Source organism: Alkalihalobacterium alkalinitrilicum, assembly GCF_002019605.1.
Classification (GTDB): domain Bacteria; phylum Bacillota; class Bacilli; order Bacillales; family Bacillaceae_F; genus Alkalihalobacterium; species Alkalihalobacterium alkalinitrilicum.
Map to the genome: position 1 here is coordinate 2,140,528 of NZ_KV917368.1, position 41,620 is coordinate 2,182,147.

Annotated in this window: 42 protein-coding genes and 1 riboswitch (1 of these 43 cut by a window edge); of the genes, 5 read left to right on the forward strand and 37 right to left on the reverse strand. The window is 37.1% G+C overall.

Annotated elements, in window-relative coordinates; genetic code table 11:
* The 18 genes from BK574_RS09930 to BK574_RS10015 all read right to left on the reverse strand — a co-directional run.
* Positions 1 to 347, reverse strand: the 5' end (the start) of a protein-coding gene (locus tag BK574_RS09930; protein WP_078428498.1) for a CheR family methyltransferase. 427 nt of this gene lie to the left of the window's left edge; only the first 347 of its 774 coding nucleotides appear in the window; its start codon is at positions 345 to 347; its stop codon lies beyond the left edge, outside the window.
* Positions 348 to 566: 219 nt separating this feature from the next.
* Entirely contained in the window at positions 567 to 1,010 is a 444-nt protein-coding gene (gene ndk, locus BK574_RS09935; RefSeq protein WP_075384770.1) for a nucleoside-diphosphate kinase, read from the reverse strand.
* Between the two features lie 322 nt (positions 1,011 to 1,332).
* On the reverse strand, positions 1,333 to 2,304 hold the full coding sequence (gene hepT, locus BK574_RS09940; RefSeq protein WP_075384771.1) for a heptaprenyl diphosphate synthase component II: 972 nt from the start codon (positions 2,302 to 2,304) through the stop codon (positions 1,333 to 1,335).
* A 15-nt stretch (positions 2,305 to 2,319) separates the two neighbouring features.
* Positions 2,320 to 3,177 (reverse strand): menaquinone biosynthesis protein, encoded by an 858-nt coding sequence (locus tag BK574_RS09945; protein ID WP_078428499.1) that lies wholly within the window; start codon positions 3,175 to 3,177, stop codon positions 2,320 to 2,322.
* Positions 3,174 to 3,779, reverse strand: a complete 606-nt coding sequence (locus tag BK574_RS09950; RefSeq protein ID WP_075384773.1) for a UbiX family flavin prenyltransferase — start codon at positions 3,777 to 3,779, stop codon at positions 3,174 to 3,176. Before BK574_RS09950 ends, BK574_RS09945 begins: the two co-directional genes overlap by 4 nt.
* On the reverse strand, positions 3,776 to 4,615 hold the full coding sequence (locus BK574_RS09955; RefSeq protein ID WP_075385092.1) for a UbiA-like polyprenyltransferase: 840 nt from the start codon (positions 4,613 to 4,615) through the stop codon (positions 3,776 to 3,778). The genes BK574_RS09950 and BK574_RS09955 overlap by 4 nt, the downstream gene beginning before the upstream one ends.
* A 59-nt stretch (positions 4,616 to 4,674) precedes the next feature.
* The gene (locus BK574_RS09960; protein ID WP_078428500.1) at positions 4,675 to 5,379 is read right to left on the reverse strand and encodes a demethylmenaquinone methyltransferase; all 705 of its coding nucleotides are present in this window, start codon (positions 5,377 to 5,379) and stop codon (positions 4,675 to 4,677) included.
* A gap of 3 nt (positions 5,380 to 5,382) precedes the next feature.
* The gene (locus tag BK574_RS09965) at positions 5,383 to 6,186 is read right to left on the reverse strand and encodes a heptaprenyl diphosphate synthase component 1 (RefSeq protein ID WP_075385093.1); all 804 of its coding nucleotides are present in this window, start codon (positions 6,184 to 6,186) and stop codon (positions 5,383 to 5,385) included.
* A 190-nt stretch (positions 6,187 to 6,376) separates the two neighbouring features.
* Positions 6,377 to 6,595 (reverse strand): trp RNA-binding attenuation protein MtrB, encoded by a 219-nt coding sequence (gene mtrB, locus BK574_RS09970; protein ID WP_078428502.1) that lies wholly within the window; start codon positions 6,593 to 6,595, stop codon positions 6,377 to 6,379.
* 92 nt (positions 6,596 to 6,687) lie between these two features.
* Positions 6,688 to 7,257: a GTP cyclohydrolase I FolE gene (folE, locus tag BK574_RS09975; protein ID WP_274379144.1), complete on the reverse strand. Its 570-nt coding sequence runs from the start codon at positions 7,255 to 7,257 to the stop codon at positions 6,688 to 6,690.
* A 239-nt stretch (positions 7,258 to 7,496) separates the two neighbouring features.
* Positions 7,497 to 8,975, reverse strand: a complete 1,479-nt coding sequence (gene spoIVA / locus BK574_RS09980; protein WP_075384777.1) for a stage IV sporulation protein A — start codon at positions 8,973 to 8,975, stop codon at positions 7,497 to 7,499.
* Positions 8,976 to 9,344: 369 nt separating this feature from the next.
* Positions 9,345 to 10,088, reverse strand: a complete 744-nt coding sequence (locus tag BK574_RS09985; RefSeq protein WP_075385094.1) for a hypothetical protein — start codon at positions 10,086 to 10,088, stop codon at positions 9,345 to 9,347.
* An 18-nt stretch (positions 10,089 to 10,106) separates the two neighbouring features.
* Positions 10,107 to 10,310: a DUF2768 domain-containing protein gene (locus tag BK574_RS09990; RefSeq protein ID WP_078428503.1), complete on the reverse strand. Its 204-nt coding sequence runs from the start codon at positions 10,308 to 10,310 to the stop codon at positions 10,107 to 10,109.
* 213 nt (positions 10,311 to 10,523) lie between these two features.
* Positions 10,524 to 10,778, reverse strand: a complete 255-nt coding sequence (locus BK574_RS09995) for a stage VI sporulation protein F (protein ID WP_075384779.1) — start codon at positions 10,776 to 10,778, stop codon at positions 10,524 to 10,526.
* Between the two features lie 264 nt (positions 10,779 to 11,042).
* On the reverse strand, positions 11,043 to 12,074 hold the full coding sequence (locus tag BK574_RS10000) for an NAD(P)H-dependent glycerol-3-phosphate dehydrogenase (protein ID WP_078428504.1): 1,032 nt from the start codon (positions 12,072 to 12,074) through the stop codon (positions 11,043 to 11,045).
* 101 nt (positions 12,075 to 12,175) lie between these two features.
* Positions 12,176 to 12,784: a glycerol-3-phosphate 1-O-acyltransferase PlsY gene (gene plsY / locus BK574_RS10005; protein ID WP_075384781.1), complete on the reverse strand. Its 609-nt coding sequence runs from the start codon at positions 12,782 to 12,784 to the stop codon at positions 12,176 to 12,178.
* A gap of 173 nt (positions 12,785 to 12,957) precedes the next feature.
* Positions 12,958 to 14,271, reverse strand: a complete 1,314-nt coding sequence (gene der, locus BK574_RS10010; RefSeq protein ID WP_075384782.1) for a ribosome biogenesis GTPase Der — start codon at positions 14,269 to 14,271, stop codon at positions 12,958 to 12,960.
* Between the two features lie 181 nt (positions 14,272 to 14,452).
* Positions 14,453 to 15,064: a YphA family membrane protein gene (locus BK574_RS10015; protein WP_078428505.1), complete on the reverse strand. Its 612-nt coding sequence runs from the start codon at positions 15,062 to 15,064 to the stop codon at positions 14,453 to 14,455.
* A gap of 122 nt (positions 15,065 to 15,186) precedes the next feature.
* Between BK574_RS10015 and BK574_RS10020 the strand changes: the two genes are divergently transcribed.
* A complete protein-coding gene (locus BK574_RS10020) occupies positions 15,187 to 15,318 on the forward strand; it encodes a YpzI family protein (RefSeq protein ID WP_075384784.1) in 132 nt (43 codons plus the stop codon).
* A 107-nt stretch (positions 15,319 to 15,425) separates the two neighbouring features.
* On the opposite strand, the gene fni is transcribed toward BK574_RS10020, so the two are convergent.
* From fni to BK574_RS10110, 19 genes are all read right to left on the reverse strand, one after another.
* Positions 15,426 to 16,484 carry a type 2 isopentenyl-diphosphate Delta-isomerase gene (fni, locus tag BK574_RS10025; RefSeq protein WP_078430827.1) on the reverse strand — a complete coding sequence of 353 codons (1,059 nt, stop codon included), beginning with the start codon at positions 16,482 to 16,484 and terminating at the stop codon, positions 15,426 to 15,428.
* A gap of 3 nt (positions 16,485 to 16,487) precedes the next feature.
* Positions 16,488 to 17,633 carry a 30S ribosomal protein S1 gene (gene rpsA / locus BK574_RS10030; RefSeq protein WP_075384785.1) on the reverse strand — a complete coding sequence of 382 codons (1,146 nt, stop codon included), beginning with the start codon at positions 17,631 to 17,633 and terminating at the stop codon, positions 16,488 to 16,490.
* A gap of 96 nt (positions 17,634 to 17,729) precedes the next feature.
* A complete protein-coding gene (locus BK574_RS10035) occupies positions 17,730 to 18,317 on the reverse strand; it encodes a lysophospholipid acyltransferase family protein (protein ID WP_078428506.1) in 588 nt (195 codons plus the stop codon).
* Between the two features lie 5 nt (positions 18,318 to 18,322).
* On the reverse strand, positions 18,323 to 18,994 hold the full coding sequence (gene cmk / locus BK574_RS10040) for a (d)CMP kinase (protein WP_075384787.1): 672 nt from the start codon (positions 18,992 to 18,994) through the stop codon (positions 18,323 to 18,325).
* Between the two features lie 265 nt (positions 18,995 to 19,259).
* A complete protein-coding gene (locus tag BK574_RS10045) occupies positions 19,260 to 19,928 on the reverse strand; it encodes a flagellar brake protein (RefSeq protein ID WP_078428507.1) in 669 nt (222 codons plus the stop codon).
* Positions 19,929 to 20,021: 93 nt separating this feature from the next.
* Entirely contained in the window at positions 20,022 to 21,377 is a 1,356-nt protein-coding gene (ypeB, locus tag BK574_RS10050) for a germination protein YpeB (protein WP_078428508.1), read from the reverse strand.
* 16 nt (positions 21,378 to 21,393) lie between these two features.
* Positions 21,394 to 22,554, reverse strand: a complete 1,161-nt coding sequence (locus tag BK574_RS10055) for a cell wall hydrolase (protein ID WP_078428509.1) — start codon at positions 22,552 to 22,554, stop codon at positions 21,394 to 21,396.
* Between the two features lie 289 nt (positions 22,555 to 22,843).
* Entirely contained in the window at positions 22,844 to 26,290 is a 3,447-nt protein-coding gene (metH, locus tag BK574_RS10060) for a methionine synthase (RefSeq protein ID WP_078430828.1), read from the reverse strand.
* 50 nt (positions 26,291 to 26,340) lie between these two features.
* Positions 26,341 to 28,194, reverse strand: a complete 1,854-nt coding sequence (locus tag BK574_RS10065) for a bifunctional homocysteine S-methyltransferase/methylenetetrahydrofolate reductase (RefSeq protein ID WP_078428510.1) — start codon at positions 28,192 to 28,194, stop codon at positions 26,341 to 26,343.
* A 26-nt stretch (positions 28,195 to 28,220) separates the two neighbouring features.
* Positions 28,221 to 29,384: a cystathionine beta-lyase gene (metC, locus tag BK574_RS10070; RefSeq protein WP_078428511.1), complete on the reverse strand. Its 1,164-nt coding sequence runs from the start codon at positions 29,382 to 29,384 to the stop codon at positions 28,221 to 28,223.
* 14 nt (positions 29,385 to 29,398) lie between these two features.
* Positions 29,399 to 30,505 (reverse strand): methionine biosynthesis PLP-dependent protein, encoded by a 1,107-nt coding sequence (locus tag BK574_RS10075; RefSeq protein ID WP_078428512.1) that lies wholly within the window; start codon positions 30,503 to 30,505, stop codon positions 29,399 to 29,401.
* A gap of 139 nt (positions 30,506 to 30,644) precedes the next feature.
* Positions 30,645 to 30,756: riboswitch (SAM riboswitch) on the reverse strand.
* A 129-nt stretch (positions 30,757 to 30,885) separates the two neighbouring features.
* Entirely contained in the window at positions 30,886 to 31,050 is a 165-nt protein-coding gene (locus BK574_RS27860; protein WP_169917343.1) for a hypothetical protein, read from the reverse strand.
* 23 nt (positions 31,051 to 31,073) lie between these two features.
* On the reverse strand, positions 31,074 to 31,709 hold the full coding sequence (prsW, locus tag BK574_RS10080) for a glutamic-type intramembrane protease PrsW (RefSeq protein WP_075384794.1): 636 nt from the start codon (positions 31,707 to 31,709) through the stop codon (positions 31,074 to 31,076).
* A gap of 37 nt (positions 31,710 to 31,746) precedes the next feature.
* Positions 31,747 to 32,709 carry an asparaginase gene (locus tag BK574_RS10085; RefSeq protein WP_078428513.1) on the reverse strand — a complete coding sequence of 321 codons (963 nt, stop codon included), beginning with the start codon at positions 32,707 to 32,709 and terminating at the stop codon, positions 31,747 to 31,749.
* A gap of 151 nt (positions 32,710 to 32,860) precedes the next feature.
* Positions 32,861 to 33,853, reverse strand: a complete 993-nt coding sequence (locus tag BK574_RS10090) for a YpdA family putative bacillithiol disulfide reductase (RefSeq protein ID WP_078428514.1) — start codon at positions 33,851 to 33,853, stop codon at positions 32,861 to 32,863.
* A 92-nt stretch (positions 33,854 to 33,945) separates the two neighbouring features.
* Positions 33,946 to 35,172 (reverse strand): Zn-dependent hydrolase, encoded by a 1,227-nt coding sequence (locus BK574_RS10095; RefSeq protein WP_078428515.1) that lies wholly within the window; start codon positions 35,170 to 35,172, stop codon positions 33,946 to 33,948.
* A 396-nt stretch (positions 35,173 to 35,568) separates the two neighbouring features.
* On the reverse strand, positions 35,569 to 36,846 hold the full coding sequence (locus tag BK574_RS10100) for a Glu/Leu/Phe/Val family dehydrogenase (RefSeq protein WP_075384798.1): 1,278 nt from the start codon (positions 36,844 to 36,846) through the stop codon (positions 35,569 to 35,571).
* Positions 36,847 to 37,108: 262 nt separating this feature from the next.
* Positions 37,109 to 38,026 (reverse strand): D-alanine--D-alanine ligase family protein, encoded by a 918-nt coding sequence (locus tag BK574_RS10105; protein WP_075384799.1) that lies wholly within the window; start codon positions 38,024 to 38,026, stop codon positions 37,109 to 37,111.
* Between the two features lie 262 nt (positions 38,027 to 38,288).
* Positions 38,289 to 39,170 (reverse strand): reverse transcriptase domain-containing protein, encoded by an 882-nt coding sequence (locus BK574_RS10110; RefSeq protein WP_238457901.1) that lies wholly within the window; start codon positions 39,168 to 39,170, stop codon positions 38,289 to 38,291.
* Positions 39,171 to 39,228: 58 nt separating this feature from the next.
* Between BK574_RS10110 and BK574_RS10115 the strand changes: the two genes are divergently transcribed.
* From BK574_RS10115 to BK574_RS27460, 4 genes are all read left to right on the forward strand, one after another.
* The gene (locus tag BK574_RS10115) at positions 39,229 to 39,660 is read left to right on the forward strand and encodes a site-specific integrase (protein WP_078428516.1); all 432 of its coding nucleotides are present in this window, start codon (positions 39,229 to 39,231) and stop codon (positions 39,658 to 39,660) included.
* 14 nt (positions 39,661 to 39,674) lie between these two features.
* Positions 39,675 to 40,526: a tyrosine-type recombinase/integrase gene (locus BK574_RS10120; RefSeq protein WP_078428517.1), complete on the forward strand. Its 852-nt coding sequence runs from the start codon at positions 39,675 to 39,677 to the stop codon at positions 40,524 to 40,526.
* 2 nt (positions 40,527 to 40,528) lie between these two features.
* A complete protein-coding gene (locus tag BK574_RS10125; protein WP_158211614.1) occupies positions 40,529 to 41,137 on the forward strand; it encodes a tyrosine-type recombinase/integrase in 609 nt (202 codons plus the stop codon).
* On the forward strand, positions 41,130 to 41,620 hold a 491-nt coding region (locus BK574_RS27460; RefSeq protein WP_158211615.1), incomplete at its 3' end, for a tyrosine-type recombinase/integrase. The genes BK574_RS10125 and BK574_RS27460, both read left to right, overlap by 8 nt.

Genomic DNA, 41,620 nt, shown 5'->3' on the forward strand with positions numbered 1-41,620 from the left:
ATAATGGAAAGTGTATAAGGCTCTTCTCCTGTGGAACAAGCTGCACTCCATACTTTTGGGCGCGGATTTTGCTTTAATAGTCGAGGTAGAATTTTCTGTTCTAGCACTTCCCACCGTTTTGGGTTTCGGTAGAATTCGGATACGTTGATGGTCATCCGATCTAAAAAGGTATCAAATAATTCTTCATTTTTTAGCATGTCCTCAAAAAAGCTAGTAAAATCACTAAATCCCTTTTTTTCACGAAGAGATGTTAATCTTCGCTTCATTTGTGCCTCTTTGTATAAATTTAAGTCAATTCCAGTTTTTCTTTTTATATTATCTACAAACTGTTCATAATCACTTTTCATATCCTGCTGTCCCCTCTTAAAAAACAAACTCATATCTTCCTTTTTATCACAAAAATCGAGATAAAACTACAAAAAGTTATGGCAATACATTTAATAATGGGACAACTAGAGGTACGTAACCTTTACCCTAAAAAAAGTAGCATGAATTAACTTAAATTTAAATAGATTATTAATTATTGAAAAAAGAAGGCATCTAGATTAGACGCCTTCCCCTCAGAATTAAACCCATTTACTAATTGTTTTGTCGTAATTGTTCAATTCTTCTTCTTTGAAGAAAATACCAATCTCACGTACCGCACTCTCAGGTGAGTCAGAACCGTGAATAACATTCATTGCTACTTGTGTTGCAAAATCACCACGGATCGTTCCTGGTGCAGCATCTGCCGGGTTTGTAGCACCCATCATTGTACGAGCTGTAGAGATTACTTTTTCACCTTCCCAAACCATTGCAAAAACAGGTCCAGAAGTAATGAAGTCTACTAATTCACCAAAAAAAGGACGCTCTTTGTGCTCAGCGTAATGTGTTTCAGCAAGGTCCTTTGAAACCGTCATCAATTTTGCGCCTACTAAATTAAAACCTTTTTTTTCAAAACGAGAAACAATTTCTCCCACAAGGTTACGTTGAACTCCGTCTGGTTTAACCATTAAAAATGTTCTTTCCATTATAAAACCCTACCTCTCATTTTTCATGTTATGTAAAAGCCTTTTCGATTATATCAAATATTGGCGAATTATACAATAAAGTGAAACTTCATTCAGTAGGGGTTTTCTTCAGCACCCACTGAATGTTAGTTGAGACCCTCACGAGGTGGGTCATACAGACGTTGTCACAGGACGTGACGTTATGAGTTTGTGTTCATTTAAGCATTTACTTAGTCTTTATTATTGCCTCAAGCTTTGAAATGGGAGGCTTAGCACCAGTTAAACGGGATAATTAAAAAAACGGGCCAGAAACCTTTATCAGATAAAGCGCTGGCGCCATTTATTAAAACTTTCGTCTTCCTATATATTTCGCTATTTCATACAAATAATTTTTCGCATCGATGTTAGGGAGGTCCTCTAAACACTTAAGTGCTTTTTCCAAATATATATCACTAATTTGGAGAGAGTATTCAATTCCTCCTGATACTTTGATAGCCTCTAAAACTTTCTTCATATCAAGTTTATCAATATATGGATCATCAAGAGTTTCCATAATTAAATTCTTAATTTCTTTATTATTTTCCATTGCATATAAAGCTGGCAACGTTACATTTCCCTGTAGCAAATCATCTCCTGCTGGTTTCCCTAACTGTTTTTCTGTTCCTATGAAATCAAGAACATCATCGGTGATTTGAAAGCTCATACCAACATAGTATCCAAAATAATAGAGCTTTTTTTGGATCGTTTCAGGGGCATTAGATGCAATTGCTCCTAGTTCACAACTAACAGCTATTAGTAATGCAGTCTTTCGTTTGATACGCCGTAAATAATTTTTAAAATTTTGATTCCAATTATATTGATCTCGTATTTGTTCTACTTCACCAATACACATTTCCATCATGGCGCGGGCAAGTGTTTGGTGGATTTTAGGAATTTCGTAAAAAGTTGAAACTTCTTGTGCTTTTGCAAATATATAGTCGCCAGTATACATCGCCACACGATTATCCCACTGAGCTTTAACGGTTTTCTTCCCTCTACGAGTTTTAGCGTCGTCAATGACATCATCATGTACTAATGACGCCATATGAATAAGTTCGAGTGGAACCGCAATGTTTTTTAATGAATGAATATCGTAATCACCAAATTTTCCTGCTAATAATACAAAAACAGGGCGAATTCTTTTTCCGCCAGCTTTTAGAAGTTGAGTGGAAGCTTCGCTCAAAATAATGTGTTCAGCACGGACCGTTTCCTCTAATTCTTTTTCGATGATGTTAATATCTTTCTGTAATTTATAATAAATGTCTGCTAATTTCATTTCTTCCACCCTAAACTACATGGAATGACAATGGTCATAAGCACTCCATAATGAAATTGATTGTACTTTTCTCTTCAAATAACCTAATTCATAAGCTAATTGATAATAAAAATTTAACCCTTTTAACATTTGCTCATCTAAGTCATAAGATAAACCTTGGAAGTATTGTTCCCAGAAAGCTTGAGTTCCACCAATGTCGCTTTTGATACTAGTAATCATTGGTTGGAAACGATCTTCAAAACTTTTCGTTTTACTATTAATAAATTGTTGATATAACATACTTAACTTTTCAGATTCAGACTCCAGAACCTCATTTCTTACAGCGAACACGGCGTAAGTCATTGGTAAGCCTGTATGTTCATACCAAAGCTGCCCGATATCATACATATAGATCTGATTTGACTTATTCCACACTGTCCTAATTGCATCATCACCGATAAGTAGACATGCATCATGATTTATTAGCATCTCTTCAAAATTGGGTTTCATTACTTCATATTGCACATCAAACTCATAAAACTTTCCCAAAATAATTTTTAACAAATGGACCGTTGTCGCTGAGCTAGAAGTTAATGCTATTGACTTTTCGTTCAGCTCTTCAATTGGCTTTTTTGAAAATAAAAAGAGTGAACCGACTTGAGAGTAAGCAGATACCGAAAGATTAGGTAACAGTGTATAGCGATCAAAATTTTCTCCATATGCAAACGAAGAAATTCCACCTACATCTACTGCTCCATTCGCCATTCCACGATTCAACTCAGCAGGAATTTGCGGAACGAAACGACAATCTAGTTCATTTAATTTTTTTCGATCTAGATAATAAAAGGTAGGTAAAATATTCGTATAGGCAATTTCCCCAATAATAATCGTCACTTTTGTTCCCCCCAACGGGTAAAGAGTTCATGCTCCACACCTAAATTATCTAGTGCCTTACCGACGACAAAATTAATTAAATCATCCATCGACTTGGGCAAATGATAAAAACCTGGCATAGCGGGCAATATTTTGCCACCGACTTTCGATATTTTCAACATATTTTCCAGATGAATTTGATTTAATGGTGTTTCCCTTGGAACAATAATTAAAGGTCGTCCTTCTTTCAGCATAACGTCTGCCGTTCTTTCCAACAAATTACGGGAAGAACCGTGAGCAATCCCTGACATCGTACCCATTGAACACGGAATAACAATCATTCCGTCATTTTGGTAAGAACCACTTGCTATTGGTGCTGTATAGTCTTGAAGTGTATGATAAGAAAATTGTTCATCATTTTCTTGAAACAAATGCTCAATGACTTCATTCCTATTTGATGTATCTAGTTCTAATTCTTCTCGAAAGACTTGCCACCCTGCATCTGTCACAACTAAATGAACTTTATAGTTTTGTCTAATTAATTCATTGACGAGACGTATACCATAGATCGCCCCACTTGCCCCAGTTATACCCACAGTAAAAATTCCACGATATTCTCTCATAGTAGTAGGTCTCCTATAGTAAATACTAACATCACCATACTAATTATTCCATTCATTGGGAAAAATGCTACACCCACTCTTGAAAGATCGTTCTCTGAAATAATAGAATGCTCATATACCATTATTACACCTGCAATAACAACACCTAAGAGATATATCCAACTTAAAGGACTGACAAAAAACATCGCTAACATGGAGATAAAGCTTAATAAATGTAACCCTTTTGCGATTTGGAGCGCTTTTTTTATACCAAAGTAACTAGGAATGGAATATAAACCAACTTTCTTGTCATAGTCTGCATCTTGCGTAGCGTAGATGACATCAAAGCCTGCGATCCAAAATACGACGGCTAAAAATAAAAATGCAGCTACCCAAGGTAACGTTCCCGTTGTTCCTACCCAACCACCAAGCGGTGCAATACCGATCGTAATCCCTAATACAATATGACAAGCCCAAGTAAAACGTTTCGTATAGGAATAGATAAATAAGAAAAATACGGCAATAGGTAATAAATATACCGCAAGTAAATTTAATTGATAAGATGAATAAATTAAAAGTGCAAAAGAAAAAATAGTAAACGCAATTACTTCTATTTTTGAAACAAGATTTGCAGGTATAGCCCGATCGGCAGTTCTAGGATTATGCTTATCAATTTTTTGATCAATAAGGCGATTTAATGCCATAGCTGCACTTCTCGCCCCAACCATAGCTAATGTAATCCATATCCACTGATGAATGGTCGGCCATGAGCCATTCACCATAATACTTCCCACAACCGCTCCTAAAAACGCGAATGGTAAAGCAAATACAGTATGTTCAAATTTAATCATTTCCATGATGATTTTTATTTTTCTAATCACTTTATGTTCCTCAATTCTACTTCTCTCTTTGAAGATTACGATTTTGTTCCTAAATGCATGGCACAGACACCGCCAGAATAGGATCTAACTTGTACATCTTTAAAACCTGCTTCACGGAACATGTTTGCCAGCTCCGTTTTCCCAGGAAAATTTAAGGTTGACTCTTGTAACCATGAGTATTCTTCATAACTTTTTGCAAATAACTTTCCAAATAAAGGCATAATAAATTTAAAGTAAAAAAGATAGAGTTGCTTAAAACCGATTAATGTTGGTTGAGATGTCTCTAGACAAACGACTTTCCCCCCTGGCTTTAAAACTCGATTCATTTCTTTTAATACAGTCATATAATCCGGTACATTGCGTAATCCAAATCCAATCGTAACATAATCAAACTGATTATCTTTAAATGGTAGTTCCATTGCATTCCCATGCAATAATTCAACTTGTGAGAGTTTTGCTTCTTTCACCTTTTTCTCACCAATTGTTAACATATTTTTACTGAAATCTAGACCATATACTTTACCTGACGGACCAACTGCTTCTGCTAATGCAATTGTCCAATCAGCTGTCCCACAACAAACATCAAGTGCTTGACTTCCAACTTTTACTTGCATTCTTTTCATTGTGTCTTTGCGCCATGCTTTATGTCGTTGAAAGCTAATAACTGAATTCATCATATCGTATTTCTTATATATTGACTCAAAAACTTGGTGGACGCGTTGTTCTTTTGTTGGTGTCATTATTTACCCTTCTTCCGCAACTTTTTCACTGAATTTTATAGGTGCAAAAAGTTGTTCCATTTGTTTCTGTATAAACTCTTTCTGAAAAAGCGGTTCTTCTAAAAGCTTTTCAATCCTACCTTTTGCTTCACTAACCTTATCATTCAAGATTAATAACATTTCTTCATTATTCAACGTTTGGTCTTGAAAACGATGGAGCTGATCGTTAGCTAGCGCTCGTAAAATCGGCAATTTCCTTCCCTCAGACCATTGTGCTCGTTCTACGAGCAGTCTTTTCAAAAAGAAATATTCTTTAATGATTTGTTTCCAACGAGGCAACTGATAGTGCTCTGCTAAATTTTGAAGTAAGCCTGATTCAATCGAGCTAATATACTGTTTTGCTTCTTCGAAAGTTAAGCTATCATTCTCATATATATTCATCTTATTTTCATTAATTTGTTGGATAGAAATACTGTACAAACGTATCATTGAGATTTGACTAGCTTCTGCTAGTATTGAATAATACAAGCTACTATAGTAATCCCCAGCTAGAACTGTCAGTTGGCGATTTCTTTTCACATAGTCTGAATTTATTTGATTGAGGGAGACTTTTTCATGTGTATTTAATGCGGCATCGACTAAACTCGAAGATAATGCATGCACTTTGATGTCCTGTGCTGATAATCGCTCAGATAACATAGCATAGATAAATCGTAGCTTGTCCTCATCGATTATTGGTTTTTGTACATATTTTTGTAAAAATGTGTGTTTAGTGATCGAAAAAAATTTCTTCGTACATTCGTTCACTTTTTCATTTAATTCATTCATCATTATAGTCCCCCGTTAATCTTTTGTTGCTCTATATTTTTATGTATTCATTAACGTCGAACTATATTATATCATAATTGTAAAACGTCAATAAACACGTTTACAAAAAGTCACTATCATTTCATTTTGGAAATTTTACCTTTTTTTATGAAATACTAAAAGAAAGCAGGGGAATCCTGCTTTTTTTTTTCTAAACCTCAGTATCCATCTCACCATGACTCGTCTGAATAACGGCCTTACCTCTTACCTTAATAGCAGAAGTATGTTCAGTAAATTGGGCAATCATAATTTCACCTTTATCTAATTTTTCGAGATGGTGAAACCTCGTATCAGATCCCCTCGTTAAACCGATTACATTAACGCCGTCTTCTTTTGCCTTAATCAATATAAAATCTTGTCCCGAACTCATCAAAAGCCCTCCCCTTGAAAGTCTATAGTTTTTAAGAGCTTTAATAACACAACTATCCCTTATTCAATACCATTTGTCAATGACATAAAGGCTTATCCTTTAATAAAGGACAATACTTCCGCACGGGCTGTTGCGTCTTCAGAAAATGTTCCTCTTACCGCAGATGTCACTGTTTTAGAACCTGGTTTTTTCACCCCGCGCATCGTCATACACATATGTTCCGCTTCAACAACGACGATCACACCATGAGGATCTAGCTCTTTCACCAAAGTATCTGCAATGGTTGAAGTAATTCGTTCTTGTAATTGTGGTCTCTTAGCAACTGCATCTACTGCACGAGCAAGTTTACTTAACCCTGTTACTTTTCCACCTCTAGGGATATACCCAACATGGGCTTGTCCATAAAAAGGAACTAAATGGTGTTCACACATGGAAAAGAAAGGAATATCTTTAACAAGAACAATTTCTTCATGATCTTCACCAAAAATGGTTTCAAAGTGTTTTGCTGGATCCTCATTTAACCCACTAAACACTTCCTGATACATTTTTGCAACACGTTTTGGTGTATCCAATAAGCCTTCACGATTCGGGTCTTCACCGATCGCTTCTAATATCATCGTAACACCTTGTTTAATTTTTTCTAAGTCAAAATTATTATTCAATTTATATGCCTCCATTCAACACTTTAGGTAAAATCACAATATGTAAGCTTAGGAAATTTTAGCATAAGCCTCGTGTCAAAGCAAAAAAAATGTATTTAAAGAACGTGCTTCTTTGACAAAAATCGCGGAAAGTTTTTCTTTTTTTTACTATCATCTTTGAAAGAATATAAAAGCAAGTAAAAAACAGTGCCTCACACCTTTAGTTCACTAAAAGTGTGGGACACTGTATATCATAGTTTTTAGAGGATAATGGCTATTAAACCGCCAGAACCTTCATTGATAATTCTTTCTAACGTTTCTTTTAATTTATAGCGAGCATTCTCTGGCATAAGTGAAAGTTTTGCTTGGATTCCTTCACGAACGATGGAATTTAGTGATCTTCCGAAAATATCAGACTCCCAGATTGATAGTGGATTATCTTCGAAGTCTTGCATTAAATAGCGAACAAGCTCTTCGCTCTGTTTCTCGGTTCCGATAATTGGAGCAAATTCGGACTCAACATCCACTTTAATCATATGAATAGATGGAGCAACAGCTTTCAGTCGTACCCCAAATCTTGATCCTTGGCGAATAATTTCAGGCTCATCAAGGCTCATATCTGTTATCGCAGGGGCTGCAATTCCATACCCTGTTTGTTTTACCATTCGTAGTGCCTCTGATACTTGATCGTATTCAGATTTAGCATGAGCAAAGTCTTGCATTAATTGGAGCAAGTGATCTTTCCCACGGATTTCAACACCGACCACTTCTTTTAAAATTTGATCATATAAGTCGTCTGGAGCATAAAGATCAATTTCTGCTACCCCTTGCCCCATTTCTATTCCCGCGAGACCCGCTTGATCAATGAAATCATATTCCCCAAATTGTCCAACAACCCGGTCAACATCACGAAGACGTTTTATATCTTTCACCGTACTTCTCACGGCTTCTTCATAGCTTTGGCGTAACCAGTGCTCTTCTTTTAGTACCATGACCCAGCTAGGGAGATTAACATTCACTTCATGGACCGGGAATTCAAAGAGTACTTCTCTTAAGACATTGTTAATATCGGCATCTGTCATACTTTCAATACTCATTGCAAGTACTGGCACATCGTGTTTTTCGGAAATTTCCTGGCGAAGTAAATCTGTATCTGGGTGATGTGGTCTTACACTATTTATGACAACAATGAATGGCTTTCCTACTTCTTTTAATTCCTCTATCACCCGCTGTTCGGCTTCGAGATAATCATAGCGAGGAATGTCCCCAATTGACCCATCCGTCGTAACGACGACACCTAACGTTGAATGCTCCTGGATGACTTTTCTCGTTCCAATTTCAGCAGCCTCTTGGAACGGAATAGGTTCTTCATACCAAGGTGTATTGATCATTCTCGGACCATTTTCATCTTCATATCCTTTTGCTCCAGGTACTGCATATCCTACACAATCTACTAAACGAACATTTACATCTAAACCTTCATCCACATGTATAGAAACGGCGGTGTTCGGAACAAACTTTGGCTCAGTCGTCATGATCGTTTTCCCAGCAGCACTTTGAGGTAGTTCATCTTGAGCTCTTGCTTTATCTCCTTCATTTTCAATATTGGGGATTACAACAAGCTCCATAAACTTTTTTATAAAGGTAGATTTCCCTGTTCGAACAGCCCCTACCACTCCAAGGTAAATATCGCCACCAGTTCGTTCAGCGATATCTTTGAAAATATCAATCTTTTCCACTTGATCCCCTCCCGATCATGTATAAATTTAGAAGTTTACATTAATGCACCGTAATTGTTGGACATTACATACTTATGTCGTTGTCCCAAAAATATGACAACCCTATAAAAGAAAAAAATATTATAAAAATTAATATGTGTTCCAAGGTGCATACAAACTCCATTATTTATCATCTTAATGAAGAATAGCATTGGTAATAAACAAACAGAAATGCTCCTTCCTCTTGTATGTATATGATTGAATGAATAGTTTATAACTGATTACTCCATAAAAAAAGTGAAACTAATATTAGGAAAACATGAAAACCTATTAGAAAAACAAAAATACCAGGAACTCTTATTAAGAGATCCTAGTATTTTAAATTTTTCATTAATTTGATACTCTTCCATAAACTAAATCCATAAAATAATCAGGTTCACCTTGTTCATTTATCGTATAAGGTATTGAAAATGCAGGTACAAAAGGGGAATTTTCGACTAAAATTTCCCTAATATCATCACCATATTCATAAGAATGATCAAATTGTTGTAATGCCATATTAATGTCCATACGGTAGTCAATAAGAATTTGTCCACTGTTATCAATAAGAAGCGGTAAATAATTCCCAAAATAAGGGGTCCTTACCATCGGAGCTTCTTTATAATTTAGTTTCTCAAATTGAAGTGTAAATAATCCCGTATCAATCATCTCATCAATTGGGGCCAAATCATTTTTACGCATATACTGATTTAACTGTGTTTGTAATTGTTGAATATCCCGCATAACCGATAAGTCAAGCAGTTTGACTTCAGCCACCTCTTCTTCTACATTAACCAATACATACTGATAGAGTCCTCCACTTTCAAAGGAATTCCCAGGAGGACTTTGTAAATAACGAGGAACTAACTGTCGAAAATCTACAGGATATTTCTGATAAATCGGCGTTTCCAGATCTCTATTTTTAATGGGTAATACGCCCGTATCCGCTCTAAACTGATTTACAGCTTGTTGAACAGATGCTATCTGATCTGGATAGGGAATTTGATTTTCTAATCGCTGTTCACTTGGATATAAGCATCCAGTTAAGAAAAGTATTCCTATTGTCAATTTTAGCATTACGATATATTTCTTCATTTTAATCAACCCTACTTTTTATAGTGTAGCTGTTGGTCCTCCAATTACAATTATAAAAACAATAAGCCCTGATACCATTAGACAAATAAAAGAAAATGTAAGTACAATCCCTTTAAATATTCCTCTTAACTTTAATTTACTAAACACTGCTGTTCCTACAGAAATAAACATTAAGATCATCGCAAAAAACGATATATACATATTGAGCATTGCTTGTGACATACATTCAACCTCCTTAATAACAAAACTTATTATAACATAGCAAAACTTTTTGATGAAGACTTGTCCAAAAAGAAAAAAGTTGGAGAATAGGGGCACCTATCTCCAACTTGACTAAATACTTCACTCTCGGGTTATACAGCCTTGATGATAGCCGTTCGTTACATTATATGCTATAGGTGCTTTCTTGTCTTATACAGGAGCCTATTGTTCCACCTATTTCTTGCCAAACATTTTCGAAATTGAGCCTAAATCCATTGGCATGTTGTTATTAATTATAGCATTTACGATTTGATCTTCTTTTTCTTTAGATACTGGTTTATTTGCCAAGCGTGCGACTTGCGCAATAAGTTGTCGAACTGTTTTTTCATCTTTAAGGTTAGCATTACTAACCGACTGCGCAAGCTTAAAAATATCTTCTTGCTTAACATTTGTTTTCTTTTCAATGTTATCAAAAAAATTATTAGACAAAGTGTAGTCCTCCCTCATGAGTTTTGTCATCATATCGTATGCGAATCCAATTTCGCATGTGCATGACTACTCATAAAAAGGAAAAGTGGAAGGCACTTGGTTAGCTCCGACCAGCAAATGTTCTGGCCGATAAAAGTCCGCTTTTTGACTTTCATCAGCCAGGTTATTTGACCTCGAGGAGCTAGTGCCTGGAGCTAGACAATAGGAAAAGCGGAAGGCACTTGGTTGCTCCGACTAGCAAATGTTCTGCTATCTTTAACTTCGCTATTTATTCGGAAGAAGCCCAGATAAATCTTCACCTTCATGTTTCTTGACACGTCCCATCAATTCTTCAACTGCATCTTCAGGTTTCTTACGACTGAATAATACTCCATATAAAGCACTCGTTATTGGCATTTCAACATTTACTTTTTTCGCCAGTAGGTATGCAGCTTCAGTCGTCCGAATTCCTTCAACAACCATACCCATTTGCTCAAGTACTTCGTCTATTGACATCCCTTTACCTAACATATTTCCTGCTCGCCAATTTCGACTATGCACACTCGTACATGTCACAATTAAATCGCCTAAGCCAGATAATCCTGAAAATGTTAGTGGATTAGCACCTAACTTAATACCAAGCCTTGCTATTTCAGCTAATCCTCTTGTCATTAATGCCGCTTTGGCATTATCTCCAAATCCTAACCCATCCGTTAAACCTGCACATAATGCAATAATATTCTTAAGAGCTCCTCCAAGTTCCACTCCAATTAGGTCTGCATTTGTGTACACTCGGAAACTCTGGTTCATGAATAAATCTTGTACATATTCTGCTGCATCCATATTCAAAGAGGAAACCGTCACGGTTGTAGGTTGTCGTTGACTAACTTCTTCAGCATGACTCGGTCCTGATAAAACTACAACAGGATTAGAATTACCTTTCGGTAATTCTTCCTCGATCATTTCTGAAATCCTTTTTGAAGATGATGGCTCAATACCTTTGCTGGCGTGAATAATTGGAATATCGGTCCGTAAATACGGAAGAATTAACTTAACAACTGTTCGAATTGATTTTGTTGGTACAACAAGTAAAATCGCATCTGTATCCACTAATGTCATTCCAATGTCGGTAAATGCTTTAATATTATGAGGCAATTTTACGTCTGGTAAGTATTTATTATTTGTATGTAGGTCATTAATTTCAGTTATTTGGATCTCTCTTCGACCCCAAATTTTTACTTCATGATCATTATCTGCTAATACCATCGCTAGAGCGGTTCCCCAACTCCCAGCGCCTAATACAGCTATTTTTGACATTTAACAATCCTCCTAACATCTAAACCTTCCTTAGTGGGAGATAAATAAGCGAAAGGGAGAAAATAAGATTCTCTCCCTCCATATAAATGATGTTTCCAATGTTAAGTTGTCGCTTTTTTACCAAGTTTACTTTCTTTTCCTTGAAGAAGACGAACAACATTTTGACGGTGTCTCCAAAAAGATAAGACTGTTACGGTTAAGCTTAAATAAAAGTAGGCCATTGGATAATTATATATATTCGCAAGCCATATGGTAGCAATCGTTGTCGCTACCATAAATAATAGTGATCCTAATGAAACAAATCGGGTGGTAGCAATACTAATAATAGCAATTACCCCTCCGATTAATGATGGAATAAAAACAATAGAAGCCATTACACCGATCGTTGTCGCAACCCCTTTTCCACCTCGAAAGCCATAATAGACGGGCCAGTTATGACCAAGAATGGCAGCTAAACCTGCAAGAGCAGGTGCCCAGCCAGGACCAACTATCCATAAGGTCACCAACACCGCAAATATTCCTTTCGCCATATCTAATAGTAAGACAGTAACTGCCGGGCCTACTCCCAGTAAACGTAGTGTGTTCGTAGCTCCAGCATTTCCACTACCGTGATGACGAATGTCAATCTTTTTAATTTTTTTTGTAATAATATAACTAAAACTAATTGAACCAATTAAGTAAGAAATAACAATTGCAATAATAATTTCCATTACTCTCTCCCCTACTAACGATAAAGTGAAGCTTTACGAAAGTGCTCATTATCCTTCACTAATCCTAAAACCTACTATTTTTTTCATCTTTTTTCGTCAGTTAACTTCCAATGGACGAAGTGTTTTACATGCAACTTACAATTAGAGGCGTTTGTTCTGACCTAAAGCTCGAATTATTCACTTTTTTTACGCGCAAAAATCTTAATTGGTGTTCCTTCGAACTCAAACGTTTGTCTTAAGCGGTTTTCAAGAAAGCGTTGATAAGAAAAATGCATTAATTCTGGTTCATTCACAAAGAAAACAAATGTTGGTGGTCCAACAGCTACTTGTGTTGCATAATTAATCTTGAGACGTTTCCCCTTGTCGGTAGGCGTTGGGTTCATAGCAACGGCATCCATTACCATATCATTTAAGACACTTGTCGAAACACGAAGATTGTGATTTTCTGATACCTTTTGAACTGTAGGCAATATATGTTGTAACCTTTGTTTTAATTTTGCTGATGTAAACAAGATTGGAGCATAACTTAAAAACAAGAAATGATCACGTATTTTTTGTTCGAAATTTTGCATCGTTTTATCATCTTTGGCAATTGCATCCCATTTGTTAACGACGATAATGACTGCACGTCCTGCTTCATGTGCGTAACCGGCAATTTTTTTATCTTGTTCGATGATACCTTCTTCTGCATTGATGACAACAAGAACTACATCAGAACGTTCTATTGCTTTTAAAGATCGGAGTACGCTATATTTCTCTGTCGTTTCATACACTTTTCCACGTTTTCTCATTCCTGCTGTATCAATAAGAACATATTCTTGTCCATCTCTTTGGAAAGGAGTATCTATAGCATCTCGGGTTGTGCCTGGGATATTACTAACAATCACTCTTTCTTCACCAAGTAACGCATTGACTAACGAAGACTTTCCAACATTCGGACGACCAATTAAGGATATACGAATCGTATCTTCATCATACGGTTCATCTTCTTCATTTGGAAAATGCTTAATTACTTCATCAAGTAAGTCTCCTAACCCAAGACCGTGTGAACCTGAGATCGGTATCGGTTCTCCTAATCCTAACGAATAAAATTCATAGATTTTCTCTCTTTGTTCTGGATTATCAATTTTATTCACACCTAGTACAACAGGTTTTTTAGACTTAAACAACATTTTGACTACTTCTTCATCAGCTCCTGTAATTCCTTCTCTACCGTTAACAATGAAAATAATTACTTCAGCTTCTTTAATTGCAAGTTCAGCTTGTTCGCGCATTTGAACTAATAATGGCTCATCACTTAACTCAATTCCACCAGTATCAATTAGGTTAAATTCACGATTTAACCATTCTCCAGAGCTATAAATTCGATCACGAGTAACGCCTGGCATGTCCTCCACTATTGCAACTCGCTCCCCAACAATACGGTTAAAGATCGTAGACTTACCTACATTTGGGCGCCCTACAATAGCAACAACTGGTTTTGGCATATCCTCACTACCTTTCTTTCTATATTTACATTTACAATTTTTGTTTGTTATGCGGATGATTTTGGTAACACAACTAATCTATTCTAACAAACTTAATAGGCATTCGCCAATTAAATTTATTGAATATCATTCAATACAAGGATACGTTCAAATAGATCAATTAAAAGAGCCATTTATAGTATTAACGAAAAACACGAATATCTTTCCCTCTAGAAGAAGGGAGTTTTCTTACATACTGACTCATAATTTCACAGAACTGTTCAAATATATGCCAACTGATTATGAAAGCACAAGAAATAGCTATTATATCAAAAAAATTCCCAGTTCCAAGTGGTTGAATTCCGTAAATTGTCGTAAGAAATTGCTTGAATAATAATTCACCTTGAACAAGACCTGAAATTGAAACCACAAGTCTGCCACGGAAATCTTTTACTAAGACAATGGTTATAATAGCAACTAAGGTTGCAATAACCCACATCTTATCGATAATTAAAAACATAACAGGGTCATAAAGTTCTACTAAATGGAGACCTGCAAATAAAAACGTGATGACCATTGAAACAAAGAGTGTGTATAATATTGTAAAAAATTTATATTTTGAAATAAGCCAATAACAAAGAAGCGTTACAAGTAAATAAGCTAATGAAACCTCATACATCGCGACTGGAATCGTTTTAGAATATACTACAATAATTGCAAGCAGCCAAAAAGCTAACCATGTTCGAATTTTCGATTTTTTTAAGTAAAACGTTGTAATGATCCAGCTTATCCACATAAACCAAATCCCCTCCATACACTCACCACCTATCTTTACCATTATGTACAATTCTAAAAATGATAATCATCTACGTATAAAATAGAAAAGATGTGAGACACTACTCAGGATTCATAGTTACTTGTAAGGAGGAAGAAAATATGGGAAAAGATCGTCAAGAGAAAAAACTAAGAAAATCCGATAAAGTAGAACTAGACAGGGATCAAGCTTTAAAATACGGTGGGGCAACTAAACTTGAAGGTCCTGACGAAGCAAAAAAACGCCAAAGATAAGTGTAGCATTTGGGTAGGCACATAGTTTTGAAAAATTTTAATTGAAATGCTTTAAGAAGTTAAGTACATGACAGAGAAAAGAGGCCACTAGGCCTCTTTTCGTTCTACTATCTTCTACTATACTCTTCTGGTGATAGTCCTCGTTGTTGTAGCCAATGATAGGTTGGCCCACTAATGACTAAAGGTGTCTTCTGTAAATCAGCAATAATATTCGCTCCTAAAGCAGTCATAAGAAGTTTAATATCCTCATGCATACTTTCGATTTCTTGAACTAAGGCTCCTTCACCTTCATCGATTAAAATTTTCAAGAAATGACCAGCTATACCTGTTGCATCTGCACCTAAGGCGAGAGACTTAACAATATCAAGAACATTTTGAACTCCACCGGATGAAATAACATGTAAATGAGGCTGACTCTTTGTTATTTCAACAAGAGATGCTGTTGTATTAATTCCCCAATCATTAAAAAACTGAAGTGTTTTTTTACGACGCATATTTTCAATTTTCGAGAAATTGGTACCACCGTACCCACCTACATCTACAATAGAAACACCAGCATCCACTAATTTTTTTGCAGACTCTTTACTCATGCCATAACCTACTTCTTTAACAATAACTGGGATAGGTAGGGCATGGACAATCTTCTCGATCCGATCAATTGCCCCTGTAAAATCTCGATCTCCTTCTGGCATCACGAGTTCTTGAACGACATTAAGATGGATTTGTAAAGCGTTTGCCTCAAGCATATCAGCTGCAACCTTAGCTTGCTCAACAGTCGCTTCACTGCCTAAGTTTCCGATAATAATTCCCTTTGGATTCGCTTTTCTTACAATGCTATATGTATCACGTTCTTCAATATTTTTTATTGCTGCCATTTGAGAACCAACAGCCATGCCTATGTTTGTCGCTTTTGCTACTTCAGCAAACCGCTGATTGATATCTTTTGTTCGTTCCCCACCGCCACCTGTCATTGCATTGATAAAAATCGGCGAACTTAGTGAAAGTTCGCCGATAGTAGTAGATATATCAATACTTTGAAAATTACTATTAGGCAGGGTTTGATGAACTAACTGAATATCATTAAATCCATGATTTCTTTCTTGACCAGTATCGATAGCATGGATAATATGTTCGTTTTTCCTGACTGAACGAAGTGTCAACATCATCACCTACGATTTATACTTTTTTAATTGATCTCCAATCATGTCTCCTAAAGAGAACCCTGTATGTTCATCTTCCATTTTCGTATATTGTTCTGATACTTCTTCAACAGCATCTTCTTCGAGGGCGCGAATACTTAAAGATATTCGTTTATCACCTAGATTGATATCAAGAACTTTTGCTTGGACCTTATCTCCCTCAGATAATACCTCTTGAGGTGTTCCAATATGGCGATTGGCAATTTGTGAGATATGAACAAGACCTTCGACACCAGGAGCGACTTCTACAAATGCACCGAAAGAAACAAGACGTTTAACCGTTCCATCGATGACATCACCTGCTTTGATTTCACCTGCAACCGTTTCCCATGGTCCTGGTAACGTATCTTTTAATGATAAAGATACTCTCTCTTTAGTAGCATCTACAGCTAATACTTTGACTTTTACTAGATCTCCTTCTTTTACAACATCAGATGGTTTTTCAACTCGATGATGAGCTAGTTGAGAAATATGTACAAGCCCGTCAACTCCACCTAAATCTACAAATGCACCAAAATCTGTTAAACGTTGGACTGTTCCTTCGACAACATCGCCTTCTTTTAACGAATGAAGTACTGATAGTTTCTTCGCATTCACCTCTTCATCTAAAACAGCACGTTGTGATAGGATGAGCTTATTGTTTTCTGGCTCCATTTCAACTACTTTAAGACGTAACGTTCGTCCTTTATAGTCAGAAAAGTCTTCTACAAAATGTCTTTCAACTAGTGATGCAGGAATAAAACCTCTAACTCCTAAATCAACGACGAGGCCACCTTTAACAACGTCCGCAACTTGCGCTTCAATGGTTTGTTGATTTTCAAACTTTTCCTTTAAATCTACCCAAGCCTGTTCTGCTTGAACTGCACGTTTGGAAAGTACAAGCTCATCATCTTGTAACTTAGTTACTTTTAATTCAACTTCATCTCCAACGTTTAAAACATCGCTTACCTTTTCGACGTGAAGGCTTGACAACTCACTAATTGGAATAATGCCATCCACTTTAAACCCAACATCTACAAAAGCTTGTTTATCCTCTACCTTTGTAACTTTTCCAGTTACAGTGTCACCTACGTTAAAAGACTTAATTGTCATTTCACTGTTCATTTCTTCCACCATTGACGATTGCCTCCTTCAATACCCATTTCATAGGGACGATAATGCTAATTTTTTATTACACCTTTCACATAGTGAAAGAGCTGTGCCAAGAAAAATTTATTGTGATTTATGTGTATGTAGAATGTCTCCAATTGCTTTCATTATATAGTCTGTTACTTCTCCTGCAGAGGCTTTAGCCACACGTAGACTCTCCATTTCTAAAGGTTTACCGTAGATTACTTTTAGCTTATTAAACGGTTTATATGTTCCGATAATTGCACACGGTATGACGACAGCATCGGTACGTAATGCAAAAAAACCAGCTCCCGCTAATCCCTTCCCTAATGTGCCATCTTTGCTCCTAGTGCCTTCTGGAAAAAGCCCTAGAGCTTCTCCGTCTTTTAAAATTTTTAATCCTAGCTTCAAAGCTTGTTTGTCCCCTGAACCTCTTTTTACAGGAAAAGCGCCTACCCCTGCTACAAGACGTCCTAATACGGGAACCTTAAACAGTTCTGCTTTTGCCATGTAATGAACTTTTCTTGGAACGTAAGAACCTAAAAAAGGAGGGTCAAAGTAATGAATATGGTTACAACATAATAAAACAGGGCCATCTTTAGGTATATTCTCTAATCCAATTGTTTCTACTCGGTAAGTTGTAGAGAAAAACGACCTAAACAAACCTCGTCCAAATACATATAAATTCATGAAATTTAGAACCTCTCCTCAACTAAATGTAAAATATTATCTACTACTTCAGGTATCGTCATGTGAGTTGAATCAATAACAACCGCATCCGCTGCTTTCTGCAATGGAGCGAACTTGCGATTGGAATCTAATTCATCCCGACGAGCAATTTCTTCTTTTAATTTTTCGTAATCAGAAGGGTAACCTTTTTGAATGTTTTCTTCATGTCTTCTTTTCGCACGCTCTTCAACTGAAGCTGTTAGAAATACTTTAACCTCTGCTTTCGGGAGAACAAAAGTACCAATATCTCTTCCATCCATTACGGTTCCACCATTTTCCGCTAATGTTTGTTGTTGCTTTACCATCTCTTTACGTACTTCTTCATGACCAGCTACGATTGATACTGTGTTAGTCACTTCACTTGACCGGATTTCTTCTGTCACTTCATCTTCGTTTACAAATACTGAAGTGCCCGATGTTGTTGGTTTCAATACAATTGAAACTCGGTCAAGTAATTCCCTTAATTTCTTTCCATTTTTAGGGTCAATTGAATGTTTCAATGCAATATAAGTTAAAGCACGATACATTGCCCCTGTATCAATATATAAATACGTCAGCTGTTCAGCTACCATTTTGGCAACGGTACTCTTTCCAGCACCTGCTGGTCCATCAATTGCTATATTTGTTTTTCGACTCATAATACACCTCTACTACATTCCATGTCAGTTATTCAATTGCTGTTCCAATAAAGGTAAAATAATCTAATAACACTATCATATCATACCATAATTAGCTAACAAAGGTCTAACTATTCAAACTAATTAACTAATTAACTAATTAACTAATTAACTAATCTTCTTCACTTCTATAAAGTGAAACTCCATCGTGAAGGCTCTGATGGTCATTTGAGACCCACACTGTGTGGGTCTCACGATTGTTACCATAGGACGTGGCGCATTATTGCTAATACTCTCTTTTTATCAATAATTGTTTTTCAAAACAAAACCGAATGATTTTTTGACGATCTTGTTCCTTAATCTCAATAAACTGTAAAGATACACGATCGCTTGATTCAGGTTGTCTTTTGAAAATTCTAACAATCTTACATAAAGTCGGTACGTAATGAATTTCACCAGACTGCATATGAAGAACAAACCAGCACTTGATTTGTCCATGTTCAGGTAGTGTAGTCCCAAATGGTAACGTTATGGCGGCTCCTCCACCACTTATGTCCAACGTTAACGATTTAAATGGACTAAACAAAATATCTTTAGGATGAACTGCAACATCTATTGAAGTATTAATTCTTACATAATTTCTTCTTTGAATTCTCAAATAGGTTTCCAAGCCAGGGTCAGAAAGGATATACATCGGAATATTACCTTTTTTTCGCCCTTGCAGAGCCGTTTCAAAGCTATATATGGCTTGGTCTTTTCCAACAAAAGAAGCATTAAATTGAAAACCTTCATAAAAAAATCCTAATTTACCAGTTGACTCATTTATCGGGTGATCAACAATGATTGTATTTTCTCCCTTATCGACCAAACGACATCTGAATCGATTTTCTTTATGTTCTGCCCCTTCTATTTCATTTCTAGGTTCTAAATGTATCGTTGTGCCTATGTCTATCAAAGGGAAAGAGCCTCCTAATATTTGCTTTTCTCCCTTTATTATGGCATGAATTCAGAAAAAGAAGAAGCAGTTATTCGCTTCTTCTTGTAAAAATTATGCAAGTTCATATACAGGTTCAGCCTGATCTAATTTTTCTACTCTTTCTTCTTCGCCATCTTCAGCATTAATAAAGATGCGATACGTATCGTTATCAATCACGCCATAAAACTCATAACAAAGTACCTCTTCGCCTAAATCATTAACAATAATCGCAACATGGTCATCCATCACATTAAGCTTTCCATTTATATACTTTCTCGCATCTTCTTTAGTTAAATTCGGCTGATCAATTTCACGATCATCTCGGTGATTTAATAAATAATCCTCTGCTTCATAGGCAATCACATCACCATCATCTAATGCAACTTCAATAACGATGTGGTCAGCATATACACGGACATTGTCATCTAAATAAATAAATTCAAACACTCCAATAGAGTCGTATTGCTTACTCTCAACAAGTTGCATTCCTTCAATTCCATTTTCCTCTAGAAACTGTTTTGCATTTTCAGCAGCTTCATTTAAACTAATGTTTTGCTCGGCAATGTCTCGGTGTTGAAGGAACCAAAGGACATGCCCGCCACTTTCAGTTATATCCATATAGTAATTAGTCTCGTGATTTGGATCATCAATGGTTAGACTATAAGCTTTATAAGCTAATCCCTCACCAGTTTCCGCTACTTGTACCTCTACATTTTCTTCAATTCCAATGAATTCTAACGCTTTTTGTCTAGCTTCTTCCTCGGTAATTTTTTCACCATTCAGCCTTTCCGCTAGATCTTCATCATTAAATACGTTCATTTGGGAAAAACCTGCTCCCCAATCAGTCTCACTGTAACCTTTTACCATCTCATTTACATGATCAAATCCGTTTATTACGGTATTGTCTAACGGTTCATTCATCGCTTGAAACTCTTGATCAATGTCCATCCATAGCATATTATTTCTTAATAATGATGCTTGCGCTTTCCTTAATTCATTTCGAATGTCTTTAGATATATCATACAAATGTTCAAGTGTATCATATTCGTCGTCTGTTAACGGTTCCTTTTCTAAATCGCGTACGGCTGTTTTGTAACTGAAGGTCCCTAAATCATGTAAAAATTTTTCGGCTTCATTAATTTCCATCATTCCTAGAGGGAGCTGTCCTATTTCACTTTGAGCATGCGAAGTGACCCTCCAGATATCAGCTAGCTTAGGTGACATGTGTCGCTTCGTATTCATTGCTAACACTGTTCCTAAATCATCCTCTAGCTGATCAACGTGAAATACAAGAGTATGGAATGCGCGCTGATAACCACCTTCTACATTATTTGCAAGCATTGCATTTTGCTGATGTTCAGTAAAACCCCAATAAGATGTCGCAATAATTCCTAGTGCTAATACTCCAATCATAATAGAACGAATCATCTATATCACCTCCAACCTATTTAGCAAATACATGTTTCCCGATTGTCTTAATTTGAGGTCTTGACCATACCCAAGGAGATCTGGCTGTCGCTGGATTAAAAAAGTACAATGCATGTCCTGTCGGGTCTTGACCATTGAGTGCATCCATTACTGCTCTTCTTGCTTCTTCACTAGGGTTATTGTAAATTTCACCGTTTGCAACTGGTTCAAATGCACGCGGTTCATAAATAACTTCAGAGATTGTATTAGGAAAATCTGGACTATTTACACGATTAAGAATAACAGCTGCTACTGCTACCATCCCAACATAAGGCTCACCACGTGCTTCAGCATAAACACACTGTGACATAAGTTGAATATCATTGTCGCTAAAACCATCGGGAACATTCATCGCTTGTTCAATATTTGGTTCATCCCCTGCTGGTGCTTCTGGTGTTTCTTCAGCAGGTACTGGTTCCTCTGGTGCTGGCTCTTCAGCTGGTGTAGGCGCTGGTTCTGCTGGCGTTTCTGGTGTTGGTTCTGGACTCGGTGTTTCTGGTGTTGGTTCTGGACTCGGTGTTTCTGGTGTTGGTTCAGGTGTTTCTGGTGTTGGTTCAGGTGTTTCTGGTGTTGGTTCAGGTGTTTCTGGTGTTGGTTCAGGTGTTTCTGGTGCTGGTTGTGCTGGATCCTTCTGTGTTTGTTGTTCCCGTCTTTGTTGTGCTTGTGGATCTGGCTGAGCTTGTTGACGCGCCTTTGGTTCTGCTTTTTGTTGAGCTTTTTGTCCACGACTTCCTTTTGGACCCTTTTGAATATCTAATGGTGTCGTTCCATAATGAGTGAAAGAACGCCCTTCGTTTAAAGCACGATGAACAAACTCTTTATCGAAATTTGTTGAACGTTCTAGCATTTCTTTCATTTGTGGACCAACTAGGCCATCTACATCAAGCCCAAACTCATTTTGGTAGTTACGGACAGCCCAATACGTGCTCCATCCATAAACTCCATCGATCTTATTTTTATAAAATCCAATGTATTGAAGTCTTGCTTGAAGCTCAACTACATCATCCCCAGTTGCTCCTTGCTGGATCACTTGGTCTGTAAATGCTTGAGCTGTTGGCTGTAGAACACCCCCGAACACGATAACAAAGCACATTATTGAAACAAGGGGGTATTTTAACTTGTTCGCCAATCTCTTCATGATGTTTTTACCTCCTTAAATATGTTACTTTTTCTTAAACATGGATAATTAACCATTTCGTATTGTTATTGTTTGTACTTAAGTGCTTTTTATACAAATTCACGTAATAAATGACAATATTAACAGTTGTACTGAGCTATAAACCAGCTTCGTACCTAGTTTACTCGCTTGTATGCTCCTTTCTATTTAGGAATAATTCTAAATTAAAGATGTAGTTCCTTTCATTAGAAACCCTACATTAAACAGAAAAAAGAATGCCATCTAGCGGCATTCTTTTTTCTGTTTAATTTTATAAAGAAGATAGTACGTTAAAATAACGTCCTTCTGGGTGACTAAACACCATCGCCGTAACGGAAGCTTCAGGTTCCATCATGAATTCTTCTGTTAACTTGATACCGATTTTTTCTGGCTGAAGTAATTTAAATAATTTTGCTTGGTCTTCTAAATTCGGACAAGCTGGGTAACCAAAGGAAACTCGAACACCTTGGTATTTTGCTGAAAAACGATCTACCATTGTCAATTCAACTGGATCAGGAAAACCCCATTGATCTCGTATCAATTGATGTGTTCGTTCAGCAAACCCTTCCGCTAATTCAAGTGCTGTCGCTTGAATCAAGTGACTAAATAAATAATCGCCCTCATCTTTAGCTTTCATCGCTTTTTCACGAACTCCGATACCTGCCGTTACTGCTAAGAAGCCGACATAATCCATTTCTCCACTATCGATAGACCTTACGTAATCAGCTAGACATAAGAACGGCTCATGATTTTGACGAGGGAAAGAAAACCGTTCGATTTCCGTCTTTTCATCTTGAGGGTCATAAATGATAATGTCATTACCCTTACTTTGTGCTGGAAAAAATTGATACATTCCACGCGCTTGCAATAATCCATTAGTTTTCGCTTCATAAAGTAAACTATCGACTTTATCTTTTAATGTATGCGCCTTTTCATCTCCCTCAGCAAGAAGACGACTTACTTTTCCGTGTAGCCCTAAATGTTTACCAAGAAGCATTTGTAAATTAATATACGGTTCAAGATGTGAGATCTTATACTCCTTTAAAATATGCGGTTGCAGATCATTCGGCTTGTGAATAGGGACAACTTGAGATACTTTTGAGCGTGGAAGCTCTGTTGTTACTTTGTTTTTCTTTTCTGTTTCTTCATTTCCGACTTGCTGTAACTTCGTCTGCTTGTCTTCTTCTAGCTTTTTTAATTCATCTTCTTTTACCAATTTGTTTGCTAAATCAAGACCGTTCATCGCATCTTTTGCATAGAGAACGACACCATCGTACTCTCGTGAAATTCGATTATCGGTGAATTTTCTCGTTAATGCCGCACCACCTACAAGAATCGGAATCGAAATGTTTTGTTCTTTTAAGTCTTGTGCAGTGAGGACCATTTGTTGAGCTGATTTTACTAATAAACCTGATAAACCAATCGCATCTGGATTTTCTCGCTTAACTGCCTCAATAAGTTCATTGGAAGTTACTTTAATTCCTAAATTCACAATTTTAAAGCCATTGTTCCCTAGAATAATTTCAACGAGGTTTTTACCAATGTCATGGACATCTCCTTTAACAGTTGCAAGGAGAATTTTCCCTTTACCATTATCACCTGATTTTTTCTCCATATATTGCTCAAGAAAAGCAACTGATGCTTTCATCACTTCAGCACTTTGGAGAACTTCGGCAACAATCAACTCGTTGTTATTAAACAAACGCCCAACTTCATCCATACCGTTCATTAATGGACCATTAATAATATCTAATGGCTCAGTATATTTTTCTAATGCTTGCTTTAAATCTTCAATTAACCCCTCTTTTGTTCCCTCAACGATATAGCTCGCTAATCGTTCTTCAAGTGATAAGTTTGAAGTTTGAACTTTCTTTTCCACTTTTTTCACACGATAAAAAGCAGTAAATTCTGCTAATGTTTCATCATTCGTATCAAATAACAATTTATCTGAAAGTTGTTTTTCGTTTTCTGGAATGGAAGCATAGCGTTCTAGTTTTTCTGTATTGACGATCGCATAATCCAAACCGGCTTGCGTACAATGATATAAATAAACAGCATTTAACACTTCCCTACCAACCTGTGGCAAGCCGAAAGATACATTACTTACCCCAAGGATTGTCAGACATTCAGGAAGAGCTTCTTTAATTAATCGTATCCCTTCTACCGTTTCTTTAGCAGAACCAATATATTGTTCATCCCCAGTACCTACTGGAAAAACGAGTGGGTCAAAAATGATATCACTCGGTTGTAAGCCATATTTATTGACTAATAAATCATAAGAACGCTTAGCTACCTCTAGCTTCCGTTTCGCTGTAACGGCCATACCTTCTTCATCAATCGTCCCAACAACAACCGCAGCACCGTAACGATGTACTAGCGGAATCACTTTCTCAAATCGCTCTTCGCCATCTTCTAAGTTAATCGAATTAATAATCGCCTTTCCTTGTGAATACGTCAGAGCGAGTTCAAGTACTTCTTCATCGGTTGAATCAATCATTAATGGAACTTTCACTTTGTTTACAACATACTTTAAAAAGTGTTCCATATCTTCTTTTTCTTCTCGGTCAGGGTCCGCCAAACAAATATCAATAATATGGGCTCCTTTTTTGACCTGTGAACGCGCTATTTCAGACGCCTCCTCATAAAGCCCATCGGCAATTAAGTTTTTAAACTTCCTTGACCCTATTACATTTGTTCTCTCGCCGACAAATAGTGGTCTCATACTCTCATCATACACTAATGGTTCAATTCCAGAAACCGCATGAGGATGCCCCTCATTTAACTTTCTAGGTTGATATGACTTCATAGCTTCTGACATTGCTTTTATATGTGCCGGTGTCGTTCCACAGCACCCGCCTACTAAATTTAACCAACCTTTTTCTGCAAATGCCGTTAGCTTTTTCGTAAGTGATTCTGGTGTTTCATGGTATTTACCGTCTTCATCTGGTAGCCCAGCATTTGGATAGCAGCTGACATATGATGTTGCCAAGTCTGACAGCGAGCGAATATGATCTTGCATGAACTCTGGGCCTGTCGCACAGTTTAGTCCAACAACTGTAGGTGTCATATGCTCAATGGACAAATAAAATGCCTCAATATTTTGACCTGCCAATGTCGTTCCCATTGGTTCAATCGTCCCCGAAACTAGGATAGGCATCTTCACATTTAATTGTTTAAATGCACGCTCAATTCCTAAATAAGCTGCTTTAACGTTTCTTGTATCTTGACTTGTTTCAAGTAATAAAACATCGACGCCACCTTTAATAAGACCAATGACTTGCTGTTCATACGCTTTAATGAGCTGATCAAACGTTACTCCACCTGTGACGGATAATGATTTTGTTGTTGGTCCCATCGCACCTGCAACAAAGCGAGGATGTTCTGATGTAGAAAACTCTTCCGCTACTTTTTTTGCAATTTGCGCGGCTTTTATATTTAATTCTTCAGCTAAGTGCTGTAAATCATAATCTTCTAGTACGATATCGGTTGCGCCAAATGTGTTTGTCTCAACTATATCGGCTCCTGCTTCAAAATAAGCACGGTGAATATATTCAATGACATGAGGGGCCGTGATGTTTAAGTACTCATTACAACCTTCATACTCTTCCCCACCAAAGTCCTCAGCAGTTAAGTTCGCATCTTGAAGCATTGTACCCATTGCACCATCAAGTACAAGGATTTTTTTCTCTAATTGTTGTTCAAACTTGTTCTTCCCCATAAAAAATCGTTCCTTTCTAGCGTCAGGAGTACTCTCAAAGATTTTTTTCATTATACTTGATTTTGCAGTGAGTTAGTTCTCTTCACCTGCTCGTGTATATATTGTGTTAAAGTTACTGTCATTTCATAACGAAGGAAAGGAGTAATTAAATATATTCCATTAAAATATTTAATAGCCTTATCGATAAGAGACGTCGCAATTTTTAACCCTTCAATTTCTGCTCTTGCTTTATCCTCACCACAAGCCGCCATTCTCTTGCGGATATCCTCTGTCAATTTAATACCTGGTACTTCATTATGAAGGAATTCCGCATTTCTCGAACTCGTTAATGGCATGATCCCAATATAAATTGGTTTCTTTATATGTCTAGTCGCTTCATACACATCAACAATTTGCTGTTCAGAATAAACAGGCTGTGTCATAAAATAATCCGCACCAGCTGTTATCTTTTTCTCCATTCGGATCACCGCTTTTTCTAATGAGCGTACATTCGGATTAAATGCTGCACCTACTGTGAAGTTCGCTTGTTGTCCAAGTGATTTCCCTGAAAAAGAAACGCCATCATTGAGTTGCTTAATTAAAGAGATTAAGTCAAATGATGTTAGATCATAGACGGATGAAGCTCCAGGAAAATCTCCGACTTTTGTTGGATCTCCCGTAATCGCTAACACCTGATTCATTCCTAGTGTATGCAGACCCATTAAATGAGATTGTAGACCGATTAAATTTCGATCTCGACAAGTCAAGTGAACTAAAGGCCTGACTCCTACTTGTGAATGCATAAGTGCTCCTAATGCCATATTATCAACTCTAGGTGAAGCTAGTGAATTGTCTGCTAGAGTGACTGCATCTACACCAGCCTCATGCAAAGCTTTGGCTCCATCAAGAAACTTATTGACGTGTAACTGTTTAGGAGGGTCTAGTTCCACTATAATAGCTGTTCTCTTCTTGGCAATTTCATCAATCGGTATTTCCTTATCTTTACGATCTTTGCTTACTTGAATAACAAGCTGCTTTTTCTTAATATCTTTTTCCGTAATCGGTGGGTACTCTTTTAGAGCTTTTGCCATCGTTCGAATGTGTTCGGGAGTCGTCCCGCAACACCCACCGAGTAAGCGAACCCCTTGTTCACGAAAGCGCAAAGCATTTTCTCCAAAGTAGTTCGGATTAGACTGATAATAAAACCTTCCATCTTCATAATCTGGCAAACTAGCATTCGGATAACAAGATAAGAACGCATTATCGTATAGCGGTACATCTTCTAACGATCGTATCATATGATAAGGTCCCATTCGACAATTGAGCCCAACGATATTAGCACCTGTATCGATGAGTGTTTTAAGTGCCTCACTGACAGGAGTCCCTCCATATAAAACACCAATATCCCCAAGTGCCACTTGAGCGACAATTGGTTTATCTGTCTTAGCTCTCGCTATCTTAATAACACTTTTTAACTCATCTAAACTATAAAACGTCTCAAATAATAATCCATCAGGATTTGCACTTAACAATGCATCTAATTGTTTATCAAAACTGCTCATTATTTCTTCTTGAGTAACATTTTTCGTTTGTAGGCCCGAAATTCCTCCAACGGTTGCAAGTACATAAGCTTCAAGGTTACGAACAGCCTTTTTCGCAATTTCAACACCTTTTACGTTCAGCTCTGTTACCTTTTGTTCTAACCCATAGTTTGCTAGTTTGATTGAGTTCGCAGCATACGTATTTGTTTGAATGACGTTTGCTCCTGCTTGAAGATACTCCTCATGGACTTCGTACACTTTATCTTCAGCCGTTATGTTTAAATGTTCAAAGCAACTTTCCGTAATTCCTTTTGAATAGAGAAGGGTTCCTATCGCCCCATCTCCTATTAATATCCGTTCTTTTAGCGCATCAAGAAAATCCATATCTTCCCCATCCTTTTATTTATAAGTTAATTCGTGATCGCCAAGCTTTCAAAAGCATTCAAAAAGTCTCTTTTAATATCCTCGACATTTTCTAGTCCGACCGATAATCGTAACAGTCCATCGCTAATTCCCCTTTGTTCTCGTTCTGCACTTGGCATTGCCGCATGGGACATCGTTGCTGGGTAAGATAAGATCGATTCTACTGCACCAAGGCTAACTGCAAAAACAGGCACTTCGACTTGAGCGACAAACTGTCTTACTGCCTCTTTATCTTTTAACTCAAAGGATAATACAGCTCCAAAACCTTCTGCTTGGTCTTTTTGAATATTATATCCTAAATGATCTTTTAATCCTGGGTAATAGACTCGTTCAACAGCAGGTTGTTCTTTTAGCCAAAGGGCTAATTCATTTGCAGCCTTTGACGAATGCTCCATACGAACATGTAATGTCTTAAGACCTCGTAATACGAGCCAACAATCTTGCACCCCTAACACCGAACCGAATGAGTTTTGCAAGAATGCTAATTGATCACCTACTTCTTCGTCTTTAACAACAGCAAGTCCCGCAATGACATCACTATGGCCTCCAATAAACTTTGTCGCACTATGAAGGACAACATCTACGCCAAGTTCAATCGGACGTTGTAATGCTGGTGTCATGAAAGTATTGTCAACAAACGTTAAGCAACCGTATTTCTTTGCTAAAGCTACCACTTCTCTTAAATCTGTGATTTTCATCGTCGGATTTGATGGGGTTTCAACGTAAATCACTTTTGTATTTTCTTGAATACTCGCTTCTATTTCCTCATTATTCGTCATATCAACAAACGTATATTCAATACCCAGACGGTTTAACACTTGAGTTACAAAACGGAACGTACCCCCATACACATCTGTCGTAACGACCACATGGTCTCCTTTTGAAAGAAGCATAAAAGCTGTTGAAATCGCCGCCATACCTGATGCGAATGCAAACCCCCTCACGCCGCCTTCTAATTCAGCAATTGTTTCCTCTAGTGCTGCACGAGTTGGATTTCCTGAACGTCCATAATCAAAGGTTCCGAACTGATCAAAGTCAAATTGATGAAAGGTTGAAGCATGTTGGATTGGAACACTTACCGCTCCCGTTTCTTTATCTACTTTTTGATTATTATGAAGTAAGCGCGTTTGCAAAGAAAATTGTTCACTCATTTTTATATATCCTCCTATAGACTTACATGATTAAATGCTTGATCTAAATCCGCAATCAGATCCTGACTATTTTCGATACCTACTGAAAAACGTAATAAGCGGTCACATACACCATTTGCGAAACGCACCTCTTCTGGCATATCCGCGTGGGTTTGCGTTGTTGGATATGTCATTAAGCTTTCAACGCCACCTAAACTTTCTGCAAATGAAATTAATTTTAACTGCTGTAAAAATGGATTTACCCAGTTAGCTTCCTTAATGCGGAAAGAAAGCATCCCGCCACGTCCAGGATAGAGAACATCTGTCACTGAAGGGTGTTCTTTAAGATAGGCCGCCACTTCTCTTGCGTTCTTTTGATGTTGTTCCATCCGTAGTGTTAACGTCTTCATACCTCTTATAAGTAACCACGAATCAAACGGACTTAATATTCCTCCCATACCATTGTGGAAATACCCAATTCGCTCGCAAAGTTCTTCACCTTTTCCAACAATTAAACCTGCAATGACATCGTTGTGCCCTCCTAAGTATTTTGAAGCACTGTGTATAACGATATCTGCTCCTTCTTTGAGTGGTTGTTGTATTAAAGGCGTATAGAAAGTGTTATCAACAATGAACAGTAAATTATGCTTTCTTGCTAAATGACCTAACTGCTTTAAATCGGCTTCTTGCATTAGTGGATTGGTCGGGCTTTCTATAAACAACGCTTTCGTATTTTCATTTATTTGTTGTTCAAATGTTTCTATATCTCTTGGATCCCCGTATGAAAATGATAATCCCCAGTTTTTCCATCCATTTTCAAATAGTCGATAAGTACCACCATATAAGTCACTCGATGCTAATATCTCATCGCCTTGCTTAAATAAGGAAAATAAAGTTTGAATAGCAGACATTCCTGAACTACAGGCAAAGCCTCGATCACCTGCTTCTAATTCAGCAATCGCATTTTCTAAAACTAACCTAGTTGGGTTTCCCGTTCTTGAATAATCAAAACCAGTAGATTCACCGATCCCTGAATGGCGATACGCGGTGGAAAAATAAACAGGGGTATTAATCGTTCCTGTATGTTCGTCTAAACGGTTTCCAATTTGTACTAGTTTCGTTTCTAGTTGCTCTTTATTCATTATGCTTCTCCTCCACTCTTATCGCTGTTTTTTCTTAAACTTTATTCTTTAGAGAAGTTTACCCTTCTAAAAGTGCAAAAAGCCTTCCTCTTATAAATAAGAAGAAGGCTAAGAAATCATTTTCAATGAACTACGCTCCTTCTTATCTTTCAAGCCATAATTGCTTGCTGGAATTAGCACCTGACCGAAAATAAATTCAGCTGGTTGCTGAGACTTCATAGGGCCATTCCCTCCATCTCTCTTGATAAGAAAATTATTTAATTTTTCAATTTTCGCTTGATTCTAAATTACATGAATTGCACGAAAAAAGCAATAGATTTTATTAGATTTACTTATTTTAATCCTTTAAAGCATCAACAATTCTTAAAAATCTATAGGCGTTATTCTGGAGTAGCATCTATTTGTAAGTCGTCCTCATTCCCACAAACACAACGAATAAAGCCCGTCTCATAGTTGCCGTCTTTTCCTTGTCTACCCCGTAGAATAAACTTTTCACCACATTTTGGACAACGAATTACGATTCGATACCTTACGCTTTCAGTCATGCATACCACTCCTAACCCTTTTTCTAATTTGCCATTTTCACTTTGTGTATACTGAATGTCCAAAGCCCAATCATAAAAAGAAGCATCATTATATGAATATATTTATCCATTGTTAGTAATATTAAATCATAGCTCCCATGAAGTAAAATTGGTAAGAATAAAGAAAGTATAATAAACCAAGTCTGGTGTTGTTTTGAAAACTTTGCTTTTCCTAAATAATACCCCATAATTACCCCGAACAAAGCATGGCTACTTACTGGAAATAACGCTCTCAACCACGCCGTTTGCAACCCGTTCGCTAGTAAATAAAAAAAATTCTCAACAGATGCAAACCCTAAAGATAGAGAAACCCCATAAATAATACCATCATATGTTTTGTTAAAGGTCGCATGCTTATACGCAAAGAAAAAAAGCAAAAACCACTTGAAAAACTCTTCTGTAAAAGCATATTCAAAGAAAGCTACCATAAAATGAGTCGTAAACACACCTTCAACTTCAAACGCATATTGGATGACCATGACTGGAAAAACCAACAGCGCACCAATGATAAATGTTTTAATAATCATGAGTAACGCTTGAGAACTTACATCATTTTTTAAATAAAAATAGCAAAATAAAGCCATAGCAGGACCAGTAGTTGCGGTTATAAGCGAAAACAACGTTTTTCCAATCCTCTCTTTAACTACGATTTAGTCTCTATATTTTAAAACCTTCTTCTATGTCCCCACCAGCTGACATTAAAACTGCAAGCTTTATTCTTGCCTTTTTCGAGTCATAATCCTTACCTAAACTCGCGCCTCTTAATTTTAAATCATAAGCACTTCCACGATAATCATACGAAGTGTGTACCTGTCCTTCCTCAGAACTTGTCGTTACTACGACTTTGACGCCAGCTTTTATTGCATTCGTTATATCATCTACCATATGAGGTGATACTTGTCCTCTTCCTACCCCTTCTAAGACAATACCTTTTGTTCCTTCTCTCACCGCACACCGAATAAACTTTCCATCTGCTCCTGCATAACATTTAATAATTTCAACTTGTGGTAGGAAGGAATCAATTTGATAACAATCTCTATGCAATGGTTTTTGATACACACTTACCACATCATTATCGATAATACCTAAATAACCATAACCAAATGATTCAAAACCTTGCATATTTGATGCATGTACTTTTTTAACATATTTAGCAGACCATATCCGGTCATTAAATACAACCACTGTACCAACATTATCCAAACTTTCATTAACAGCGACATAAATAGAATTTCGTAAGTTCGAATACACATCGGTTCCGATATCGTCTGGTGACCGCTGTGACCCCGTAACAACAATCTTTCTTTCATCTGTAACGGCTAAATCTAAAAAATATGCCGTCTCTTCAAGTGAATCCGTTCCATGTGTGACCACGATCCCACTGACGGTTTCATCTTCGAATACTTTGTCAATTTTCTTTTTTAATTCGAGCATCCTATCAAAATCAATATGCATACTAGGAAGCTGAAACAAACTATGTACTTCTATTTGGATATCAGATGGCAAACGACAAAGGGAAGCTAATTCTTCACCTGTTAACTCTCCTGATGATAATAAACCACTAGCAATTTTTTTTGAGGCGATCGTTCCTCCTGTTGTAATTAAAGCAACCTTTCTCATATGTATTCATCACCTTCATATTTAATATTCTTTTTGTAAAGTCTTACTAGTGCTAAGTCTACAATTTCAGTTTTTGAAAAACTTAGTGAGATATTAGCAATAGTAACAACCTGTTGCCTCCACTGAGTCAAGTTTCTATCTAGGTAAATGACTACGAACTCCTATGATTTCTCTTGCTAATTTCTGCTGCAATTAAATCACCGTGAAAACGCCCATTTTCTATAAATATCTCATTCGCATTATTACCTGCCGCAATAACTCCTGCAATAAAAATACCTTGCACATTCGTCTCCATTGTTTCCTCAGCATACAATGGACGCCCCGTATCAGGCTCACTTCCTACTCCCATTTGACTTAAGAACGAGTGATCAGGATGATAGCCTGTCATAGCAAAAACAAACTGCGCTTTTACTTCTCTTACAGTACCATCCACTTCATATACTACTGTAGTTTTCCTAATTTCAGTCACTTTAGCGTTAAAAACCATTTGAATTTGCTCTTGATTCATTAAAGAAACAAATTCAGGTAAGATCCAAGGCTTCACACTCTTTGAAAATTCATGTCCACGATACAATACCGTCACTCTTGCACCAACTCGCTCTAATTCAAGCGCTGCATCAACAGCTGAGTTTTTCCCTCCGATGACAACGACATTTTTATTAAAATAGGGATGAGCTTCTTTAAAGTAATGAAAAACATGTTCTTGTTCTTCACCCTTTACCCCCATTAAATTTGGATGATCATAATAGCCAGTCGCAATAACGACATACTTACTAGTATATTCTTTAACTGTTTCACGATTCGTACACGTACTTACAGTGAAGGTTCCATCCCTTCTTTTTTCCACACGAGTGACTTGTTCGTAATCATTAACGCGAATTCCTTTACGTTTGACAACTTCTCTATAATAGCTGAGAGCTTGATTTCGATTCGGTTTACGCTCTACTGTAACAAATGGAACGCCACCGATTTCTAGTTTTTCACTCGTACTAAAAAAAGTTTGATGTGTCGGATACCGATAAATAGAACTGACTATATTATCTTTTTCAATGACTAAAGGATTAAACCCTTGGTCCATTAGCGCAATCGCTGCAGCTAATCCACAAGGCCCTCCACCAACAATAATAACTTCTTCTTTCACCATTTTATTTCCACCTCTTGTTTCGTCTCTAATCACTATAAACCCTTGCATCATTTTGATGCAAGGGTTTATAGTGGTTGTTCTATTTTAACTTTCTACAAGGACAGGACCATTTCAAGCATTAGATTAACACTTTTTTCACAATCTTCCCACGTTGTTAATTCTTCTTCACAGTGACTCTTTCCATTTATACTTCTCGCAAAGATCATTACACTTGGAATATAACTAGCGAAAAACTGGGCATCATGACCTGCACCACTATCCATTCTTTTATATGGATAACCGAGAGATTTAGCCGCTTGTTCTACCTTATTACAAAGGTTTTCATCGAAAAACACTGTTGATCGATCCCAAAGTTTTTTCGCTGTAATTTCACAACCTTCATTGTTTCGTATTTCTGTTAACCCTTGAATAATGTCTTCTACTTTCTTAATAATGACTGGATCCTTATGTCGTGCTTCAAGTGTAAATACAACTTTATTCGGAATCACCGTATGAATATTTGGATAAACATTCATTCTTCCCATCGTAAATACTAAATCTTGTGCAAGGGCCCCTAACTTCTGTCTAGCTTCAGTAATGATATTCGTGGTTGCAAAAAGTGCATCCTTTCTCATATCCATTGGAGTCGTTCCCGCATGGTCGGACTCGCCAGTTACTTCTATTTCGTAACAAACCATACCAAGAACACTTTCAACGACAGCTACTGGTAACGACTCTCGCTCCAGAACAGGACCTTGTTCAACATGCAGTTCTAAAAATGCTGTAGCTTCTTTAATTCGCTCGTCCTCACTTCCTGCATAACCAATCGACTGTAGTGCCTCTTCAAAAGTAACACCATCTACATCTTTCGTTTCAAGCATCGTCGATTTATCAAATTTACCTGACAATACACCAGACGCCATCATAGAAGGTTCAAACCTTGCTCCTTCTTCATTTGTTATATTCATAATCGTTAATGGAACACGAGGTTTTATATTATGATCTACTAAGGTACGAGCAACCTCTAACCCCGCCAATACACCTAAAACTCCATCAAACCTCCCACCTTTTTTTACTGTATCTAAATGCGACCCGATTACAATAGGCGGTTTATCTGTTTCAACTCCATCTAATCTCGCATAAATATTGCCCATATCATCGACCTTTACAGACATCCCTAACTCGATACAGCAAGAACAAAAATAGTCTCGTGCTAAGCGATCTTCCTCTGACAAGGCTAGACGTGTGACCCCATTATTTTTCGTGCGTCCAAAATCTGCAAATTCTTCAACTGTTTGTTTTAACCTTTCACCATTAATTAATAATTGTTGTTTTTCCATAGTCATGTTCACTCCTCATTTTATTAAATTTTCTTTTCGGAACGAATGACGATACTACTTATACTTATTGTAATCTCTCTACTCGTCTAACCACTTAACTATCATATCTCCCGAATAAATTCCAAAGAAGCATTGAGAATTTGACTGTATTTTATTATTATTCTGATAATTAAAATTATAATTTATTTGAAACCATATAAACAATGGACATAATGTAAAATAAACTCTGCGCAAATTATACCAGTCGTAAAATTTATATATACTATTTTCTTCAACTCAATTGAGATTTGCTAGATTTTTCTATTCTTAGTCGATACGAAGTAAATTTGTATGAACGATGAAAAAATAGTACTGCATAATGCAGTACTATTAATGGTCATAATTAACTTATTAAAATTATACCCAACCTCTAAACCTTGAAGCTTCCGCCATTTTACGAACACCGACCATATACGCTGCTAAGCGCATATTCACTTTTCTACCACTCGATAAGTTATATATATTATTAAACGCTTGTACCATTACTTTTTCTAATTTAGCTTCCACTTCTTCTTCTGTCCAATAATACCCTTGATTATTTTGCACCCACTCAAAATAGGAAACCGTAACTCCACCAGCACTCGCTAATACATCAGGGACAATTAATACGTCCTTTTTTGTAAGGATACGAGTTCCTTCTAATGTTGTTGGACCATTCGCTGCTTCTACTACAATTTTTGCTTTTATATTAGCTGCATTCTCTTCTGTAATTTGATTTTCAATAGCAGCTGGAACGAGGATATCACAATCTAACTCTAATAATTCTTTATTTGAAATCGTATCTTTAAATAAATTCGTGACTGTTCCAAAACTATCTCGACGATCGAGTAAGTATTCGATATCTAATCCATCTGGATCATGTAGTGCACCATAAGCATCAGAAATTCCGATAATCTTTGCTCCTTGATCATGCATAAATTTAGCTAAAAAGCTTCCTGCGTTTCCAAATCCTTGAATAACGACACGGGCTCCATCGATATCGATTCCTTTTTTCTTAGCAGCTTCTCGGATACAAATCGTTACACCTTTAGCTGTAGCTGATTCGCGACCATGCGATCCACCGAGTACGATTGGTTTCCCCGTAATAAAGCCAGGAGAATCAAACTCACGAATTCGACTATATTCATCAAGCATCCATGCCATAATTTGTGAATTGGTAAATACATCAGGTGCTGGTATGTCTTTCGTAGGGCCAACTATTTGACTTATGGCACGAACATAACCACGGCTTAATCGTTCTAATTCTCGAAATGACATATCACGAGGATCACAAATAATACCACCTTTACCCCCACCATAAGGTAAATCGACGATTCCTGCTTTAAGACTCATCCAGATTGACAACGCTTTCACTTCTGTTTCTGTGACACTTGGGTGGAATCTTACGCCACCTTTTGTTGGGCCCACAGCATCATTATGTTGAGCACGATACCCTGTGAAAATCTTAGTGGAACCATCATCCATACGAACGGGTATCCGAACCGTTAACATCCGAACGGGCTCTTTCATTAATTCGTACATTTCATCAGCATAGCCGAGTTTATCTAATGCCTCTTTGATTATTTTCTGTGTTGAAAATAAAACATTTGTATTTTCTTTCTCTTTATTAGTTTCCTGCATGTCCTTCTCTACCATGAAATTCACCTCGAAGATATGATCAAACATAAATGTGTGATATTAAAAAACGTACCATCTATAACTATAAAGAAAAAGGTCTACTTTTTCCACCCATTGTTACAAAAAAATTGGTATGTTCATCAGTATTTATTTTCGTCTCTCGTAAGATCGAAATAACAAGAACCAAAATAAAACCTGATGAGAAGTTTCAAAACTCCTCATCAGGTTTTATTTTTAGGGGTTTTTGATACATCCCGATTATTTTCTGTATACGCGTTATCTATTTATTTTTAGATAACTGAACTAGTTTTTCAATCATATCTTCATAAGACAAACCGATTTCTCTTGCCGCATCAGGATAAAGGCTTGTCGGAGTCATTCCTGGAAGTGTGTTTACTTCTAAAATAACAGGCTCAGTTCCATCTCTAGGCACAATGAAATCTACTCGTGAATAAATATCACAACCTAACACTTGATGAGCTAAAACCGCATTCGCTTGCAACAAGTTCATCGTATTATCACCTACACGTGCGGGAACAATATGCTCACTCATTCCTGGTGCGTATTTTGCTTCATAATCATAATATTTGTTTTTTGGAACGATTTCGACGACTGGTAAAGCCTTTTCTTCACCTTTATTCCCCATTACTGCCACGGTTACTTCAATTCCATCAATAAATTCTTCAATTAACACCGTATCATCAAAACGAAAGGCTTCTTCAATTCCCTCCATTAACTCTTGCTCATTTTGAGCGATCGTTAAACCAATCGTTGAACCTTCTTGGTTCGGTTTTACAACTGCAGGAAAAGTCGTATTCCATTTAAACTCATCTTTTTGAAAGCTATGTTTATAGACGACCATTTCTTGCGCAACCCGGATTCCGTTTTTATGAAAGAACGTCTTTGCTTTTGCTTTATCCATTGCTAATGCCGACCCTAACACACCAGACCCTACATATGGAATGTTTAGCATTTCTAGGAGAGCTTGAATTCTTCCATCTTCACCAAATCGTCCATGTAAACCAATATATACAATATCGACATCTAAATCGATAATTTCTTTAATCCTTTGGGGATGAAAATCAATTCCTACTACTTCATGCCCCTTTTTAGAAAGAGCTTCAATAATTCCTTTACCAGAAGACAAAGAAACTTCTCGCTCAGCCGATGTTCCCCCGTATAATACACCAATCTTCATATTGAGTATCACTCCTAAAATAATATGTATCCTCATTATATTCGCCTATTTAGTTGTTGCCACATTACAACATTAATTACCACAATCTATACTATAATAACACGAACCCTAGAAAAGCGTAAGGCACATGGTTAACCCCAATAAGCAAATGCCCCAACTGGCACAAAGCCCTTATAGAAATCGAGTAGAGGGAAAATAAGTTAACCTATTTTCGCCCCTCTCACAACACTGTACATACGGGTCTCGTATACGGCGTTTCAATTTATATTACAGTGTGTACTTTTAAGTAACGTTCTAAAGCAGAGGGTACTCCCCTTTGTTTTAGTCTTTTGTTTGAGATTGCTTTTTGAACAACTTTCGATAATCCGATATACCGATAACCTTTCCGGCAGAACGTTAATCCTTTCGCTTCTTCTTCAGGTATCCCTAATTGAGTTAGCGACTTGATTTGTTTTTTCGCTACCTTCCATTGTTTCCAGATGATTACCCTTAATCTTGAGCGTAATTTCTTATCTATTCGACTCATTGCTGTTTTCATATTTGCGATTCTAAAGTAATTCACCCATCCGAATATGACTTGTTTCAGTTTCAGTATTCGGTAGTCTAACGGAACACTCCAATTTCGCTTTGTCAATTGTCGAAGCTTCCTTTGAAATTTCTGTACTGAAATTGGATGAGGCCGCACTTGATATCTCTTGTTATTAGGATCATAATAATACCCAAATCCCAAGAATTTTAACTCTTTTGGGCGAGAAACTTTACTCTTTTCGGCATTTACTATCAATCCTAATTTCTCTTCTATAAATCTCACGATTGATTTCATCACTCTGTCAGCGGCTTTTTCGCTTTTCACAAAGATGAGTGCGTCATCAGCGTATCTTATGAATCGTAATCCTCTACTTTCTAATTCCTTATCGAGTTCATTCAACATAATATTGCTCAGTAATGGACTGAGGTTTCCTCCTTGCGGAGTACCAACCTGCGTTTCTTCATATTTCCCATTTACCATTACTCCACTAACCAAGTATTTCCTAATTAGTGAGATGACGTCTCCATCTTCTATTGTGTTGGCTATAATACGCATGAGTTTATCGTGATGAACTGTATCGAAAAATCTTTCTTTAGCGATATAAGATAGAACCATAAATAATTATCATCAAGACCTTAGGATCTTGTAAAATATATTAAAAGGAGAAATTATTATGGAATCTATCATTCAAGAATATCGTGAATACCAGTCTGTCATTAAGGGATATACTCCAAAAGTTGTTTTGAGCACCGGAAGGGAATTAAAGAAGCTAACTAAGCACCTGGAAGAGCGCTCCCTAAACTTCCAATCTGTTAAACTTGTTGATCTTGAAAACTACTGTATTGAACGAACAGAAGGAAAATCTCTTGGTTACCGAAACCTTATTGTAAGCCAAATTCGTTCCTTTTTTACCTATTTAAAACAACAGGAGTACTGCTTTGAAAATCCAAGTATCCATTTATCTTACACTAATTTAGATACCCACCAAGCTCTACCTGAAGTCGCATCTTTAGAAGAAATCCAAGATTGTCTTAAAGAGTTAAGAAGACAGGTTAACTCCTTCTTAGGGAGGCGCCAGTTGACCCCATTCGAAAGCGGAATTTAGCCTTATTCGCTCTTATGTATGCCACTGGTATACGAGCGGGAGAAGCGGCTAATCTTCTGCTCTGTGATGTTCTTTGGGAGGAACAGGTTCTCTGTATTCGGGCTGGTAAAGGACGTAAAGACCGGCGTGTGCCCCTTGTTGGTGAGGTCCTAGAGTTACTTCAAACTTATCTAGCCACTCGTAAGGATCTTGATATGGCTTCTCCACTGTTTCTTACTTGGAGAAAAGAAGCGATGACTAACAATTTAATTGGCGTAACTTTTAAATCTTACTCTGAAATGTGGATCAAACCATTGCGACCTCATCAATTACGACATACTTGCGCCACCCACCTATTCCAACAAGGAGGAAACATTGTACATATTAAAGATTGGCTCGGTCATAAAAAAGTTACAACTACATTACATTATGCAAGGATACAAAACCCTGAGATCGCCGCTGCACTAGAATCTCATCCAATTAATGAAGCAACAATTCCAAAACGGTCGAAACTCAAATTAGTAAAAAATTTTCGTGAAAAACCAATGACTTCCTTACGACGAAAATATACGATGACGTCACAGGCTGCCCCCCTGGTTGGGAAGTTAGCGAACCAAATTGAGGAGTTTATAAGAACGGCAATTGGCATGAAAAAATACAGTAAAGGAACAATTAAAGAATTCCGATTTAGTCTAACTCGATTCTCCGTAGGTTGTCCTAACTGCCTTGAAAATGGCATAGAAACTTTACGTGGTCAAGACATTATTCGCTGGTTGAGCTCTCGTAGACAAGCTGGGATTTCTCAATGTACCATAGATAAAAACTTGTCTCACCTTCGGTCTTTTATTTCCTACGCCATGGAACAGACAATCCAATGGAGGCACTAAAAATGGTACCTAAACAACCAAAAGAACAAGCTTACCTAACTGAAGATGAAATGATGAGATTACTATCTGCACCAGACCGATCTGAGCTAGAAGGATTTACTGATTATATGGCGCTTCTTGTTCTATATTCTACTGGTCTTCGTGTGGGAGAACTAAGTAATTTGAACATCGAAGACGTAGACATAAAAGAGGGCTGGGTCCATATTCGTGAAGGCAAAGGCCGTGACAGACAAATCGCCATTCCAAAAGCTGCTTTAAATGATTTCAAGCAATATCTTGGGTTGTACCGGAAGGAGAAATCTGGTCCATTCTTACTTAATTTAAAGGGAACTCGTATAAAGCCTTGGACCGTTACTAGACGTATTCGCCATTATGCAGAAGTCGCCAATATTCAAAAACCTGTAAGCCCACATACCATTCGTCATACCTTCACCGCCCACCTTATTAAACGTGGAGGCCGGATTGAAATCATTGCAAAAGCTTTAGGGCATAAGACATTAGCTGAAACGAGTGCCTATGCTCATGCAGATTTTGAAGATCTCAGAAAAGCAGTCAGTTTATTACGTAAAAATATACCACCTTTGTCAGGAGAGAAAAAAGATGATGAATGAATCTACGATTCAAGAGTTTCTAGAATATGCACAAATGGTTCGAGGATGTCGTCCCAAAACCGCTGAAGCTTACGCCATTGATCTAAAAGTAATGAATACTTTCTGCACTATTTACTATCCACACGTGGATAATCCCTCTAAAGCTAAATTGGTTGTGGATTATATTCGTTATCTTCGCGTTGAGCGAAAAAATGCCTCAGCTGCGGTTGGTCGAAAGTTGGCAACTCTTTCAGCTTATATTGACTTTCTCATCCTGATGGAACTACTAGATTCAAAACAAGATCAACGTGAAAAATGGCCGAAACTACTAGATACACCAGAGCGTCTTCCAGTCGTACTTGAAAATAAAGAAATGCAGGATATTCTTTCTCAACCAGATACCACAACAATTCTTGGCCGTCGCGACCGAGCAATTCTTACATTAATTTATTCTGCCGGTTTACGCGTGAGTGAAATTTGTTCTTTGAAAGTGATAGACGTCAA

Bases quoted from the DNA above. Each gene is read 5' to 3' on its own strand.
- ndk (WP_075384770.1), bottom strand. From the start codon at position 1,010: ATGGAAAGAACATTTTTAATGGTTAAACCAGACGGAGTTCAACGTAAC.
- hepT (WP_075384771.1), bottom strand. From the start codon at position 2,304: ATGAAATTAGCAGACATTTATTATAAATTACAGAAAGATATTAACATC.
- BK574_RS09950 (WP_075384773.1), bottom strand. From the start codon at position 3,779: ATGAGAGAATATCGTGGAATTTTTACTGTGGGTATAACTGGGGCAAGT.
- BK574_RS09955 (WP_075385092.1), bottom strand. From the start codon at position 4,615: ATGGAAATGATTAAATTTGAACATACTGTATTTGCTTTACCATTCGCG.
- BK574_RS09960 (WP_078428500.1), bottom strand. From the start codon at position 5,379: ATGACACCAACAAAAGAACAACGCGTCCACCAAGTTTTTGAGTCAATA.
- BK574_RS09965 (WP_075385093.1), bottom strand. From the start codon at position 6,186: ATGAATGAATTAAATGAAAAAGTGAACGAATGTACGAAGAAATTTTTT.
- mtrB (WP_078428502.1), bottom strand. From the start codon at position 6,595: ATGAGTTCGGGACAAGATTTTATATTGATTAAGGCAAAAGAAGACGGC.
- BK574_RS09985 (WP_075385094.1), bottom strand. From the start codon at position 10,088: ATGAAGAAATATATCGTAATGCTAAAATTGACAATAGGAATACTTTTC.
- BK574_RS09990 (WP_078428503.1), bottom strand. From the start codon at position 10,310: ATGTCACAAGCAATGCTCAATATGTATATATCGTTTTTTGCGATGATC.
- BK574_RS10000 (WP_078428504.1), bottom strand. From the start codon at position 12,074: ATGTCAAAAATAGCTGTATTAGGCGCTGGGAGTTGGGGAACCGCTCTA.
- plsY (WP_075384781.1), bottom strand. From the start codon at position 12,784: ATGGAAATTATTATTGCAATTGTTATTTCTTACTTAATTGGTTCAATT.
- der (WP_075384782.1), bottom strand. From the start codon at position 14,271: ATGCCAAAACCAGTTGTTGCTATTGTAGGGCGCCCAAATGTAGGTAAG.
- BK574_RS10015 (WP_078428505.1), bottom strand. From the start codon at position 15,064: ATGGAGGGGATTTGGTTTATGTGGATAAGCTGGATCATTACAACGTTT.
- BK574_RS10020 (WP_075384784.1), top strand. From the start codon at position 15,187: ATGGGAAAAGATCGTCAAGAGAAAAAACTAAGAAAATCCGATAAAGTA.
- fni (WP_078430827.1), bottom strand. From the start codon at position 16,484: ATGATGTTGACACTTCGTTCAGTCAGGAAAAACGAACATATTATCCAT.
- rpsA (WP_075384785.1), bottom strand. From the start codon at position 17,633: ATGGTGGAAGAAATGAACAGTGAAATGACAATTAAGTCTTTTAACGTA.
- BK574_RS10035 (WP_078428506.1), bottom strand. From the start codon at position 18,317: ATGAATTTATATGTATTTGGACGAGGTTTGTTTAGGTCGTTTTTCTCT.
- cmk (WP_075384787.1), bottom strand. From the start codon at position 18,994: ATGAGTCGAAAAACAAATATAGCAATTGATGGACCAGCAGGTGCTGGA.
- ypeB (WP_078428508.1), bottom strand. From the start codon at position 21,377: ATGATTCGTTCTATTATGATTGGAGTATTAGCACTAGGAATTATTGCG.
- BK574_RS10055 (WP_078428509.1), bottom strand. From the start codon at position 22,554: ATGAAGAGATTGGCGAACAAGTTAAAATACCCCCTTGTTTCAATAATG.
- metH (WP_078430828.1), bottom strand. From the start codon at position 26,290: ATGGGGAAGAACAAGTTTGAACAACAATTAGAGAAAAAAATCCTTGTA.
- BK574_RS10065 (WP_078428510.1), bottom strand. From the start codon at position 28,194: ATGGATTTTCTTGATGCGCTAAAAGAACGGATATTAATAGGAGATGGG.
- metC (WP_078428511.1), bottom strand. From the start codon at position 29,384: ATGAGTGAACAATTTTCTTTGCAAACGCGCTTACTTCATAATAATCAA.
- BK574_RS10075 (WP_078428512.1), bottom strand. From the start codon at position 30,505: ATGAATAAAGAGCAACTAGAAACGAAACTAGTACAAATTGGAAACCGT.
- BK574_RS27860 (WP_169917343.1), bottom strand. From the start codon at position 31,050: ATGACTGAAAGCGTAAGGTATCGAATCGTAATTCGTTGTCCAAAATGT.
- BK574_RS10085 (WP_078428513.1), bottom strand. From the start codon at position 32,709: ATGAGAAAGGTTGCTTTAATTACAACAGGAGGAACGATCGCCTCAAAA.
- BK574_RS10090 (WP_078428514.1), bottom strand. From the start codon at position 33,853: ATGGTGAAAGAAGAAGTTATTATTGTTGGTGGAGGGCCTTGTGGATTA.
- BK574_RS10095 (WP_078428515.1), bottom strand. From the start codon at position 35,172: ATGGAAAAACAACAATTATTAATTAATGGTGAAAGGTTAAAACAAACA.
- BK574_RS10100 (WP_075384798.1), bottom strand. From the start codon at position 36,846: ATGGTAGAGAAGGACATGCAGGAAACTAATAAAGAGAAAGAAAATACA.
- BK574_RS10105 (WP_075384799.1), bottom strand. From the start codon at position 38,026: ATGAAGATTGGTGTATTATACGGGGGAACATCGGCTGAGCGAGAAGTT.
- BK574_RS10110 (WP_238457901.1), bottom strand. From the start codon at position 39,170: ATGGTTCTATCTTATATCGCTAAAGAAAGATTTTTCGATACAGTTCAT.
- BK574_RS10115 (WP_078428516.1), top strand. From the start codon at position 39,229: ATGGAATCTATCATTCAAGAATATCGTGAATACCAGTCTGTCATTAAG.
- BK574_RS10120 (WP_078428517.1), top strand. From the start codon at position 39,675: ATGTATGCCACTGGTATACGAGCGGGAGAAGCGGCTAATCTTCTGCTC.
- BK574_RS10125 (WP_158211614.1), top strand. From the start codon at position 40,529: ATGGTACCTAAACAACCAAAAGAACAAGCTTACCTAACTGAAGATGAA.